This is a genomic window from Sphingomonas folli (assembly GCF_019429525.1).
GTDB classification, from domain to species: domain Bacteria; phylum Pseudomonadota; class Alphaproteobacteria; order Sphingomonadales; family Sphingomonadaceae; genus Sphingomonas; species Sphingomonas folii.
Genome location: NZ_JAHXZL010000010.1, coordinates 1 through 53,103 on the forward strand (window position 1 = coordinate 1; position 53,103 = coordinate 53,103).

Genomic DNA, 53,103 nt, shown 5'->3' on the forward strand with positions numbered 1-53,103 from the left:
GACCGCCGCCGGCCCCCGCGCCACCCTGGCCGCCCGGCGCCGCCCCCGTCCCACCGGGAGGCGGCGTGCCGTCGCCGCCGCGCGCGGCGCTGCCGTCGGGCCGGGTACCGTCGCCCGCGCGCCCGCGGCCGCCGCCCTCGCCGCCGCGCCGCTCGCCCGGCGGGCGCATCCCCGCGAACGGGTTGGGCCCGGTGCCGGCGCGGAACGCCTCCAGCTCCTTCTGGATCTTCGACTTCAGCCGGAACGACAGGTTGACGCCGTAGCGCAGCTGCGACGTCTCGCGCCGCGCGAAGTTGATCGGGCGCGTGTCGATGCGCAGCAGGTTGCCCTCCGCGTCGCGCGTGTAGCGGTCGGGGAAGGCCGCCTCGATCGCCGCGGTCGCGCTGGGGAAGCTCGCGATCGGGTCGTCGGTGGTCTGGCGGGTATAGTCGGCGCGGAAGCGGATGTCGCGCTCGCCCCACGGCTTGACGTCGAGCCCGACCTTGAGCGCGTGGCGCTCGTCCTGCACCAGCAAAGGGTTCCCGCCGGTCACCGTCGTCACCGTCGCGGTGGTGCCGCGGACATAGTCGAACACGCGCACGCCCGGGGTCGACACCACCGGGTTGCCGAGCTGCGCCGCGGTCGGTGCCTCGGCCTGGTCGGTCACCGAGGCGAGCAGCCGCACCGCCTCGATCGGGCGCCAGTTGGCGCCATAGCCATAGGTCCACAAGGTGCCGAAGTCGGAGACCCGGTCCGCCGCGACATTGCCGTTGAGCGAGAGATTGCCGAGGAACGCCAGCACACCCTCGGCGCGGCTGGCGATCGGCAGGTCGAGGTTGAGCTGGGTCGAGGCCACGTCGCGCCCGATGTCGGCCGCCACGGGCGTGCCGAGGCGCACCGAGCGGCTCGAGAAGTCGCTGGTCGAGGCACCGACGCGCAGGCTGGCGTTGGCGTCGCCCGCGGGCAGCGCGAACAGCGGCCCGCTCGCCAGCGCGTCGAGCCCCGCGGTGGTCGCGGTCGAGCGCGCGCTATTGTCGGCCGAGCGGCCCAGCGTGAGCGGCGCATAGGGGTTGGCGAGCGGGTCGAACGCGTCGAGCCGCGCCTGGAAGGCGGCGGTGTCGAGCCCGGTCTGGGTGACGGTGTCGCTGGTGTCGCGGTCGACGGTGCCGGTCAGCGACCAGCGCCACCGTCCCCTGTCGCCGTTGAGCGTGCCGCCCACGTGGAGCTGGGTCGTCTCGACCTGCTGGGTCAGCGGCGCGATCGCGTCCGAGGCGCGGGTCAGCGTCACCGGCACCGCGAAGGGCGAGAAGGGGCTGCCCACCGGCAGCGCGAGGTCGAGCTCGGCGAGGCCGCGCAGCGACTCGGTGCGGCTGTGGTCGACGGTGGCGTTGAGCGTCGCGCCGACGTTGCCGAAGATCGTCGTCGCATAGGTGCCGTTGGCGGAGAAGGTGCGCTCCTGCGGCAGCAGCGTGCGATAGGCCGACTGGTCGGTGGTCTCGCGCGTCGCGCTGAACTCGCCGAGCAGCGGCGCGCGCGTCGCGGCGATCGCGGGGACGCCGAGCGACGTCGCGGCGCCGAACAAAGGGTCGATCGCGACGCGCCCGCGGGTCGCGACATTGCCCCCGATCGCCGCGGTGTTGGGCGAGGGCAGGATGTCGCGCTCGGCCTCGGTGAGCGAGTCGGCGCGGTTGTACTCGAGGTGGAGGTTGACGCGGCCCTGCTCGCGGATGCGCAGCAGGTCGAGCTCGCCGCCCGGGGCGTTGCGCCCGCCCTCGGTGGCGAGCCGGTCCTCGATCTCGGCGGTGAGCGCGCGGAAGCGACGGCGCAGCACGAAGTTCACGACGCGCTGGTCGGCGCGATAGCCGTATTTGAGCGCGACCTCCTCGGGCAGGATGTCGACCCGCGCGATCGCCTCGGTCGGCAGGTCGCGGATCTCCTGGAAGCCCGAGATGCGCCGCCCGTTGAGCAGCACCACCGGCGCGCCGCCGGCGCCGCGGCCGGAGCGGGTCTGCGGGCTGAGCTCGTTGAGCAGCTCGGTGACCGAGCTGACGCCGTAGCTGCGGATGTCGGCGGGGGAGAGCTGTTCCTCGGGGGTGATGTCGCCCACCACCGCGCCGCGCTGCGTCCGCGCGCCGGTGACGACGATGTCGGCGGGCTCGTCCTCGCTCTCCGCGGCGTCGGCGGGGGCGGTGGCCGGGGTGGCCTGGCTCGACTGCGCCGCTGTGCTCGCGCCGGGGGCGGGCGTGGCGGCGGCGCTGCCGGTCGGCGCGACCGTGCCGGGAAGGTCGCGCTGCGGCGGCTGCTGCGCCGCCGCCGGAGCGGCGAGCGGGGCGGCGGAGGCCAGCAATAGATAGATCACGCGCATCACTCGCTCCCTGCCCGGCGGATGGGGCCGGACGAGCGCGCTACGGCGGTTTTGTCGCACAATTATGCCGGGGGAGGTTGAGGTGGGTGGTGACCGGTTCGCCAAGGGCGGACAGGTTGAAGGCGAGCGGCACCCTGCCGCCCCGTCATACCGGACCTGGCCCGGGATCCACGGCACCGCAAGAGCATCCGCCGGCGACGTCGCGGAGCAGTGGATCCCGGAACAAGTCCGGGATGACGAACCGTCGGGGCATTCGGTCGGCGGCCGCCCCCGTGCTCAGCCGAGGATCCGCACCGGCACCGACTTGGCCGCGGGCACGTGGCTCTCCTCGGCGTGGTGCGCGAGCGGGATCAGCGGGTTGCACTCGGGATAATAGGCCGCGATGCAGCCGGGCGGGACATCATATTCCACCACGATCAGGTCGCCGACGCGGCGCTCGTGGTTGTCGCCCGCGTCGCTCGCCAGCGTCACCTTGGCGCCGGCGGTGAGCCCCGCGCGCGCGATGTCGTCGCGGTTCATCAGCACCACCTGGCGCGTGCCGTTGATGCCGCGGAAGCGGTCCGAATAGCCGTAGATCGTGGTGTTGAACTGGTCGTTCGAGCGCAGCGTCAGCAGCCGGTAGCGCCCCTCGCTGTCGTCGAAGCCGGTGGCGTTGAGCACGTCGGGCACCAGGAACTCGGCCTTGCCGCTCGGCGTCTCCCACTCGCGCTCGGCGGCCTTGTTGCCCTTCCAGAAGCCGCCTTTCTCCTCCCGCAGCCGCTCGTTGAAACGCGCGAAGAAGTGCGGGATCGCCTTGGCGATCTCGTCGCGCACCAGCGCATAGTCGCCGACCCACGCGTCCCAGTCGATCGCGGGGTTGGGCGGCAGCAGCGCCTGGGCGATCCCCGCGACGATCGCGGGTTCGGACAGCAGGTGCGGGCTCGCCGGCTCGACCTTGCCGAGTGACGGGTGAATCACGCTGGTCGAATCCTCCATCGTCACGCGCTGCGGGCCGCTCGCCTGCAGGTCGCGCTCGATCCGGCCGAGACAGGGCAGCAGCCAGGTCTCGCCCGCGGCGGGGATGAGGTGGCTGCGGTTGAGCTTGGTGGCGATCTGCACCGACAGCTCCAGCTTCGCCCAGCCCTCCTCCAGCAGCTCGGTCTCGGGCGCGGCGCGGACGAAATTGCCGCCGAGCGAGACGAACGCCTTCACCGTGCCGTCGATCACGCCCGCGCAGGCCTCGACGGTGTCGAGCCCCTTCTCGGTCGGCGGGTCGAAGCCGTAGAGTTCCTTGAGCTTCTCCACCGGCGCCAGCTCGGTCTTCTCGGTGATGCCGACGGTGCGCTGGCCCTGGACGTTGCTGTGCCCGCGCACCGGGCACGGCCCGGCGCCGGGCTTGCCGATATTGCCGCGGAGCAGCAGCAGGTTGACCAGCATGCGCACGTTGTCGACGCCCTTGACGTGCTGGGTCAGCCCCATGCCGTAGATCGCCATCGTCGCCTCGGCGCGCGCATAGGCCTCCGCGGCCTGCTCGAGCGCGGCGCGGGTCAGCCCCGATTCACGTTCGATCTCGTCCCAGCCGGTGGCGCGGGCCTTGGCCTCGAAGGCGGCGTAATCGTGCGTGTGCGCGTCGATGAAGGCGCGGTCGACGTGGCCGTTCTCGATCACCCATTTGGCGATGCCCATCATCGCCGCGAGGTCGCCGCCCGCCTTCACCTGGTGGTATTGCGTCGCGATCGGCGTCTCGCTGCGCGTCGCCATCTCGACCGGGTTCTGCGGGTCGGTGAACCGCTCCAGCCCGCGCTCGCGCAGGGGATTGAACACGATGATCTGCGCGCCGCGCTTGTGCACCGCGCGGAGCTGGTGGAGCATGCGCGGGCTGTTGGTGGCGACGTTCTGGCCGAAGTGCAGGATACAGTCGGTGTGGTCGAAATCCTCCAGCGTGGTGGTGCCGACCGGCACGCCGATCGCCGCCTTCAGCCCGACCGAGGTCGACTCGTGGCACATGTTCGAGCTGTCGGGCAGGTTCTGGTTGCCGTACAGCCGCGCCATCAGCTGGTACATGTACGAGGTCTCGAGGCTGGCGCGCCCCGAGGCGTAGAACACCGCCGAGCGCGGCGCGAGCGCCTTCAGCTTCGCCCCGATCGCCGCGAAGGCCTCCTCCCACGGCGCGACGACGTAGCGGTCGGTCGCGCGATCATACTTCATCGGGTGGGTCAGCCGGCCCGCCTCCTCGAGGCGATAGTCGCTCCAGCCGCGGAGCTCGGTCAGCGCGTGCGCGCGGAAGAAGTCGGGGGTGACGCGCTGGCTGGTGATCTCCCAGGCGGTGGCCTTGGCGCCGTTCTCGCAGAACTCGGCGACGCTCGGCGGGTTGGGCTTGGACCAGGCGCAGCTGACGCACATGAAGCCGTCGGGCTTGTTCTGCCGCGCCAGCTCGGCGGTGGTGACCGCCACGTTCTTCTCGCGCGGCACGATGTCCGCCAGCGAGCGCATCGAGCCCCAGCCGCCCGCAGGGCCGTCATAGGGCGTGAAATCGGGGCGATCGTCGTGCTGCTTGGTCATGCGCGTCCTAACGCGTGGGATCCGAAAAGAGCACCGCGTCCGACCGCGCCAGCGAGACCAGCGTCAGTCCCGCCGCGGCGGCGCGGTCGAGCGCCAGGCTGGTCGCCGCCGACACCGTCACCAGCGTGGCGCAGCCCGCCAGCGCGGCCTTCTCGACCAGCTCGTAGGAGCAGCGCGACGACAGCAAAGCGAAGCCGTCGTCCCACGCCAGCCCGCCGCGCGCCATCGCGCCGATCAGCTTGTCGAAGGCGTTGTGGCGCCCGACGTCCTCGCGCGCGAGCCGGATCGCGCCGGCGCGGTCGCACAGCAGCGCGGCGTGCGCGGCGCCGGTGGCGCGGTTGAGCGGCTGATGGTCGCGCATCGCGCCCAGCGCGGCGAAGATCGCGGCGGGGGCCGCCGCGCCGCCGGCGACGCGGGGGAGCGCGCGATGGACCGACTCGAGATTGTCCATCCCGCACAGGCCGCACGAGCTGTCGCTGGCGCGGCGGCGGACCCGGTCGGCCACCGCGGCGGCGCGCGCGGGCGGCACCGCGAGCCGCGCGATCACGCCCTGCGCGGTCTCGACGAGAACGAGCGCGGCGATCTCGGCGGCGTCCGCGACGATCCGCTCCGACAGCGCGAATCCGGTGGCGAAGTCGGCGAGGTCGGCGGGGGTCGCCATCATCACCGCATAGCCGAGCCCGTTGACCTCGATCGCGACCGGGTGCTCGGCGACCACCGCGCAGGGGTGCGGGGCGGCGGTGCCGTCGGCGGCGACGCGGCGGAAGGCGCGATCCATGGGCTGGTCCATGCCGCAGCCGGCCGCGCGGCGCCAGCGGGACGGCGCGCGGCGAGGAGCACGGCCGCGGGGCTGCCGCCAAGTTGACCTACATCAGACGGATTCTTCCCGGGTCGCGGCGCGGGTGCTGATGAATGTTGATGCATCCCGCCCGGATCGGCGCACAATGCGGGGCGAGTCGCAGCGTATCGTGACACAGTCTCCGCGCCGGGAGGGATCACGCGATGACCACGATGGACGACCTCGATTACTATCGCCGCCGCGCCGCCCAGGAGAGCGAGGCCGCGCGACACGCGCGCGACGCGCCGATGCGGCGGCTCCACCTCGATCTCGCCTCGCGCTACGCCGAGCGGGTCGCCGAGGCGGAGCTGCTAATGCCGAGGTCGCGCGCGGGGGTGAACTGACGGTCGCCCTCCTCCTGCCACCCCGCGTGCGCCGGGGTGGTCCAGCGTGTCAGGCTAGCTCTTCACTCCACGCGATAGTGGATCGGCTTGAAGCTGCCGCCGTTCGACGCCGGCGCCGAGCAGGCGGTGAGGCCGATGATCAGGTCCATCCGCGCCTCGAGCGTGAGATGGTCGCCGGCGCGGCTGGTCGGCGGCAGCACCTCCAGCTTGCCCGTCGCGCCGTCGACCGGCACGTTCATGAAGCAGTTGAACGCCACCGGGATCATGTCCTCGGTCACGCCATGCGGCGCGAGCGCCTCGGCGAGGTTGCCGAAGCAGCCGCGGTGGGGCGGCAGCTCGGGGTAGAAATGATGGAACGTGTCGTAGGAGCACGGCGTCAGCAGGAAATCGTGCCGCCCCACCGTGTCCTCCACGATCGCGAGCATCGGCCGCGAGCGGTTCGAGTAGAGCAGATGCCCGGTCGTCAGCCGGATCGTCTCGCTGTAATCGAACGTGCGCCCCGAGGAGATCACCTCGCGCACGTCCTCGGCGTTGTACGCCAGCAGGTCGGCGACCTGGACGCCGCGCGGGTCGATCACGGTGAGCCGCTGGCCCATCAGCAGGCGGAAGGCGGTGCCGCTGCGCGGCGCGATCTCCATCGTCGCACTCATGCCGGGTCGCTGCCGCCGGCATAGTGGAAGGGGCAGCGCCACGCCGCGTCCACCACGCGGCCGCTATATTGGCGCGCCTCGCTGAGCTCGCCGTGGCGCGACAGCATCGGGTTGCGCGAGCCAGCGACCTTCTCGTCGCGCACCATGATCGCCTCGCGCATCGGCTCATAGCGGCCGTCGGCGCGCAGCGTCTCGAACTGGTCGTGGAGGTTGAACACCATGGTGGGCCGTGCGAACTGCCGGGCCGGGCGTGACGCGTGCGGGTGCAGCCCGACGACGAAGAAGGCCTCGCCGCCGAAGCTCAGCGAGAAATGCGGGCTGTCGGGATCGTGGCTGACGCGCCCGTCATAGTCCTGGCCGCGCCACACGTCCTTGTCGGAGAGCGATTGGATGCGCCGCCACAGCGCCGCCTCGAACGCTGGCTCGTCGAGCCCGTCAGGACCCTCGAACACCACGGCGTAGCTGCGGAACAGCGTCGGCTCGGCGCGATAGGCGGCGGCGAACTTCACCAGCCCGTCGTGGATGCGCAGGTCGTCCCAGGCGCTGTCGATGCGCGAGCAGGCGAGCACGTCGAGCGTGCCGCGCGCCAGCGCCGCCTTGGCGCCGACACAGGGGAAGGAACGCTCGGCGACGTGGCCGTGGAGCAGCGCTTCGAGCTCCTCCTGGGCCTGGTGCGTCCAGCGGAACATGGGGGTATCGGGCGCGGGCATAGGCTGTTGGATACGGGTGGCGCGGTCGGATCGTTCCGGCAAATCACGCTGATGAGGATCAATGCGGGCGGGCCGACGGGGCGCGCGGGCGCGCCACACGCGCTGCGGGTGATCCGGGACGATCGGTAGAGACCCGGACGCGCCTGGTGCAGGGTGCCGCCGCTTTCCCCGTCGTCGCGGACCTGGTCCGGGACCCACCGTGCCGCGTGCTCGGCCCGCTAGAAACTATACACCAGCGACAGTCGGCTGAGCGTGTCGGTGCTGAGCCTGGCGTCGCGCGGCTCGCTCTCATATTGCACGGTGTAGGAGAATTTGGCCGAGAGCGGGCCGAGCAGCCTGGCCTCGAGCGCGCTGACGCTGCGCACCGTGCTGTTGTACTGCTCGAGATAGCCCGAGGCCTCCTCGCTCAGCTTCAGCCCGCCGATCAGCGTCCAGTTGAGGTTCATGCTGCCGCGCGCGGCGAGGCTGCTCTGCATGAAGTCGTCGGTGAAGTCGGTCTGGCGGAAGGCGGGGCCGGCCTCGAGGTCGAGCGTCAGCCCGGAGCGGCGGAACACGCCGTAGCCCGCGCCGACCGAGACCGCGTAGCGGCTGGCGTAGCCGAGGAACCGATCCGACTCATAGCCGAGGTTGCCGTAGATATAGGCGCGGTCGTTGACCTTGTAGTTGGGCTGGTAGCCGAAGGTGTAGCGCTCGCGGCTGGTGACGCCGTCGGTGCGCTGGAAGTCGGCCTGGCCGAGCAGGCGGTGGCGCCAGCGCAGCCCCTCGCGGCTGAGATCGGCCGAGCCGGTCAGCCCGGTGATGTTCGAGTTGCCGGTCGAGATGAAGCCGCCCGCCTCGACGCGACCGGTCCACAGCTCGAACACGCTGGCCTGCTGCAGCCGCTCGTCGCGCGCGCGCGCGCGCGCCTCGCGCCAGTCGCTCGCCTGGCGCAGCACGAGGTCGGCCGAGCCCGGGTCGCCCGCGCGCGCATATTTGACGATGGTGGCGACCCCGGCCTCGTCGTTCGCCGCGATCGCCGCGTCGAGCATCGCGCGGATCTCGGGTGGGATCGTCGGACCGGGGATCTTGCCGAGCGCGACGCCGACCTCGCCCAGCGTCGGCGGCGGCACCTCCGGCGCGGGGGCCTCGACCGTGACGGGAGGCAGCTCGAGCTCGGGCAGGCGCAGCGTGCCGCGCGCGCGCCGTGGCGGCCGGCGGCGGCTGGTCCGGGCGAGCGGCGCCGCGGCCGCGGCAGGGGCGGCGAGCGTGAGCGCGGAGAGGGTGAGGAGGATCATCGGTCGGTCGCGGTCCCGTGTCGGTGGCCGTCGCGCTCGGTCAGGCCCCGGCGCCGCGGGCCAGGGATGGGCTGACGATCCGACCGACATTCATCTTCTATCTCCTGAGACCGGCGACGGTGCCGCCCGGCGCGACGTCGCGCGCCGCGGCGCGGGACCGATCGCGGCGCGCCGCGGCGCCACGAGGCTGCGCATAGAGAGGCTTGGCCGCGGGTGGAAGGCCCTCGGGCGGGCACCGGCTCACCGACGCGGCACGATCGTCGCGCGCTATATGCCAGCTATACGGGGTTTCGCCGGATCGATCTCGCATTGCTACGATCGCTGCGCCTAATCGGCCTGCCTTGAAGGCACCGTCGCGTGACGGTGCCGCTTCGGGGAATCAGACGAATGAAGGTGTTCTACGCGGCCGCGCTCGCCGCCTTGGCCGGCATGCCGCTCGCCGCGCACGCGCAGTCGACGGTGGAGGGCGAGACCGACGCCACCGCCGCTCCCGCCTCGCCGATCACGGTCAGCGGCGCCGCCGCGATCGCCTCGGACTATCGCTTCCGCGGCGTGTCGCAGTCCGACCGGGAGATGGCGGTGCAGGGCGGCATCACCGTCGCGCACGAGAGCGGACTGTACGTCGGCACCTGGGCGTCCAACCTGGCGGGCTGGGGCACGTTCGGGGGCGCCAACATGGAGCTCGACCTGATCGGCGGCTACAAGGCGAAGCTGGCCGACGACGCCACGCTCGACGTCGGGCTGACCTGGTACATGTACCCGGGCGGCGCGGACAAGACCGACTTCGCCGAGCCCTATGTCAAGCTGAGCGGCACCGCCGGCGCGGCGACGCTGACCGCGGGCGCGGCCTATGCGCCCAAGCAGCAGGCGATCGGGCGCTGGTACCGCACCGGCGCCGACGCCGCGGCGGGGGTCTACACCGATCCCGGGGCCAAGGACGACAACCTGTACCTCTGGGGCGACGGCGCGCTGGCGCTCGCTGGCACGCCGCTCACCGCCAGGGCACATATCGGCCACAGCTGGGGGCAGGACGGGCTCGGCCCCAACGCCACCGCGGTCGCGCCGACCGGCGCCTATTGGGATTGGTCGCTCGGCGCCGACGCCACGTACAAGAACCTGACCTTCAACCTGAGCTACGTCGATACCGACATCTCGGATCGGGCGGCGAGCTACCTGCGGCCGAGCTTCAGCAAGGGCCAGGACGGCACCGGCACCATCGCCGGCGGCACCGTCCTGGCCTCGCTGACGGCCGCCTTCTGACCGGGAGGATCTGATGGACCTGCTCTGGATCGCGATCATCGTCGGCCTGTTCGCGCTGACGCTCGCCTATGTCCGCCTGTGTGACCATGCGTGAGGGAATGACGCGATGACGCTCGATCTCTGGCTGGCGGCGCTGACCGCACTCGGCCTCCTCGTCTATCTCGTGGCGGTGCTGATCCGCCCCGAACGCTTCTGAAGGAGGCGGTCCCATGACATTCCAGGGCTGGTTCCTGATCCTCCTGTTCGTCGGCATCCTGCTGGCGCTCACCAAGCCCGTCGGGCTGTGGCTCCACGCGCTGTACGAGGGGCGGCGCACGCCGCTCCACGTCGTGCTCGGCCCGGTCGAGCGCGGCTTCTACCGGCTCGCCGGCGTCGACCCCGACGCCGAGCAGGGATGGCGCCGCTACGCGCTGCACATGCTGCTGTTCAACGTGGCGCTGCTGGTCTTCACCTACGCGGTCCTCAGGCTGCAGGGCGTGCTGCCGGGCAACCCGCAGGGGCTCGCCGGGCTCTCGCCCGATCTCGCCTTCAACACCGCGGTGAGCTTCACCACCAACACCAACTGGCAGAGCTACGGCGGCGAGGCGACGATGTCGAACTTGAGCCAGATGCTCGGGCTGACGATCCACAACTTCCTCTCGGCGGCGACGGGCATCGCGCTCGCCTTCGCGCTGTTCCGCGGCTTCGCGCGGCGCGAGGCGTCAGCGATCGGCAATTTCTGGGCCGACGTGACGCGGGTCACGCTGTACCTGCTGCTGCCGCTCTGCCTCGTCTACACCGTCTTCCTGATCGCCAGCGGCGTGCCGCAGACGCTCGCCGGCGTGGTCGACGTCCAGACGCTGGAGGGCGCTCGCCAGTCGATCCTGCTCGGGCCGGTGGCCTCGCAGGAGGCGATCAAGATGCTCGGCACCAACGGCGGCGGCTTCTTCAACGCCAACAGCGCGCACCCGTTCGAGAACCCGACCGCGCTGACCAACCTGGTGCAGATGCTATCGATCTTCCTGATCGGCTTCGGGCTGACCTGGACCTTCGGCAAGGCGGTCGGCAACACAAAGCAGGGCTGGGCGATCCTGGCGGCGATGGTGATCCTGTTCCTCGCCGGGGTGACCGTGACCTACTGGCAGGAGGCCGCGGGCAACCCGGTGCTGCACCAGCTCGGCGTCGCGGGCGGCAACATGGAGGGCAAGGAGGTGCGCTTCGGCGTCGCCGCCTCGGCGCTGTTCGCCGTCGTCACCACCGCGGCCTCGTGCGGCGCGGTCAACGCCATGCACGACAGCTTCACCGCGCTGGGCGGGATGATCCCGCTGTTCAACATCCAGCTCGGCGAGGTGGTGATCGGCGGCGTCGGCGCGGGCATCTACGGCTTCCTGCTCTTCGCCATCCTCGCGGTGTTCGTCGCCGGGCTGATGGTGGGGCGCACGCCCGAATATGTCGGCAAGAAGATCGAGAGCCGCGAGGTGAAGCTCGCGGTGCTGGCGATCGCGGTGCTGCCGCTGATGATCCTCGGCTTCTCCTCGCTGTCGTCGGTGCTGCAGCAGGGTCTGGCAGGGCCGCTCAACAAGGGGCCGCACGGCTTCTCGGAGATCCTCTACGCCTTCACCAGCGCGGTCGGGAACAACGGCTCGGCCTTCGCGGGTCTCACCGCCAACACGCCTTATTACAACGGGCTGCTCGGCGTCGCGATGTGGGTCGGCCGCTTCTTCATCATCGTGCCGATGCTCGCGATCGCGGGGAGCCTCGCCGCCAAGAAATACACGCCGGAGAGCGCGGGCTCGTTCCCCACGACCGGCGGCCTGTGGGTCGGCCTGCTCGTCGGCATCGTGCTGATCCTGGGCGGCCTCACCTTCCTGCCGAGCCTCGCGCTCGGCCCCATCGCCGATCATCTCGCGATGATCCGCGGCCAGCTGTTCTAACGGGGGCCATCATGGCGAAGACCCAGACCAAGAGCCTGTTCACGGCCGACCTCGTCGTGCCGGCGATCCGGGCATCCTTCCGCAAGCTCGATCCGAGGGAGCTGATCCGCAACCCGGTCATGTTCGTGACCGCGTGCGTGGCGACGCTGCTGACGATCACGATCAACATGGGCGGCGACGGGCTGACGCTCGCCTTCAAGGCGCAGCTCGTCGTGTGGCTGTGGCTGACGGTGCTGTTCGGCACCTTCGCCGAGGCGCTGGCGGAGGGGCGCGGCAAGGCGCAGGCGGCGAGCCTGCGCGCCACCAAGGCCGAGCTCAGCGCCAAGCGGCTGAAGGGCGACGGGCGCCAGTATGACAGCGTCGCCGCCAGCCAGCTCAGGGTCGGCGACCTCGTGCTGGTCGAGACGGGCGACCTGATCCCCTCGGACGGCGACGTCGTCGCGGGCGTCGCCTCGGTCAACGAGGCCGCGATCACGGGCGAGAGCGCGCCGGTGATCCGCGAGGCGGGCGGCGACCGCTCGGCGGTGACCGCGGGCACGCGGGTCATCTCCGACGAGATCCGCGTCAAGGTGACGGTGGAGCCGGGCAAGGGCTTCCTCGACCGCATGATCGCGCTGGTCGAGGGCGCCGAGCGGCAGAAGACGCCCAACGAGGTGGCGCTGACGGTGCTGCTGGTGGGGCTGACGATCATCTTCCTCATCGCGGTGGCGACGATCCCGGGCTTCGCCGCTTATACCGGCGGCAGCATCCCCGTCGCGATCCTCGCCGCGCTGCTGATCACGCTGATCCCGACCACGATCGCGGCGCTGCTGTCGGCGATCGGGATCGCGGGCATGGACCGGCTGGTGCGCTTCAACGTGCTCGCCAAGTCGGGCCGCGCGGTCGAGGCGGCGGGCGACGTCGACGTGCTGCTGCTGGACAAGACCGGCACGATCACGATCGGCGACCGCCAGGCGAGCGAGTTCCGCAGCGTCGGCGGCGCCGGCGAGGTCGAGCTGGCCGAGGCGGCGCTGCTCGCCAGCCTCGCCGACGAGACCCCGGAGGGTCGCTCGATCGTGGTGCTGGCGCGCGAGAGGTTCGGGCTGCAGCGGCCGATGCCCGCGGGCGCCGAGGTGATCCCCTTCACCGCGCAGACCCGCGTCTCGGGCGTGCGGATCGGCGACGCGCTGATCCAGAAGGGCGCGGTCGACTCGATCCTGCGCGCCAACGCGGGTGCGGGCGAGACCGCCGCGGCGACCGAGCTGCGCCGCATCACCGACGAGATCGCGCGCGCCGGCGGCACGCCGCTGGCGGTCGCCAAGGACGGGCGGCTGCTCGGCGCGATCTTCCTCAAGGACGTGGTCAAGGCGGGGATCCGCGAGCGCTTCGGCGAGCTGCGCACGATGGGCATCCGCACCGTGATGATCACCGGCGATAACCCGCTCACCGCCGCGGCGATCGCGGCCGAGGCCGGGGTGGACGACTTCCTCGCCCAGGCCACCCCCGAGGACAAGCTCGCGCTGATCCGGCAGGAGCAGACCGGCGGCAAACTGGTGGCGATGTGCGGCGACGGCACCAACGACGCGCCCGCGCTGGCGCAGGCCGACGTGGGCGTGGCGATGAACACCGGCACGCAGGCGGCGCGCGAGGCGGGCAACATGGTCGACCTCGACAGCGATCCGACCAAGCTGATCGAGGTGGTCGGGCTCGGCAAGCAGCTGCTGATGACGCGCGGCGCGCTCACCACCTTCTCGGTGGCGAACGACGTGGCGAAATATTTCGCGATCATCCCGGCGATGTTCGTCGCGCTCTACCCCGGGCTGGGCGTGCTCAACGTGATGGGGCTGGCGACGCCGCAGTCGGCGATCCTCAGCGCGATCATCTTCAACGCGCTGATCATCCCGCTGCTGGTGCCGCTGGCGCTGAAGGGCGTGACGTACAGGCCGATGGCGGCCGGGCCGCTGCTGGCGCGCAACCTCGCGGTGTACGGGCTCGGCGGGCTGCTCGCGCCGTTCGTCGGCATCAAGCTGATCGACCTCGTCGTCGGCGGCCTCGGCCTCGCCTAAGGAGATAGAAGATGGGCAAGGATTTCTCTTCCGCACTGCGCCCGGCGATCGTCCTGACGATCCTGTTCGCGGCCCTGCTCGGCCTCGCTTATCCCCTGGCGATGACGGGCATCGGCCAGGCGCTCTTCCCGCGCCAGGCGAACGGCAGCCTGGTGCGCGACGCGCAGGGCCATGTGATCGGCTCGACCGTGGTGGGCCAGGCCTTCACGACCGACCGCTACTTCCAGACGCGTCCCTCGGCCGCCGGCAAGGGCTATGACGGCCTCTCCTCGTCGGGCTCCAACCTCGGCCCCGCGAGCCGGGCGCTCGTCGACCGGGTGACGCCGGACATCGCCCGGCGGCGCGCGGAAGGAGTCGCGGGCGCGCTCCCCGCCGACCTCGTGACCGCGAGCGGCTCGGGGCTCGACCCCGATCTCTCGCCCGCGAGCGCGCTGGCGCAGGCGCCGCGGATCGCGCGCGCGCGCGGACTGGCCGTGGAGCGGGTGCGCGGCCTCGTCGCCGATCAGTCCGAGGGGTCGGTGCTCGGCGACGCGCATGTCAACGTGCTGGCGCTCAACCGCGCGCTGGACCGCCTGACGGACGATGGGGCGGGCACCCGCTGAAGGCTAGCGCCGGATATCCTGCTCCGGCGGACGCCGGGGCCCATGGTCGCCGGGCGACGTCCGTGACGCTTGGCTCCCGCGCGCGGGAGCACGGTACGAGTGACGAGACGGACCCCTCGCGCGACCAGGGCGGGCGAGGCACGCCGCGGCGAGGGTGAGGCCTTGCTCCAACCCGCCCGCCGCGTGTCACACCCGCATCGGCATCAGCACGTACAGCGCGGGGCTCTTGTCGTTCTCGCGGATCAGCGTCGGCGCGGCGGCGTCGGCGAGATGGACCTCGACCAGGTCGGTGTCGATCTGGCCGAGGATGTCGAGCAGGTAGCGGCTGTTGAAGCCGATCTCGAACGGCATCGCGGCATAGTCGCCGGGCACCTCCTCGGCGGCGGTGCCGTTCTCGGGGCTGGTCACCGACAGCGTGATCTTGTCGCGGTCGAGCGCCATCTTCACCGCGCGGGTCTTCTCGGTGGCGATCGTCGACACGCGGTCGACACCCTGCATGAAGCTCTTGGGATCGAGCTTGAGGATCTTGTCGTTCGCGGTCGGGATCACGCGGCTGTAATCGGGGAAGGTGCCGTCGATCAGCTTGGAGGTGAGGATCGCGCTGCCCAGGTCGAAGCGGATCTTGGTGCCCGACAGCGACACGCCGACCGAGCCGTCCACCTCGTCGAGCAGCTTGCGCAGCTCGGCGATGCACTTCCGCGGCACGATCACGTCGGGCATGTCCGCCGCGCCCTCGGGCTGGTCGACCGTCACGCGCGCCAGTCGGTGGCCGTCGGTCGCCGCCGCCTTCAGCACGCCCTCGGCGACGTGGAGGAAGATGCCGTTGAGATAGTAGCGGGTCTCCTCGGTGGAGATGGCGAAGCGCGTCTTGTCGATGATCTGCTTGAGCGTGTCGACGGGCAGCTCGAACTGCACCGGCAGCTCGCCCTCGGCGATCACCGGGAAGTCGTCGCGCGGCAGCGTGCCGAGCGAGAAGCGCGCGCGCCCCGCCACGATCGTGACGCGCCCGTCCGCGGCGGCGAGTGAGACCTGCGCGCCCTCGGGCAATTTGCGCGCGATGTCGAACAGGGTGTGCGCGGAGACCGTGGTGGCGCCGGGCTGGTCGACCGCGGCGGCGACGCTCTCGTTGATCTGCAGGTCGAGGTCGGTCGCCATCAGCCGCAGCTGACCCTCGGCGGTGGCCTCGAGCAGCACGTTGGAGAGGATCGGGATGGTGTTGCGGCGCTCCACCACCGACTGCACGTGGCTCAGCCCCTTGAGCAGCGTCGCGCGTTCGATCGTCGCCTTCATCGTCACGTCCCCCGGGCCCGCAGGTCACTCACCAGGGGCAATTGGCCGACTCGTCCTAGCCAAAAGTGACGGGCCGGAGCAAGCGCCCCGGCCCGTCGCGTCCATATGAGCCGGCCGCGGAGGACCATCCTCCCCTTGCGGCGCAGGATGATAGGATCAGAAGCGGATGCCGAGGCCCGCCATCAGCTGGTGGCGGTCGAGGTCGATGTTGTAGCCCTCGATCTCGCCGTAGTGCGAGTAGCGATACTCGCCCTTCACGAAGGCGGTGGGGGTGAGCTTATACTCGAGCCCGGCGCCGAGGCGGAAGCCGTCGAGGTCGGCCTTGTCGACCAGCTCGCTGTCGGTCCCGGTGGACGGCTGGTAACGGCTCTCGACGCGCGCGTTGGTGTAGCCGCCCTTGGCATAGACCATCGCCGCCGGGCTGATCACATAGCCCAGCCGGCCGCCGACGTAGAGGTCGCGCCCGGCCTCGACCGAGAAGCGGTCGCCCGCGGTCACCTCGTTGTAGCTGCGGCTCTTGGTGGTCGCGTCGGTGATCTCGCCGTCGATCCCGTAGACGATGTTGCCGCGCTGGAAATCATAGCCGAGCAGCGCGCCGTAGGTGAACCCCTCGCGGCCCTCGGAATCGCCGTCGCCGCCGTCCTGCAGGTTGTCGTAGCCGCCCAGTGCCTCGAGCCGGGCGCCGCTGAAGTCGCCGTTCTGTGCCAGCGCGGGGGTTGCCAGCGCGACGCCGAACGCGGCCGCGGCGGTGGCAAATGCAAGCTTACGCATGTCTCACTCCAGTCATCTCGCCCCGACCCTGGGGCGTGGGGGGTCAATTAGTTAACGGGAGCGACGTTGCATGAACCTCACATAAACAGGAAAAACCGTTGCTGATGGGCCACAGCGCTTCGTAGGTGGCACGAGGAGGATCGGATGCGGGCGAGGGCGAGGGCGCGGACGAGGGCGAGGGCGCAGACGAGGGCGAGGCGGTGCTGATCGCGGCGGCACTGGTGCTGGCGGCGGAGCGCGGTGCGCTCGGCGTCTGGGAGCGCTGGGCCGCGCTGCGCGAGGGCGCGCCGCCGCGCTGCTTCGCGATCGCGCAGCCGGTGCGCGACGACGGCAGCACCGACCGCCGCGGCGGCTATGCCAGCGTGGTGGCGCGCGCCGGGCCGACGCGCGCGCCGAGCGTCTACTTCCGCCTGTCGCGCCCGCGCGCGCCCGACGCGCGCGTGACGCTGGCGGTGGGCGAGCGCCGCTTCGCGCTGGCGGGGGACCTGGTGAGCGCGCGCGCGCCCGACGCCGCGACCGACCGCGCGATCGTGGCGGCGCTGCGCGCGGCGCGGCTGATGACGCTGACCACCGCCGACCGCGCCGGCCGCGCCGTCGCCGACAGCTACACGCTCGCGGGCGCGCCGAGCGCGATCGACGCGGCGCAGCTGGGGTGCGCGGGCGAGTGAGGCCGCGCCCGGTCAGGCGCGCGCGGGCGACGCGGCGCCGTCGTCACCTCGCCAGCCCCAGCTTCGCCGCGAGCCACGCCGCGGCCTCCTCGGGCGAGCGCTTGTCGGCGTCGCGGTCGACCAGGTAATTGGCCGCGCGCATCGCCGCCACCGGGACGCGCCCGACCAGCGGCGCCAGCGCCGCGCGGAGGCGCGCGTCGCCGCGCCGCGCCGGCGCCAGCAGCAGCACCGCGTCGTAGGACGGGATCGCGCCGCGCGGGTCGCTCAGCACGGCCAGATGCTCCGCCGCGATCCGCCCGTCCGAGGAGAAGGCGCTGATCACGTCGGCGCGCCCGCTCGCCAGCGCGCGGTACATGAAGGTGGGGCTGTACGGCGTCGTCGCGGCGAAGCGCAGCGGATAGGCCGCGCGGATCGCGGCCCACTCGGGCCGGTCGAGGAACTCGAGGTCGGCGCCGAGCCGCAGCCCCGGCGCGGCCGCGACCAGGTCGTCGAGCGAGGCGATGCCGCGCGCGCGCGCGTCGGCGCCGCGCATCGCGAAGGCATAGGCATTCTCGAAGCCGAGCGACCCCAGCAAGGTGACGCCGCGCGACCGCTCGGTCCAGCGCGCCAGCTCGGCCACCAGCCGCGCGCGCGGCGGGGTGTCGCGCCGCGCCATCGCGCCGGTCCATAGCGTGCCCGCATAGTCGACGTAGACGTCGACCGCGCCGCTCGCCACCGCGCCGAACGCCACCGCCGAGCCGAGCCCGTCGCGATAGGTCACGCGATAGCCCGCGCGCTCCAGCCGCGCGCCGATCAGCCGCGCCAGGATATATTGCTCGGAGAAGTTCTTGGCGCCGACCACCACCGCGCGCTCGCCGCCGCTCCCGCCGCGCCACAGCGGCGCGCTCGCGGCCGCGCCCGCGGCGACCAGCAGTGCCAGCGCCGCCGCCATGCGCCGCCACTGCCGCCGCCCCGCGGCGCGCTCGGCGAAGCCCAGCAGCGCGTCGACCGCCAGCGCCAGCGCCGCCGCGCCGACGCAGCCCGCCACCACCAGCGCCCAGGCCTGGGTCTGCAGCCCGGCGAAGATCAGGTCGCCCAGGCTCGGCTGGCCCACCGTGGTCGACAGCGTGGCCGCCCCGATCGTCCACACCGCGGCGGTGCGCACCCCCGCCATCGCCACCGGCAGCACCAGCGGCGCCTCGACCCAGCGCAGCTTCTGCGCCGCGGTCATGCCGATCCCGTCGGCGGCGGTGAGCAGCGCGCGGTCGATCCCGGCGAGCCCGGTGACGAGGTTCCGCACGATCGGCAGCAGCGCGTAGAGCGTCAGCGCGAGCAGCGCGGGGAGGAAGCCGAGCGCGGGGATGCCGCCGCCGACCAGCGCGGAGAGCCACAGCAGCGCGGGGTAGAAGAGCGCGAGCAGCGCGAGGCTGGGGATGGTCTGCACCAGGCTGGCGAAGCCAAGCACCGCGGCGCCGAGGTGGCGCCGCCGCGCCGCGAGCAGCCCGAGCGGCAGCGCCAGCGCCAACGCGAGCAGCAGCGCGGCGAGCGCGAGCAGCAGGTGCTGCGCCGCCAGCGCGGGGACGCGCGCGAGTGCCTCGCTCATGCCCCCTCCGCTCCCACGCCCGCTCCCCCGGCCCCGCCCGGGTCCCCGCGCGCCAGGATCGCCAGCCGCTCCGCCTGCGCGCGCGGCACCGCCACCAGCGCCGCGGCACGCTCGCCCCCCGCGCCGGCGAGCAGCGCGGCGGGGGTCTCGTCCGCGACGACGCGGCCGCGCTCCATCACCAGCACGCGGTCGGCGGCGAGCAGCGCCTCGGCCATGTCGTGGGTGACCATCACCGTGGTCAGCGCGAGGTCGCGGTGGAGCCGCGCGACCGACTCCATCAGCGCCTCGCGCGTGACCGGGTCGAGCGCGCCGAACGGCTCGTCCATCAGCAGCAGCCGCGGCCCGGTGACAAGCGCGCGCGCGACCCCGACCCGCTGGCGCTGCCCGCCCGAGAGCTCGGCGGGCAATCGCGTCGCCAGCGCGGCGGGCAGGTCGACCAGCGCGAGCATCGCCGCGACGCGATCGGGGTCGCGCCGGCCGGCGACGCGCAGCGGCAGCGCGACATTCTCCGCCACGCTGAGGTGCGGGAACAGCCCGACCTCCTGGAAGACGTAGCCGATCCGCCGCCGCAGCGCGGGCGGCGGCCCGTCCGCCACGTCGACGCCGTCGAGCGTGACCCGGCCCGCGCTCGGCACCACCAGCCGGTTGATCGTCTTCAGCAGGGTCGACTTGCCCGAGCCCGAGGCGCCGACCAGCGCCACCAGGCTGCCCGGCGCGACGGTCAGCGAGACGTCGTCCACCGCGGCGGTGCCGTCGGCATAGACCTTGGCGACGCGCTCGAACGCGATCGCCGGGCCGCTCGCCGGCCTGGGCAGCGAATGTGCTGGCATCGCGCGCGACGATGCGGGAAGCCTGCCGCACTAACAAGCGTCAAGAAGCGGGAGAGTGAGGAAATGAGGGCGATACTCGTCACCGGCGGCGGCTCGGGCATCGGTCGCGCGGTGGCGCTCCGCTTCGCCGCCGAGGGCTGGCGCGTCGGGCTCGCCGACATCGACCAGCGCGGGCTCGCCGAGACCGCGGCGCTGCTCCCGCGCGACCGCACCAGCACGCATCAGATGGACGTGCGCGACCCGGCCGAGTGGGAGCACGTGCTCGCGGAGTTCACCGCGATCAGCGACGGGCGACTCGACGTGCTGTTCAACAACGCCGGCGTGGCGGCGGGCGGCGCGTTCGGCGAGATCGGGATCGAGGCGCTCGACCGCGTGATCGACGTCAACTTTCGCGGCGTCGCCTATGGCGCGCGGCTGGCCTATCCGTACCTGCGCGCGACCCCGGGATCGTGCCTGCTCAACACCGCCTCGGCCTCGGCGATCTACGGCTCGGCGGGGTTGGCCGCTTACTCGGCGACCAAGTTCGCGGTGCGCGGGCTGACCGAGGCGCTGGACGGCGAGTGGGCGCGCGAGGGCATCCGCGTGCGCTCGCTGATGCCGGGCTTCATCGACACCGCCTTGCTCGCCGCGCCGGTCGCGGGCTCGAACCGCACCGCGCGCGACGCGGTGGTGGCGGCGGGGCTCGAGTTCACGCCGATCGAGGTCGCCGCGGATCGGGCCTGGGCGGCGGTGCAGGGCGACCGCGTGCACACGCTGGTGGGCCCGACGGCGCGGCGGCTCGCCTTCGCGGCGCGCTGGCTGCCCGGGCGGCTGCGGCGATCGATGCGGCGGCGGGTGATGCGGTAAATCCTCCCTGCTCGCGGGAGGGGGACCAGCCGAAGGCTGGTGGAGGGGAGCTTCCGCAGGCGAGCCGGTGTGTGTGTGCAAAGCCCGATACGAGAAGTCGCGCGTGCGGAGAGCCCCCTCCACCACCGCGCTAAGCGCGGCGGTCCCCCTCCCCGCGAGCGGGGAGGACTTAGAACGTCATCCCCCCAAGATCGCGTCGATCGCGGTGGCCAGCTCGATGTCGCGCTCGGAGAGGCCGCCGGCGTCGTGGGTGGTGAGCGATATCTCCACCCGGTTCCACACGTTGCTCCACTCGGGATGGTGGTCGGCGCGCTCCGCCAGCAGCGCCACCTGGGTCATGAAGCCGAAAGCCTCGGCGAAGTCGGTGAAGACGATCGTGCGCGTGATCGCGTCGCGCGCGTCGTCATAGTCCCACTCGGGCAGGCCATCGAGCGCGTCGGCGCGCTCGGCCTCGCTGAGCTGTTCGATCCCCGCCCTCTCGATCCCCGGCATGTCGCGCTCCCTCTCGCCTGTCGGCGCCGCTTGCCGCGGCCCGAGCGCGAGCGGTATGGCGCGGGGGATGAACGAGCAAGAGCCGATGGGCGCGGCCCCCTCCGCCGACGCGATCGAGGCGCACGCGCGCGCGGTGATCGCGCGCCTGCCCGCGGCGTTCCGCCGGCATCTCGGCGACCTGGTGCTGCTGGTCGAGGAGGAGGCCGATGCCGAGACGCTCGCGGCGCTGGGGATCGAGCACCCGCTCGACCTCACCGGCCTCTACCATGGCCGCCCGATCGGCGAGAAGAGCGCCTTCGACAGCGCCGCCCTGCCCGACCGCATCCACCTCTACCGCCAGGCGATCCTGGCCGAGTGGTGCGAGACCGGGGTGCGGCTCGACGCGCTCGTCGCGCACGTGACCGTCCACGAGATCGGCCATCATTTCGGGCTGAGCGACGACGACATGCACGCGCTGGAAGACGCGGTGACGGATTGACGCTGCTGGCGGCGCGCGGGCTGGCGGTGGCACGCGGCGGGCGGCTGCTCGCCGAGGGGGTGACGCTGGAGCTGGCGCGCGGCGGCGCGGCGCTGGTCACCGGGGCGAACGGCGCGGGCAAGTCGTCGCTGCTGCGCGTGCTCGCCGGGCTGCTCGCGCCCGCGGCGGGGACGGTCGAGCGCTTCGGCCGCGTCGCCTGGATGGGCGAGGCCGCCGCGCTCGATCCCGAGCGCGCGCTCGCGGACGCGCTGCGTTTCTGGGCGGCGCAGGACGACGTGCCCGCGGCGGACACGCGCGTCGCCGCGGCGCTGGCGGCGGTGGCGCTGGAGGATATCGCCGACGTGCCGGTGCGGCTGCTCTCGACCGGGCAGCGCCGCCGCGCCGCGCTAGCGCGCGTGGCCGCCGCGAGCGCGCCGCTGTGGCTGCTCGACGAGCCGGCGAGCGGGCTCGACGCCGCCGCGGTGGCGCGGCTGGAGCTGCTGATCGAGGGGCATCGCGGCGGCGGCGGCGCGGTGGTGGTGGCGACGCACCAGCCGCTGGCGCTGCCGGACGCGACCGAGGTGGCGCTGTGACCGCGCTGATCTGGCGCGACGTGCGGCGCTATTACGCGGGCGGTGGCGCGACGCTGCTGGTCGGCTTCTTCCTGCTGGTGGCGACGCTGTTCCCCTTCGCGATCGGGCCCGACGCGACGCTGCTCGCGCGGGTCGGGGGCGGGGTGATCTGGGCGGCGGCGCTGCTCGCCGCGCTGCTGCCGGTCGAGCGGCTGGTCGCGCCCGACCTCGATGCCGGCGTGATCGACCAGCTGGTGGTGCGCGGGCGTACGCCGGCGATGATCGCTTTGGCCAAGGTGGCGGCGCACTGGCTGGCGTTCGCGCCGCCGCTGCTGCTCGCCACGCTCGTAGCGGCGGCGCTGCTCGATCTCTCGGCCGAGCAGCTGCTGCTGGTGCTCGCCGGGCTGGCGCTCGGGACACCGGGGCTCGCCGCGCTGGCGGTGGCGACCGCGGCGCTCACCGCGGGGGTGCGCGGCGCGGGCGCGGTGGCGGGGCTGGTGATGCTGCCGCTGGCGGTCCCGCTGCTGATCTTCGGCGCGGGCGCGCTGGCGGGCGAGGGCGGTGGGCTGCAGCTGCTCGCCGCGACCAGCCTGGTGCTGCTGGTCGGGGCGCCGGTCGCGGCGGGCGCGGCGATCCGCGCCGCGCTGGAGTGACGGTCGCCCCGCCGTCGCGCACCACCGCCGCGAACGCCCCCTGCCTGCCCCCGCCCACGCGGGGCCGCGTTGGCGCGACCGTCGCCGACGATCGCTCTGCATGGGCGCCCGGTGCCCGCGCGCGCGGGAGAACGGCCCGCGCGTGAGTGGCGCCGCACCCTCTCTCGCGGTCTCGCGTCGCGCCAGGCCGCGGCGCGTGCGCGGATCAAAGGGCGCGGGCGGTACCGATCGGGCGGGTGCCGCGGCTCCCGGTATTACACCCGATGCGCCGGCGGTGCCGTACCGCCGCGACGTTACACTCGCCCCGGGGACATGACACGACTCAGGGGGCAGTAACGGTGCGTACACTCGCGGCATCCTTTCTTCTCGGCATCGCCGCGCTCGTGGGCGCACCCGCCGCGGCGGCGACGCTCGTCGGCAGTACGCCCGGCGCGCCCGATCCGGGCGCCAGCGGCGTGCTGACGCTCGACTTCGAGGGCGCGCTGCCCGCCGGCATCGTCTTCGCCGCGGGCAGCACCTATCAGATCCTCCAGGGCTTCCAGGCCAAGCAGGGCTATGCCCCCGCGGGCGACCTGACGCGCTATTTGTCGGTGCCGGGCGGCGGCGCGGCGGGATCGGCGACGCTCGACTTCACCGACTATGTCGGCGCGGCACTGGGCGACGTCAGCCTCTACTGGGGCTCGATCGACCGCGCCAACGAGCTGATCGTCGAGACCAGCGCGGGCGTGCTCAGCGTGCTGGGCAGCGACCTGATCACGCGCGGCTATGGCAGCGAGACCTCGGCGACGGGCAACCGCCGCGTCGGCATCGCGCTGGCCGCGGGCGAGGTGCTCCGCCGGCTGACCTTCAGCTCGCCCACCTCGTTCGAGCTCGACGACATCGTCTTCCAGCAGGCGACCGGTAGCGCGGTGCCCGAGCCGGGCACGTGGCTGACGATGATCGCGGGGCTGGGCCTCGTCGGTGCGGTGCTGCGGCGGCGCGCGCGCCGCGGCGCGGCGGCCTGAGCCGCGCGCGATGGGCGCGCTGCCGCTCGTCGCGATGGACCCCGCGCCCGTGCGGCGCACCGCCGCGGCGCGCGGCGGGGCCGCGCTGGCACGGCGCCTGACGGCGACTCTGGTGGCGGGGACGCTGCTGCTCGGGCTGTTCGGGCGGATCATGGCCTATCCGCTCGGCCACGACGAGCAGGGCCATGTCGCCGCCGCGCGGCTGGTGTTCCGCGCGCCGCTGTACCAGACGCTCGGCTATAACCATTTCCCCGGGCTGCCGCTGCTCCTCGGCGGCGTCTACGCGCTGACCGGGGCGGACCATCTGCTGCTGGTCGGGCGGCTGCTGGTGCTGGCCTGCTGGCTCGCCACCGCCGCGCTGCTGTGGACCATCGCGCGCGCGCACGTCGCCGCGCCGCGCGAGCGCCTCCCCGCCGCGCTGTTCGCCGGGCTGGCGCTGGCGAGCGGGGGACTGCTCGACCCGGCCGGCATGCTCGTCACCAACAACTTCCTGCCGGTGCCGTTCGCGCTGCTCGGGCTGCACCTGCTCGTCGTCGCGCTCGGGCGCGAGCGACCCCCCGCGGCGACGATCGCGGCGGCGGGGTGCACCTTCGCGCTGGCGGTGATGATGAAGGTGGCGTTCGTCTTCGTCCTGCCCTGCGCCGCGCTCGCCGCGCTGCTGGTGCGGCGCGACTCGCTGTCGCTCGCGGAGCGCGCCCGCACGGTGATGATCCCGCTGGTGCTCGGCGGACTGGTCGGCGGCACCCCGCTGCTGGTGTATCTCGCGCGCGAGCCAGAGGGGCTGCTGGCGCACACGATCCGCTATTTCACCGGCCCCCACCGCGCCTATTGGCAGCAGGCGACCGAGCCCAAGGTGATGACGCTGGCGGGCAAGGTCATGGTGGCCGAACAGGTGTGGCTCGGCGCCGGCGGGGCGCTCGCCCTGCTGCTGGTCGCGCTGTTCGTCGCGGCGGCGTGGCGCGGGGATCGCGGGGGCGGCACGCCGGCCTGGCCGCTCGCGCTCTGCGGCGCGCTGGCGCTGTCCGGCGCGGCGCTGTCGTTCCTGCCGACCCCGGCGTTCCCGCAATATTACCTGCCGCCGCTGCCCTTCGTGGCGGTGGCGGTGATCCTCGCCTACGCAGCCGTGCCCGCGGCGCTGCGCGGGCCCGCGACCGCGGCGATGTGGGTCGGCGCCGCGATCTGCCTGCTGCTGCTCGCCCCCCGCCTGCTCGCGGGCGTGCCCGACGCGCTGCGACCGGCGCGCTGGGCCGGGGTGCAGGTCCATGCCGACGGCGTGCGGCTGCGCGCGCTGACGGGCGCCGACGCCGCGCCGGTGGCGACGCTGGCGCCGATCCTGCCGCTCGAGGGCGGGCTGGCGATCTACCCCGCGTTCGCCAACGGGCCGTTCGTCTACCGGCTCGCGCCCTATCTCGCGCCCCGGGACCGCCGCTGGTTCACCACCGCCGCGCCCGCGACGCTCGACGCCTTCCTCGCCGCGCGGCCGCCGAGCGCGATCGTCACCGGCTGGGAGCCGGCGTTCGACCCCGCGTTCGAGCGCTTCGCGCTGGCGCACGGCTATCGCGCGGCGGGGCTGGCCACCGAGCGCGCGCGCGCCTTCGTGGCGCCGAGACGCGCGCGCGCCTTCGTGGCGCCGGGAGAGGAGGAGTGACGATGCGCACCGTCCTGACGTCGCTCGCCGGCAGCGGCGCGCGCTTCGCCAGCGTCGGCGCGATCGCGACCTTGCTCGACGCCTGCCTGTTCCTGCTGCTCGCCGAGCTCGGCACCGACCCGGGGCTGAGCAACGTCGTGTCCTACGCGGTCGCGGCGGCGGTCAATTTCTGGCTCAACCGCGAGTGGACCTTCGCCGCGCGCGAGGGGGCGGTGCTGGCGCAGGCGCTGCGCTTCGCGATCATGGTGCTGATCGGGCTGACGCTCAGCACCGCGATCGTCGCCGAGGCGTCGCTGCTGATCGCGCCCGCCATCGCCAAGCTGCTCGCGATCGCGGCGGTGCTGCCGGTCAACTACACCGTGGCGCGGCTGCTGGTGTTTCAGCGCCCCGCGCGCGCGGCGCTGGCGGACCCAAGGCGCGAGTGACGCGGCGGTGCGCGCCTCACGCCGCGCTGTCGATGCCGAGCTCGCCGAGCTTGCGGTAGAGCGTCGAGCGGCCGATGCCGAGCCGTCGCGCCACCTCGGTCATGCGGCCGCGATAGTGCGTGATCGCCAGCCGGATGAGGTCGGCCTCGATCTCCTCGATCGTGCGCAGGTGGCCGTCGGCGCGGAACAGCGGCACGCCCGCCGCCTCGCCGCCGCGGCTCGCGGCGCGGGGGCCGCGCTGGCCCAGCGCCGCGATCTGCGGGAAGTCGGCGCGGGTCAGCGTGTCGCCGTCGCACTGCACCGCGGCGCGGAACAGCGCGTCCTGCAGCTGGCGCACGTTGTGCGGCCAGTCGTAGGTCATCAGCAGCATCACGGCGTCGTCGCTGATCTCGAGCTGGCGCAGCCCCGGCTGGGTCGCGATCCGCTCGAGCAGGTGGCGCGTCAGCGCGGGGATGTCGCCGGCGCGCTCGCGCAGCGGCGGGATCACCACGGAGACCGCGTTGAGGCGATAATAGAGGTCCTCGCGGAAGCGCCCCGCGGCGACCTCGTCGAGCAGCCGCTTGTTGGTGGCGGCGATCACGCGCACGTCGACCGCGCGCGCGTGGCGACCGCCGAGCGGCAGCACCTCGCCCGACTGGAGCGCGGCGAGCAGGCGGCGCTGCGCGTCGAGCGGCAGGTGATCGACCTCGTCGAGGAAGAGCGTGCCGCCGTCGGCCTCGACCATCCGCCCGGTCTTGCGCTGGAACGCGCCGGGGAAGGCGCCCTCCTCGTGGCCGAACAGCGCGCTCTCGATCAGGTTGGCGGGGATCGCGCCGCAGTTGAGCGTGACCCGCGGCGCCTCCGCGCGCGGGCTGGCGGCGTGGATCGCCTCGGCGACCACTTCCTTGCCGACGCCGCTCTCGCCCTCGATCAGCACGGGGACGCGCGCCCGCGCCGCCTTGGCGGCGATGGTGAGCGCGGCGCGGAACTCGGGCGCGGTGCCGACGATCTCGTCGAAGCCGAGCATCGCCGGGATCTTCTCGGTCAGCGGGCGCAGCTCGCCCGCGGCATTGGCGGCGACCGCGCGGTCCAGCGCCTGGAGCAGCCGCTCGGGGGCGAGCGGCTTGGCGAGATAGTCGGTCGCGCCGGCGCGCATCGCGTCCACCGCCTGCGCCACCGAGGCCTGGGCGGTGAGCATCAGGATCGGCAGCTGCGCGCGATAGCCGCGCAGCTCGCCGATCAGCGCGGCCGGGTCCCAGCCGGCGCTGCCCGGGTCGAGCAGGATCGCGTCGAGCTGCATGCCGTCGGGCGTGGCGAGCGTCGCCACCGCCGCGGCGGGATCGTCGGCGAACACGATTCGCCAGCCGCCGCGCGCGGCGAGCGTCGCGATCACGCGACGCTGCGCCGCGTCCTCGTCGATCAGCATCAGCAGACGTTGTCCGTTACGCGTCATGTCTGGCCTATCGTCCCGTGGCTCCCTGCCTATCGCCTAACCGTTCTGAGTAAAGGCGCCCTTAAGCCGCAACGGTTGTTATTGCCTCGGCCGCGGCGCGCCACTACGCTGTCGACGACGATAGTCAGAACTATGAGGAAAAGATGGCGGAGAGTGGCGCGGGGCGCGGCGACATCAAGGCGCACGAGGCGACCTATTCCGGCATGATCGGCCTGCTGAAGTACGGCGCGGCGGCCTGTTTCGTCCTCGCCTTCTTCGTGATCTGGCTGATCGCGTAGCAGCGGCGTGAAGATCGCGGTCGTCAGCGAGAACGCTTCCGGCGAGCGCCGGGTCGCCGCCACGCCCGAGACCGCGCGCAAGTTCATCGCGCTCGGCGCCGAGGTCGCGGTCGAGGCGGGCGCGGGCACCGCCGCGGCGATCGCCGACCAGGATTACGCCGCCGCGGGCGCGACGCTGGGCGACCGCGCCGCCACGCTCGCGGGCGCCGGGATCGTGCTGGCGGTGCAGCCGCCCGCGCCCGATTCGCTCGCCGGGGTCGCGCCGGGCGCCTGGGTGGTGGCGATCATGGCGCCCTTCGGCGAGGGGCGCGCGCGAGTCGAGGGCTATGCCGCGGCGGGATACGAGGCGCTGGCGATGGACCTGATGCCGCGGATCACGCGCGCCCAGTCGATGGACGTGCTGTCCTCGCAGTCCAACCTCGCCGGCTACAAGGCGGTGATCGACGCCGCGGCCGAATATGGCCGCGCCTTCCCGATGATGATGACCGCGGCGGGCACCGTCTCCGCGGCGCGCGTGTTCGTGATGGGGGTGGGCGTCGCGGGGCTGCAGGCGATCGCCACCGCGCGGCGGCTCGGCGCGCAGGTCTCCGCCACCGACGTGCGCTCGGCGACCAGGGAGCAGATCCAGTCGCTCGGCGCCAAGCCGGTGTTCGTCGAGGCGGTGGCGGGGATCGAGGGCGAGGGCAGCGGCGGCTACGCCGGCGAGATGTCACCCGAGTATCAGAGGGCGCAGGCCGAGCTGGTGTCGGCGCACATCGCCAAGCAGGACATCGTGATCACCACCGCTTTGATCCCCGGCCGCGCCGCGCCGCGGCTGGTGAGCGACGCGCAGCTCGCCACGATGCGGCCGGGCAGCGTGCTGGTCGACCTGGCGGTGGAGCAGGGCGGCAACGTCGAGGGCGCGGTGGCGGGCGAGATCGTCGAGCGGCACGGCGTGCGGATCATCGGCCACCGCAACCTGGCGTCGCGGCTGGCGGCCGATTCGGCGGCGCTCTACGCGCGCAACCTGTACAATTTCCTCTCGACCTTCTGGGACAAGGAGCAGGGCCGCCCCGTGCTCGACGCCGAGATCGGCGACGCGGTGCGGCTGACCCGCGGCGGCGCGGTGGTGAACGCGAGGCTGGTGTCGTGAATGCGCGGGGACAAGCTGCTCGCCGCCATGCGGGCCAACCCGCGCGACTGGCGGATCACCGACGTGGAGCGGATCTGTCGTGCTTATGGTCTGACCTGCCTGCCGCCGCGGCACGGCTCGCACTATAAGGTGACCCATCCGGCGATGCAGGCGATCCTCACCATCCCGGCGCATCTGCCGATCAAGCCGGTGTACATCCGCGATCTCGTGCTCATGGTCGACGCGCTCGCCGGAGAGAGCCGATGAATCCACACGCCTATGAGGTCGACATCTGCCCTCTCGCCGAGGACGATGGCGGTGGCTTCGTCGCGATCGTTCCCGATCTGCCCGGCTGCCGCTCGGACGGTGAGACGCCGCATGAGGCGCTTTCCAACGCCTATGACGCGGTGCTGAGCTGGATTGAGGCCGCCGAGGCGCTCGGCCGCGAGATCCCGGCGCCGCGTCCCGTGCCGGCATGAGAGCGGAGCAGTAACATGGACTTCGTCGCGATCCTGTCGATCTTCGTGCTGGCCTGTTTCGTCGGCTATTACGTCGTCTGGTCGGTCACGCCCGCGCTGCACACGCCGCTGATGGCGGTGACCAACGCCATCTCCAGCGTCATCATCGTCGGCGCGCTGATCGCGGGCGCGGCGGCGGGCAGCACCGGCTCGAAGTGGCTCGGGCTCGCCGCGGTGGTGCTCGCCAGCGTCAACATCTTCGGCGGCTTCGCGGTGACGCAGCGGATGCTCGCCATGTACAAGAAGAAGGAGCGGCCGGCACCGCGGCCGTGAGGGGGAGAGCCAAGTGGAGCATGTCGCGGTGAACCCCTGGGTCGCGCTGGCCTATCTCGTCGCCGGCGTGTGCTTCATCCTCGCGCTGCGCGGGCTCTCCAGCCCCGCCACCAGCCAGCGCGGCAACCGCTTCGGCATGATCGGCATGGGCGTGGCGGTGGTCACCACGCTCGTCACCCACGTGCCGCTCACCGCCACGCTGATCGAGGGCGAGGATTATGCCGCGCTGATCGCGCGCGTCGACTATGCCGCGGCGTTCGAGATCGTCGCCGCGATCGCGCTGGGCGCGGTGATCGGCGTCGGCGTCGCGCGGCGAATCGCGATGACCGCGATGCCGCAGCTGGTCGCCGCCTTCCACAGCCTGGTGGGCCTCGCCGCGGTGCTGGTCGCCGCCGCCGCTTTCCTCAACCCCGTCGCCTTCGGCATCGCGGTGCCGGTGCTGTTCCCCGACGGCAGCGCGGTGGCGCTGATCAACCCGGTCAGCCGGGTCGAGATGGGGCTGGGCGTGGCGATCGGCGCGATCACCTTCTCGGGCAGCGTCATCGCCTTCCTGAAGCTCAACGGCACCATGGGCGGCAAGCCGATCCTGCTGCCGGCGCGGCACGCGATCAACCTGGGCGTGCTCGCCGCCATCCTGCTGCTGGTGGCCTATTTCACGGTCGACCAGTCGCCCTGGGTGTTCTGGACGGTGACCTTGCTGTCGTTCGCGATCGGCTTCCTGCTGATCGTGCCGATCGGCGGCGCGGACATGCCCGTGGTCGTGTCGATGCTCAACAGTTACTCGGGCTGGGCCGCCGCGGCGATGGGCTTCACGCTCCACAACAGCGCGATGATCATCACCGGCGCGCTGGTCGGCTCATCCGGCGCGATCCTCAGCTATATCATGTGCCGCGCGATGAACCGCAGCTTCGTCAGCGTGATCGCGGGCGGCTTCGGCGCGGAGGCGGCGGGCGGCGCGGGCGGCGCGGCGGCGAGCGACCGCGCGTGGAAGCGCGGCTCGGCGGAGGACGCCGCCTTCCTGATGGGCCAGGCCGAGCAGGTGATCATCGTCCCGGGCTACGGCATGGCGGTGGCACAGGCGCAGCACGCGCTGCGCGAGATGGCGGACAAGCTCAAGGCGCACGGCGTCCGCGTCAAATACGCCATCCACCCGGTGGCGGGGCGCATGCCCGGGCACATGAACGTGCTGCTCGCCGAGGCCAACGTCCCCTATGACGAGGTGTTCGAGCTGGAGGACATCAACTCCGAGTTCGCGCAGACCGACGTGGCGTTCGTGATCGGCGCCAACGACGTCACCAACCCCGCGGCCAAGACCGACCGCAGCTCGCCGATCTACGGCATGCCCGTGCTCGACGTGGAAAAGGCCAAAACGGTTCTCTTCATCAAGCGCTCGATGGGCGGGGTCGGCTATGCTGGAGTCGACAACGAGGTCTTCTACCGGGACAATACCATGATGCTGCTCGCCGACGCCAAGAAGATGGTGGAAGAGATCGTCAAGTCGCTCGACTGACGCGATGCCCACGCCCTATCATCCCGGGGGCGGCGCCGCCGCGCCCGGGTTCGCGCCCAGCTTCGCGCTCGCGAGCCTCGACGGCGGCGGCGCGCTCGCCGCGCGCGAGGCGATCGCGCTGCTCGGCGGCGCGATCGTCGCGCACCACCCGCTCGCCGACGCGCCCGGCGCGCTCGCGCTAGGGGAAGGCGCACCCGCGGTGGTGCTCGACCTCGCCGGCGCCGACGACGCGCTGGCGCACGACGTGGTCGCCGCGGTCGACGCGCTGGCGGCGGCACGCGCGTGGCGCGTGATCGTCGCCTTCTCGGTGGCGCAGATCGACCCCGTCGTCGCCGCGCTGGGCGAGGAGAGCGGCGCGGTGCAGCTGCTGTGCGATCCCGACCGCGCCGAGTGGATCGGCGCGCTCGCGGTGGCGGCGGCGCGCGGCGGCGGCGGGGTCCGCTCGCCCGAGCCCGACTCGGAGCGGCTGGCGCGGCTCAGCGCCGAGGTGGCGCGGATCGCGGCGCTGCTCGCGCAGCTGAGCGACGGCGGCGTCGGGCTCGACCGCGCCGAGGAGCCGCGCCTCGCCTTCCACGCCGCCCCCGCCGCGCCGGTGGCGATCACCGCGGCGCAGCTGCGCGCGGTGGTGCGCGCGCGCCGGCTGCGCGACCGGTACCTGGGCAAGGGCCTGTTCGAGGACCCCGCCTGGGACATGCTGCTCGACCTGTACGCCGCGCGGCTGGAGGGGCGGCGGGTCTCGGTCTCGAGCCTGTGCATCGCCGCCGCGGTGGCGCCGACTACCGCGCTGCGCTGGATCACGCGGCTGACCGAGCGGCGGCTGCTGGCGCGCGCCCCCGACCCCGACGACCGCCGCCGCGTCTTCATCGGCCTGACCGACGAGGCGGTGCGCGCGCTGGAGGCCTATCTCGGCGCGCTGGCGGCGGCGGGGCTGCCGCTGGCGTGAGGGGGCGGCATGCCCGCGCGATCGTGGCCCGCGCGGGCATGCGGCGACGACGGGCCGGCGCCTCCGTCCCCACGCGCCGGGAGCTTGGACTCGCTCAGCGGTAGCGCGGCTCTCCCGCATCTGGCCGATCTCGCCGAGCTCGTCGGCGGAGGGCGCCACCGACCAGGGCGAAGCCGAGTATCATCGTCACCCAGGTGGAAGGCTCCGGCACGCTCGCCACCGAGAAGCGCAGGCTGGACAGCCGGACCGCCCCGTAGAGGTCGTCGCGCTGGCCGTAGCTGAACCCGCCCATGCACGCGGAGACGCGCTCACAGACGTTGCCGCCGGTCGGCACGTCGAAGAGGCTGGTCGGCGCGCCTGCGATGAAGCCGCCGGCACTCAATCCCAGCGCGTCGGTGCCGCCGAACCGGCCCGGACCCGTGCTCGCCCCCAGGCTCAGGCACTTGGACGTATAGCGGCAGCCCAGGTCCCCGAGCGCGGCGAGCGCGTAGCTCGTCGTCGCGGCGCCGTCGTTCTCCTGCGTGACCCCGTTGATCGTGATCGTCCCTCCGCCGATGTCGGCGGTGCGTTCCGGATCGTTGCCCGGATAGATGTTGAACGCACCTGAGCTGACAAGCTGGGACCCGCCGGACTCATACAGCGGCGGCGTGGCCGTCAGGTCGACGGTGATCGTGATCGTGGCGGTCTGTCCGACCAGCGACGCCCCACGCGGACCGAACCGACCGTAGGCGTCGATGGGCTCGCCGATGTAGGGCGCGAGCCGCTCGATGACACCGACGCCGGTCGCCACGACCGTTAAGGCCTGGGCGGAACACGGCAGCACGCACAGGGCCGCGGTGGCCAGAACACCCTTCAGCATAGATCGCCTCCCCTGATCGACCGAGGTCGTAGACCTGCTGTGCTCGCAGGTTCGCGCGACTCGTGAGCCTGGAATATCACGCGGCGCATCGGCTTAGTACCCGCGCCGAGCTGCCGATCAGGGCGTCATCGGGTCCGGCGCCGCGGCGCGCTGGAGGTAGGGCGGGATGTGCCAGCTACGTCGCATCTGGCTCTCTCCCTCTTGCCCCCTCACCTCGAGCGTGTAGAGCGTGCCGGCACGGCGGTTCTGCGGGCTCACCCTCGCGCCGGGCGCTTAGCTCAGCTGGTAGAGCGGCTCGTTTACACCGAGTAGGTCGGCGGTTCGAACCCGTCAGCGCCCACCACCGTCGCGCCCCGCGCCGGCGGCGCGCGCGCCCCGCCCGATCGGGGCGGGGAGCGCACACCCCGTCATCCCAGCGCGACCCAGCTGCTCGCCAGATACAGCTCGATCATGCGCAGCCCCTTGTCGCTGAGCGTCACCAGCGAGCGGCGGCGGTCGTCGGCGTCGGCGCGGCGCACCACCAGCCCGCGCGCCTCGAGCTTGCCGAGGCAGCGCAGCGCGGTGCTGGGCGGTACCGCCGCGCCGATGCAGGCGCTCGACACCGGCACCAGCGCGCCGCGGCCGTGGTGGATGTAGAGGTCCAGCAGCATGTCCCAGGCGGCCTCGCCGAACAGGTCGGTGCCGAAGAGACGGTCGCGCGAGCGGCGCTCCTGGTACATCAGCTCGGCGCGCTCGAGCAGCCCGGGGGCGGGCGCGGGCTGCTGCGCCTCCTTGGCGCGCAGCCGCTCGAGCAGCGCCTCGATCTCACGGATCGCGCAGCCCAGCTCCTCGCGCGTGGCAGGCTCGTACCTCATCGGCCGCCCCCCGCCGCTGGAAGGTCCAGTCGAACTCGCGCGCCCCGGCGCGCAGCCGGCGATGGTGCCGCGCCACGCCGACCACCAGCAGCAGCAGCCCCGGATAGGCCAGCCACGCCGCCACGCGCGTGTAGACGATCGGCAGCACCGCCGGGTCGTAGGCGCGCACGCCGTGGGTCATCACCGTCAGCGCGTGGAAGGCGGTGAGATACAGCGGCCAGAAGCGGTCCGCCGCCAGGCTCACCGCCACCAGCCCCGCCAGCAGCGCGGTGTCGATCGCCACCCGCTGCCACTCGACGTGGAAGTAGGTGTAACCGCGCACGTGCGGCAGCAGGTAGGAGGCGATCGCCGCGGTCAGCAGCAGCGCCGCCACCCAGCGTTCCGGCGCGCCGCCGCGCCGGAAGGCGTAGAGGCAGCTGCCCAGCAGCACCGCGGCGAAGACGAGGACTCGCGTCATCGGCCGCTGTCCCGATCGTGTGGGTCACGTTCGATCCGCCGCGGCTCAGGCGGTGAAGCCGGGGCGGGGATCCTGCTTGTCGGTGTCGCCGTACAGCCGTACGTCGAGCCCGCGCGCCTTGGCCAGCGCCTCGAGCAGGCGGTGGACGTCGGCGGTGGCGCCCTGCGCGCCGCTGATCTGCACCGCGACGTCGCTGATCCCGGCGCGGATCGACTTGCCCACGATCGGCGCGATATTCTGCTCGATGCGCGCGTCGATGAGCGCCGCCATGAGCCGGCCGCACACCGCGAAGGAGCGGTCCTGCAGCATCTCCAGCTCGCGCAGCAGCGTCGCCACCGCGTCGACCTCGACCGAGACGGCCTCACCGCGCGAGCTGCGCGACGACGTCGCTGAGGGTGCGGACGAAGAGAGCGAAAAGACCGAAGCCGGTGACGAGGCCGAATATGATGGCGCCGAGCCAGAAGAGGCGCTGTGCGATAGTGAGGTCATTACCATCCCCTTTGCGGAACGGCAGCCACGGCGCGCCGGGGGCCTGTGTCGTCGCCCGCGGCCCGGCCGCGGCGGCCGGGGCCGGTGCGTCATCGCCCGGCGGGGACGGCTCTGCCGCCGGCAGGGGGGTCGAATCTCCCACCGAGAAGCGACCCCTCGCATCGGGGTGGGCGGCCTCATGGGCGGCCAGCGCCGCCGCCGCGGCGGGGCGCCCGCCGACGCCGAGCAGCGCGGTCGCCTCGGTGAGATAGCCGCTCGCGGTGTTCTCCGAGATGGCGAGCGCGCGCGCGATCTCCTTCACGCGATAGCGCTGGTGGTAGAGGCGCAGGCATTCCCGTTGCCGGGTCGTCAGTTTCGCGAATCGATCCGGCGACATGGTCCCGAGATGGGATAGCGCGCGAACCAAGTCATCAACCAAGATGCGCGACGCGTGCCGTCGCGGGCCGCGGCGCTGTCCTACACCGTCCAACATCTGCCAGGCGCGGCCGCCACATCCACGGGAGGGACGGAGCATGCGCGAGCTGGTGGAGCAGGTGATCGACTCGGGCGGGCGGCGCGGCGCGGTGGTGCGCGGCGCACGGCGCGGGCGCACGGTGACGGTGAACCGGCGCGAGTCGCCGCTGGCGTGGCTCGCCGCGCGCGGGTTGGTCGACTCGCGCCAGGCCGAGGCGGGCGAGCGGCTCCGCGCCGACTATGAGCGCGCGCTGCTGGCGCCGTCGGTGACGATGCGCTGGGCGCCGCGAGTCGACAACGGTCGCACCGTCGCGCTCGACCCGGGCGAGGCGCAGCTCGCCGCCAAGCGCCGCTTCGACGCCGCGGTCGCCGCCGCCGGGCGCGGGCTGGCCGACGTGCTGTGGCGCGTGGTCTGCGCGGGCGAGTCGCTGCCCGACAGCGAGCGCGCGCTCGGCTGGCCCGCGCGCAGCGGGCGGCTGGTGCTGTCGCTCGCGCTCGACCGGCTGGCGGACCATTACCGCCTGCCGTGATCGCGCGCCGGCATACACCCCTTGCCCCGCGCGGCGCGCGCCGACACATAGGCGCGATGCGGCTGCGCTTCGTCAAATGCCACGGCTCGGGCAACGATTTCCCGCTGATCGACGCGCGCGACCCCGCGCTCGACGGCACCGACTGGGCGGGGGTGGCGCGCGCGCTCGCCGACCGCGCCGGCCCTGTCGGGGGCGACGGGCTGCTGCTGCTCACGCGCGGCGACGAACGCGCCGCCTTCGGCATGCGCATGTTCAACAGCGACGGCAGCGAGGCCGAGACCTGCCTCAACGGGCTGCGCTGCGTCGCGCGCGCGGGCTTCGCGGCGCTGGGGCTGGAGCGCGCCACGGTGCGGCTCAAGACCAGCTACGCCGAGGCGGCGCGCGCCGAGGAACTGGCACCAGGCGTCTACACCGTCGCCGAGACCGCCGGCCCGGCCTCGCTCGACGCGGCCGCCTGGCCGCTGCGCGGCGCGCCGGCGCGGATCGTCGACGCGCGCGTGCCGCCGCTGCCGAGCGAGCGCGCCTTCACCGCGGTGGCGATGCCCAACCCGCACCTGGTCGCCTTCGTCGACTCGGTCGACGAGGCCGAGCTCGTCGCGGTCGGGCAGGCGTGCGAGGCCGCGCCCGCGTGGCTGCCCAACCGCGCCAACGTCTCCTTCGTCGAGGTGCGCGGGGAGGACAGGCTGTATGTCCGTACCTTCGAGCGCGGCGTCGGGCTCACCGACAGCTGCGGCAGCGCGATGGCGGCCTCGACCTATGCCGCGGGGCTCACCGGGCGCGCGGGGTTCGACCGCGCGCTGACGGTCTACAATCGCGGTGGGCAGGTGCGCGCGCGCGCCGGCGCGGACGCGATGGTGACGCTCCACGGCAACGCCACCTGGGAGTGGGAGGGCAGCGTCGAGGTCGATCCCGCGCGCGGCGTCGCGGGCGAGCTGGCGGTGGAGCGCCACGCCGCCGACGAGATCGCCGCCTGGGCGCGCGTGGTGGAGGGCGCGTAGGCGACGAAGGCGACGGACAGGCGGCGCGTCACGCGGCTTCCCCTCGCCGGCGTCATCCTGAGACAAGCTCAGGATGACGACAGGTTAGCGGGGAAGCATGGGCGCAGGCCCGCCCGTCACTCCCCGCTCAGCTGCTCCAGCAGCTCGGTGACCTTCCCGCGCAGCTCGGCGTCGCGCGTGATCTCGAGGATCGCGCCGAGGCTGCGGCGCGCGCTCTCATGGTCGCCGTCGACCAGCTCGAGCCGCGCGCGCTCCCACCAGCCGTGCGGCTGGTCGGGCGCGAACACCGTCATGCGCTGGTAGAGCTCGAGCGCGCGGCGGCCCTTGCCCGCGAGCTCGGCGCGCGCCGCCTGGTTCTGCAGCAGCCGCACCAGCACCGCGCGGTTGGGCATGGCGGCGACATGGGTCACCGCGCGCCCCGGGCGCGCCGCCTCGAGCAGCGCCGACAGCCGCTCCGCGCCGACGCGCGCGCCGCCCGCGAAGGGGTCGACGATCACCGGCTCGCTCTCGGCCTCGATCAGCACCAGCACGTGGCCGGGCACGTCGAGCACGTCGGCGCTCCAGCCGAGCCGGCGGGCGGCGGCGACGTAGAGGATCGCCAGGCTCACCGGCAGCCCGCGGCGCCGCTCGAGCACCCGCAGCAGGTCGGCGTTGGCGGGATCGTCGTAGCTGGTCGAGTCGCCGAGGAAGCCGAACTCGCCCGCGAACACCTCGGCCAGCGCGTCGGCGCGCTCGAGCGAGGTCTCGGCGTCGGCGCCGGTGACGTCGAGCCGCGTGGCGATCGCCTCGAGCAGGTCCTGCGCGGGGGTCGGATCGGCGTCGGGATGGTCGAGCAGCGCGAGCAGCAGTGCGGCCTCGTCGAGCACGATATCGTCCTCGTCGATCAGGCCGAGGCGAAGGAGGTCGTCGGTCATGTCGGCTGAGATGGGGGCGCGGGGGCGGACATGCGAGGGGCGACAAGTTTCCAGATCCTCCCCCGCACGGGGAGGGGGACCATCGCGCAGCGACGGTGGAGGGGGGCTTCCGCCAGCGCTGCGCTGCGGGGCAAGCCCCCTCCACCACCCGGCCGCGCCGGGCGGTCCCCCTCCCCGCGAGCGGGGGGATCTAGTCCCCGCCGCTCAGAACGCGTCCTTCGCGGCGCGCCACCGCGCGAACGTCGCCGCGTCCGCCGCGCGCAGGAACGGGTTGGTCGCACGCTCGGCGGCGATCGTGGTCGGCACCGTGGCCTCGCCCGCGGCACGGGCGCGGTCGACCTCGGCCATGCGCGCCGCCAGCGCCTCATTGTCCGGCTCGACCGTCAGCGCGAAGCGGCCGTTGCTCTGTGTATATTCGTGCCCGCAATAGACCGCGGTCGCGTCGGGCAGCGCGGCGAAGCGGCGCATGTTGGCGTGCATCTGCGCCGCGTCGCCCTCGAACAACCGCCCGCAGCCGAGCGCGAACAGGGTGTCGCCGGTGAAGATCGCCGCGTCCTCGGCGAGGTGGAGCGCGATATGCCCCGCGGTATGCCCCGGCACCTCCATCACCGTGGCGCGATGCTGGCTGAGCGTCAGCGAGTCGCCCTCGCGCACGCCGCGGTCGAGCGGGTCGATCTTGGCGCGCTCGGCCTCGGGGCCGGTGACGGTCGCGCCGGTCGCCGCCTTCACCGCCGCGCTGCCCCCGGTATGGTCGGGGTGCCAGTGCGTGATCCATACCTGGCCGATCGTCCAGCCGCGCGCCGCGGCGGCGTCGAGCACCGGTCGCGCCTCGCCGGGATCGACCACCGCGACCGCGCCGTCCTCGGCGCGCACCAGCCAGCTGTAATTGTCCTTCAGCACCGGCACGCGGACGATCTCGAGCATCACCACGTGCCCGTGTTGGGCATCGACGCCCAGGGCTCGGCCGGGGCCAGCGGCGCGCGCGCCTGGAGCAGCTCGATCGAGATGCCGTCGGGGGTCTTCACGAACGCCATATGGCCGTCGCGCGGCGGGCGGTTGATCGTCACCCCCGCGTCGGCGAGCCGCTGGCAGGTCGCGTAGATGTCGTCGACCCGATAGGCGAGATGCCCGAAGTTGCGGCCGCCGGTGTAGCGCTCGGGCGTGCTGCCGTCCGCCGGCGGCCAATTGTAGGTCAGCTCGACCTCGACGCGGCGGTCGCCGATCGCGGCGTCGGCCTCGGTCGCGAGGAAGATCAGCGTGAAGCGCCCCGCCTCATTGTCGATCCGCCGCACCTCCTCGAGGCCGAGCAGCGCGAAGAAGGCGATCGTCGCGTCGGGATCGCTGACGCGGATCATGGTATGGAGGTATTGGGTCATCTCGCCTTCCATTCGTCGTCGTAAAGCAACGGTTCATCGCGGCGACGCCACGCTGCTCGCGCCTATATGGGGAGGGAGGACGGGATGGAACAGCGCTCGCGCACGCTGCTGCCGGCGGCGGCGATCATCGCTCTGGGGATCATGCTGGGCGGCTATCTGCTCGGCGACGGGCTGCGCCGCGCCCGGCGCGCGGATCGCGCGGTGACGGTCCACGGCCTGGCCGAGCGGAACGTCACCGCCGATCTCGCCACCTGGACGCTCAACTACGCGGAGCAGAACGTCGACCCCGCCGCGGCGCAGGCCGATATCGCGCGCGACACCGAGACGCTGCGGCGGTACTTCGCCGCGCTCGGCTTCCCGGCCGAGGCGCTGACCCCGGCGGGCGCGGGGGTGAGCCATCTGATCAACAACGGCGTGCGCACGGTGACGATCACGCAGCGGCTCCAGCTGCGCACCACCGACGTGGCGCGCGCGCGGGCGGCGGTGGCGCGCCAGTTCGAGCTGGTGCGCCAGGGCGTGCAGCTCCAGGAGGGCTCGGGGATGAGCTACAGCTTCACCCGGCTCAACGCGATCAAGCCCGCGATGGTCGCCGCCGCCACGCGCGACGCGCGCGCCGCCGCCGAGCAGTTCGCCCAGGACAGCGGCACCGCGGTGGGCGGCATCCGCAGCGCGAGCCAGGGCTATTTCTCGGTCGAGGCGCGCGACGGCGAGGGCGGCGGCTACGGCGTCGCCGACACGCCGTTCAAGAAGGTGCGCGTGGTGACGACGGTGGAATTCTACCTGGGGTGAGGAGCCGGCGCTACCGTTCGCGCCGCCGTGGCGGGGAGGTGGGACCTTCGCGCACGTGTCTCCGCCGCTCGTCGGACCGACCGTCTTCGCGCGAGCGCGGGAACCCGGGGCCGAGCAGAAGCACGCGCGGCGATCGGGACGCCCTGGCTCCCGCGGGCGCGGAGAACAGGGGAGCTCGGCGACGGTCCCGCATGCGCCGGCGGACAGGGAGGGAGGCGCGGCGCGGGTCTCGATCCGTCACCCGCCCGCCCGACCGGCTGCCCGCCGACGTTCGGCGACCCGCGCCCGCTACTTGCCCCCGAACTGAGTCAGCGCCTGCGCCGCCGACTGGCCAGCGGGGGCGTCGGGCGCGAGCCGCGCCGCCTCCCGCCACGCCGCCTCGGCGCGCGCGGCGTCGCCGCCCGCCGCGGCGATGTTGCCCGCCTCGAGCTGCACCGAGGCGTCGTCGGCGGAGCGGCGCAGCGCCTGGGCGATGTCGGCGCGCGCGCGGCCGAGGTCGCCGCCGCGCCGCGCCAGCGTCGCCGAGAGCAGCCACGCCAGCGGGTCGTCGCCCGCGGTGGTCAGCGCCTGGTCGAGGTCGGCGCGCGCCGCGGCGGCGTCGCCCAGCGCCACCATCGCGCGCGCGCGGTCGAGATGCGCCTCGCCGCGCTGGAGATCGACCAGCGTCCCCGCCGCCAGCGCGGCGTCGAGCGCGCCGCGCGCCTTGGCGGCGTCGCCCGCGGCGAGCCAGGCGTTGCCCGCCTGCGCCCAATAGTCCGCGGCGCGGGAGTCATGCGCCAGCTCGGCGCCGCGCGCCGCCGCGGCGAAGGTCGCGCCGGCCTCGGCGTAGCGGTCCTGCGCCGCCAGCGCGAGCGCGAGACAGGCGCGCAGCCCGGCGCCGCCGCGCCGCGCGCGCGCCTCCGCCGCGGCGGGGTCGCTGCGCGTCTCGGCGACGCAGCCCGCGGCGGGGTCGCTGCCGGCCACGCCCGCGGGTGCCGCGGGCGGCGCCACGCTCTGGGGAGCGGCGGCGAGCAGCAGCGCGGCGAGCGGGATCATGGCACCACATCCTCCACCGCGCGGATCAGCAGCGCGAGATCGTCCTCGCGCGACAGGCGGTGGTCGCCGTCCTTGACCAGCCAGGTCTGAACGTGCGGCGAACGGATCAGCTCGGCGAGCCGCGCGGAGCGATGCCACGGCACGTCCGGGTCGGCCTGGCCGTGCAGCAGCCGCACCGCGCCGTCGAAGCCGATCGGCCCCGACATCAGCCGGTTCGCCTCGCCCGACTGCCAGAAGCGGCGGGTGTAGACGGTGGCCTCGGGGCCGTAGGGGTTGGCGCGCTCGAGCCGGCCGTGCTCGAGCAGGTACATCTTCTCGTCCTGCGAGAAGCCCCAGTCGGTGAAGTCGGGCGCGGCGGCGACGCCGACCAGCGCGGCGACGCGCGCCGGGCGTGCCAGCGCGGCGAGCAGCATCACCCAGCCCCCCATCGACGAGCCGACCAGCACGACCGGCCCCTCGACATGGTCGATCATCGCCACCGCGTCGTCGCGCCAGTCGGCGAGCGACTGGTCCTCGAACTTACCCTCCGAGGCGCCGCAGCCGCCATAGTCGAAGCGCAGGAAGCCCTGGCCGCGCGCCCTGGCCCAGGCCTCGAGCGCGAGCGCCTTGGTGCCGCCCATGTCCGAGGCATAGCCGGGCAGGAAGATCACGGTCGGCGCGGCGCCGGCGTGATGGTGATAGGCGAGACGCGGGCGCTTGGGCGCGGTGGTGACGATGCTCATGCGCGGTGGCTTAGACGCGGCACCGCGCTTTGCGAAGGTGCGGGAAGTCGGATGGGGGCGGGTGGGCCTTCCGTCCCTCCCGCGACGACGGGGACCCAGATGCGCCGACGTCGCGCCTCCATCGACAGGTCCGCTTGTCTGGATCCCCGCCTGCGCGGGGATGACGGATTGGGGGGCGGGAATGACGAGTAGGGCGGGAATGACGGGTTGGGGCGGGGATGACGGGTTGGGGCGGGGATGACGAATAGGGTGGGAGTGACGAGTAGGGGACTGACGAACAGGCGCGCGGCTATCGAGTTTCGGGCGGTGAAGGCCTGCTGAGCGCGACGTTGACCCGTGAAGGGCAGGGACGGCGTGTGGCGGACGGTGACGGCGTGGCATGGGCGGCGGCGGTGCACGGTGGTGATGGGGCGCGCGCCGGGCCTAGGAGCGTGGAGGACGTGTGGTGAAGCGGCATCGCACGCCTCACCCGCTCGCTCCCCGGCTCCCGCGAACGGCGCGTCCGCGCGCCCTCACTCCCCCACGCGCAGCCGCGCCAGCTCGTGCTCGGGGGCGTCGGCGGTGGCGGCGAAGAATTGGCGCAGCAGCGCGCGCTCCGCGGCGGTGAGATGCGGGTTCCAGGCGTCGAGGATCAGGATCGCGCGCGGCCGGTCAGAGCGGTTCCACGCCTCGTGCTCGATCGTGTCGTCGAACGCCCAGGCGCGCCCCTCCTCCCAGGCGCGGGTCTCGCCGCCGACGCGGAAGCCGCAGTCGGGCGGCACGACCAGCGGCAAATGGACGATCGCGCGCGCGTTGCTCACGCCGGTGTGCGCGGGCAGATGCGCGCCCGGGGCGAGAATCGAGAAGAACACCGTCGGCGTCCGTCCCGGCAGGTCGGAGAGCGGCAGCGCCTCGACCAACGCGGCGGTGCGCGGCACGCGCGCGCAGACCGAATCGTCGCGCCGCCCGTCGCGCCACAGGTGGAGCGCGCCCCAGGCGAGCGAGCCGTCGAGCGCGGACCATTTGTTGTGCGGCGTGCCCGGCCTCATCGCGACATAGGGGCGCAGCGCGTCGGCGTCCTCCGCCAGCACGCGCAGCAGCTCGTCGCGGATCGTCGCGGTCTCGGCCTCGAGCCGCTCGAACCAGGGGAATAGCGCGCGCGCGAAGAACTCGTCGGCGGGGAGGAACGGCACGTGCAGCCCGGCGCATTGGTTGGCGTAGATCTGGCGCCGTCCCAGCGCGTGGTCGACGCAGGCGTCGACCCGCCGCCGCTCCGCGGGGGCGAGCGCCGCGCGCGCGGGGGCAAGCGCGGCGTCGATCGTCGCCGCGAAGCCGGCGCGATGCGCGGCGACGGTGTCGCGCGCGTGCTCCAGCATCGCCTCGATCGCGGGCGAGCGCTCGTCGAGCAGCGCCGCCATCGTCAGCACGTTGCCCCAGCGCTCCGCCGCGGCGTCGCGCTCGCCGGCGCGCTCGTGCCACTCGGCGAGCCGTACCAGCGCCATGAAGTGACGCTGGTCGATCGCGAGCGCGCCCTCCAGCGCGGCGCGCTCGGCCGCGGCGTCGCCATGGGAGCGGTGCGCGCGCGCCAGGTTCATCCACAGCTCGGGCGCGGCAGGGTCGGCGGCGATGGCGCGCGTGAACCACCCCGCCGCCGCCGCGAAGGCGCCGCGCGCGAGCGAGTCGACGCCGAGCGCGTTGAGCGCGACCGGATGCTCGGCGCCGGCGGCGACCGCGGCGTGGAACAGCCGCACCGCCTCGTCGCGGCGGCCGGCGTCGCGCGCCGCCAGCGCGGCGGCGAGATGCTGCTGGGAATGGCCTGGGTCCATGACATGGATGATAACCGAACGCGCCGACTGGACAATCGCGCGCGTGCCGGGGCACAGCGCGACGATGGCGGCGGCCCCTCTCCCCCTGCTCGACGCGACCTGGCTGGCGCATCGCTACGATCCGGGCCACGACGCCTTCCATTTCCGCCGAGTCGCGCGCGACGCGCATCGCGCCGCCACCTTCCTCACCGACGAGTATCTGGGCGCCGACCCGGCCCCGCCGCTGGTGGTGCGCCGCGCCGACGCGCGCGCCGCGGCGCCCGCGGCGGCGCCGCTGCACTGGATCTTCCACTCGGCCTTCTGCTGCTCGACGCTGCTGGCGCGCGCGATGGACCGTCCCGGCGCGGCGCTCGGCCTGAAGGAGCCCGTGGTGCTCAACGACCTGATCGGCTGGCGCCGGCGCGGCGAGCCCGGCCCCGATCTCGCCGCGGTGCTCGACGACACGCTGGCGCTGCTGGCGCGACCGTTCGCGCCGGGCGAGGCGGTGGTGGTGAAGCCCTCGACCATCGCCAACGGCTTCGCGCCCGCGCTGCTGACGCTCCGCCCCGACAGCGTCGCGCTGCTGCTCTACGCGCCGCTGCCGACCTATCTGGCGTCGGTGGCGAAGAAGGAGCTGGAGGGGCGGCTATGGGTGCGCACGCTCCTGGCGGGCATGCTCGACGACGGGCTGGCGCGTTTCGGGCATGACTCGCGCGCGCTGTTCGCGCTGACCGACCTCCAGGTCGCCGCGCTCGGCTGGCTCGGCCAGCACCGGCTGTTCGCCGAACTGGTCGCGCGCTTCGGCGCCGCGCGGGTGCGCACGCTCGACAGCGCGACGCTGATGGCCGACCCGCGCGCGGCGCTGGTGGCGCTGGCGGCGCTCTACCGCCTTCGGCTCGACGACGCCGCGCTCGACTCGATCGTCGCCGGGCCGGCGTTCACGCGCCACTCCAAGTTCGGCAACGCCTTCGACGCGGCAGCCCGCGCCGCCGAGCATCGCGACGCCGCGACGCTCCACGCGCGCGAGATCGAGGTGGTGGTGCGCTGGGCCGAGCAGGTCGCGGCGACGTTCGGCGTGGCGATGACGCCGCCGGCGCCGCTGTTAGACTGAGCGGTTCAGCAGACGCCGCTCGGCGTCGTGGTCTGGCAACCGGTCGAGCGGACCGGTGTGCGCAACTCGTCGCGCTCGCGCTGCCACTCCGCCTTGGTCTTGCAGATCCGCTCGTTGCCGATCAGCGATCCCGTCTTCGGGAAGCGCTTGCAGATGACCTTGTCGGGCGAGTCCGCGGCACGCTCGGCGGCGTCCCTGGTCCGGGCCTGCTCGGCCGGCGCGGCGGTGGCGAGGAGGAGCGCGAGCGCGGCGATACTGTGCATGATCCTGGCCCTGTCGTATGCGGCTGAGCCACGAGGCTAAGACGGAGCAGCGAGGCATGTCAAACCGAGGATCGCGCCGCCGCGGCGGCAGCGGCGACCCCGCCGCCGCGCGCGCCGCGATCGAGCGCGCGCTCGCCGCGGGCGACGTGCCGCGCGCCGCCGCGCTGGCCGAGGCCGCGCTCGCCGCGGGCGCGAGCGACCCGATGTTCCTCAACCTCGCGGCGTGGCGCCGCGAGGAGGCGGGCGACTATGGCGGGGCGCACGCGCTGCTGCGTCGCGCGCTGGCGCTGGCACCGGGGGACGTGCTGATCGCCGGCTCGATCGGCGCGGTGCTGCGCAAGGAGGGCCGCCACGACGAGGCGCTGGCGGTGCTCGACCGGGTCGTCGCCGCCGCGCCGCGCCACGCCGCCGCCTGGCTCGAGCGCGGCTACACGCTCGACTCGCTCAAGCGCGAGGAGGAGGCGGGGGACAGCTATCGCCGCGCGCTCGCGATCGACGCGACGCTGGCGCCCGCGCACGGCCGCCTCGCCGACACCGCGGCCCGGCGCGGCCGGACCGAGGAGGCGCGCGACCAGGCCGCGCGCGCGCTGGCGCTCGACCCGCACGAGCCCGCCGCGCGCGCCGCGCTCGCCACCGTCGCGATCGAGGCGCGCGACGGCGCCGCGGCCGAGGCGCTGCTGCGCCCGCTGGTCGATCGCGTCCGCGGCGACGACCGCACGCGCACGCTCACCCTGCTGGGCGACTCGCTCGACCGGCAGGACCGCGTCGAGGCGGCGTTCGACTGCTATCGCGCCGCGCAGGCGAACTTCCGCGAGGTCTACCGCGACTCGCTTGCCCCCGGGCCGGGGCGGCCGTCGCACCGTGCCTTCGTCGAGCGGATCGCGGCGCAGCTCGACTCGCCGCGCCCGCCCGCGCCCGACGGCGACGTGGCGGGGGCGGCGCGGACCCACGTCTTCCTGCTCGGCTACCCGCGCTCGGGCACCACGCTGGTGGAGAACGTGCTGGCGAGCGCGCCGGGCGTGACCGCGCTGGAGGAGCGCGAGACGATGGCGGGCACCGACGGCGTGCTGGTGCAGAACGACGGCGCGATGCCCGATCTCGCCGCGCTCGACCCGGCGCTACGCGATCGGCTGCGCGCCGATTACTGGCGGCGAGTCGCCGCGATGGGGGCGGCGACCGCGGGCACGTTCGTCGACATGAACCCGCTCAACGGCGCCAAGCTGCCGCTGATCGCCGCGCTCTTCCCGCGCGCACGCGTGCTGGTGATGCGCCGCGACCCGCGCGACGTGGTGCTGAGCTGCTACCGCATCAATTTCACGCCCAGCCCCGCGGCCTGGTGCTTCAGCGACCTGGAGGAGGCCGCGCGCCACTATGACGCGCTGATGACGCTGACCGAGCGCGCGCGCGCGACCCTGCCGCTCGCCTTCCACGAGGTGCGCTACGACCGGCTGGTGAGCGACTTCGCGCCGACGGTGCGCGCGATGGCGGACTTCATCGACCTGCCCTGGACCGACGCGTTCACGCGCTTCGACCGCACCGCGCAGCGCCGCGGCGTGCGCACCGCGAGCGCCACCCAGGTCCGCCGCGGGCTGTACGACGGGCGCGGCCAGTGGCGCCGCTACGCCGACCAGCTCGCGCCGGTGCTGCCGATCCTGCGCCCCTGGATCGAGCGGTTCGGCTTCGCGGACTGAGCGCGGTCCTCCCCGCGCCGGTGCCCACGGCCGCGCGCCGCGGGGGCGGCGGACCGCCGATGACGGGACACGCCGCGACCCGCTCTCCCGCGTGACTCGCCGCGGCGATGCGCTACACCCGCGCGGTGCGCGCCCGATCCCTCCTGCTGCTGCCGCTGCTGCCGCTGCTGCCGCTGCTGCTCGCCGCCGCGCCGCCGCTGCCCGAACCGCGCGCCGCCTGGGCCGGGAGCAGCGCGCTCGCGCCCGACGCCGAGGCGCGCTGGGTCGACTTCGACCTCACCCCCGGCAACCAGATCCGCTTCCGCATGACGCTCGACGGCCGCACCGTCACCGCGGTGCTCGACACCGGGGTGAGCTACTCGGTGCTGGCGAGGCGCTATGCCGCGGCGAACCGGCTGACGGTGCGCGCCGAGGGACAGGCGACGGTGATCGGGGGCAGCGTCGACGTCGGCCGCGTCGCCACCGCGTCGCTGACGCTCGGCGGGCTGACCCGGCGCGGCGGCAGCCTCGCGGTGGCCGAGCTGCCCGCCGCCGCGACGGGCAGCGCCACCGCGGTCGACCTGCTCGTCGGGCGCGACCTCACCGCCGCCTACGCGCTCGACATCGACTATGGCGCGCGCCGCTTCCGCCTGCTGCGCAGCGGGCGGGTGCCCTTCGCCGGGCTGAGCGCGCCGCTGGCGATCGCGCCCGACCGGCTGGTCTATGTCAGCGAGATCGCGCTCGGGCGCGCGCGGCTCCGCCCGATGGTGGTCGACACCGGCGACGGCTCGTCGATCACGCTCGGCGCCGAATCATGGGCGACCGTGGGCGCGGCGGCGCGCGCGGTGCCGACCACCACCACCGTCTCCTACGGACTCGCCGGCGCGGTGGTGAGCGAGCTCGCGGTCGTGCCGCGGCTGCAGGTCGGCCGCGTCGCGGCGCGCGACGTCGAGCTGCGGGTCGAGCCCGTCGGCGGCTTCTCCGACACGATCGGGGTGGCGGGGCGGATCGGCTCGGGCTTCCTGCAGCGCTATCGCGTGCTGCTCGACCCGACGGCGGGGCACATGCTGCTGCGCGCGCTGCCCGGCGGTGCGGCGGTGGCGCGCTCGACCAGCGGGCTGCTGCTGGGGCTGGCGAGCGACCGGCTGAAGGTGCTCCACGTCATGCGCGGCGGCCCCGCCGCGGCGGCGGGCTGGCGCAGCGGCGACGCGATCTGCGCGGTCGACGGGGTCGCGGTCGGGCCGGGCTACGTGGGCGAGGCGGTGGCGGGATGGGCGACCGGCGCGCCGGGGCGCGCGGTGCGGCTGACCCTGTGCGACGGCGCCGGCGAGCGTGTGCTGGTGCTGCGGCGCTTCTATTAGGGTCTGATCCAGGGCGCCTCCGCGCGAATGATCTTCCTCGCGCCTCCGCAGCGTCAGGCGTCCCGCGCGATCACCCCTTCAGCGCGACATAGCCCGTCACCGCCAGCGCGATCAGCGCGGCCACCTGCACCAGCGTCCAGTCGACCCAGCCGACCGCGTCGGGATCGTCGCGGCGCGCGCGGCGGTGCGCGCGCCAGCCCGCGAACAGCGCGAGCGCGAGCGCCAGCGACGCGATCGCGGCGAGCGAGGCTTGCGCATCGCTCACGCGCGCGTCAGCCTGCGCGCCATCGTTCCGGAGGATCGCCGATGCATCGTCTCGCCTGCTCCCTGCTGCTCGCCGCGCCCCTGCTCGTCGCGGCCAGCACCCCCGCCGTCCCCACGCCGATCGCCGCCGCGGTCGCCGCACCGACCCGCGCCGCCGCCAACGTGGCGCGCGACCGCTATCGCCACCCGGCGCAGACGCTCGCTTTCTTCGGGGTCAAGCCCGGCGACACGGTGGTGGAAGTGTGGCCGGGCGGCGGCTGGTACACCGAGATCCTCGCGCCGCTGACCGCGCGCGCGGGCGCCTATTACGCCGCCGGCCCGTGGGAGAAGGGGCTGGGCGCGGTGCGCGCGCTCCAGGCCAAGGACGCGGCCACCTACGGCAAGGTCAAGCTCGCCGCCTTCCCGGCGGAGGCGGGGCAGCCGGGCGTGCCCGACGGCAGCGCCGACGTGGTGCTGACCTTCCGCAACGTCCACAACTGGCGCTTCGGCGGCGAGGATCGCGCGCGCGCGATGTTCGCGGCGATGTACCGCATGCTCAAGCCGGGCGGCACGCTCGGCGTGGTCGAGCACCGCCTGCCCGAGTCGCGCCCGAGCGCGGCGGAGGAGAAGAGCGGCTATATGAAGCCGAGTTCGGTGATCGGCTTCGCCACCGCGGCGGGATTCAAGCTGGCGGGGCGCTCCGAGATCAACGCCAACCCCAGGGACAGCGCCGACTGGCCCGAGGGGGTGTGGACGCTGCCGCCGAGCTACGCGCTGAAGGACAAGGACCGCGCCAAATACGCCGCGATCGGCGAGAGCGACCGGATGACGCTGCGCTTCGTCAAGCCGCGCTGAGGGGAGGGGGCGGGGAGAGCGACTTTCCCCGTCGCCAGCGTCATCCTGAGCTTGTCCCAGGATTCACCGTGCCGGGGACCGAGGCGCGGGTGAAGGGGAGGATCACGTCGGTGTCGGGCGAGGCCGCGGCCTCCCGCGCGTTCCCGCGACCGCCCCCCTCACTCGCCCAGCTTGTCGACCTTGTCGCGCAGCTGCGCCAGCTCGGCCTTCAGCGCGGCGATCTCGCCGTCCTTGCCCGCGGCGGGCGCGATGCCGCCGGCCGGCGCGGGGGTCGCGCCCGGTTTGAACGCGTTCGCCGCGGCCTCGAACATCTCCAGGTTGCGCTTGGCGATGTCGGCGAAGGGCGAGCCGGCGAAGGCGCCCTCCACCGCGGTCTTGAACTGCGCCTGGTTGCGGCGGAAGCTCTCCATCGACGCCTCGAGATAGTCGGGCACCATCGCCTGCATCGAATCGCCGTACAGCGCGATCAGCTGGCGGAGGAAGTTGACCGGCAGCATGGTCTGGCCGCGGCTCTCCTCCTCCATGATGATCTGGGTGAGGACATTGTGCGTGATGTCCTCGTCGGTCTTGGCGTCCACCACCTTGAACTCGCGCCCCGCGCGCGTCATCGCGGCGAGATGCTCCAGCGTGATGTAGGACGAACTCTCGGTGTTGTAGAGCCGGCGGTTGGCGTACTTCTTGATGACGACCACGCCGTCGCCCTGCTGTTTCTTCATCGCGCGAGCCCTCATGACCGACCTTCCCTTCGGTAACGCACAATTTTTCGCGCCGCAACACGGGCGCGACGTGCCCCGGCCGCTGCCGCTGTTCCTCGACATGCTGCGCCGCGAGACCGCAGCATCGCCCGAGCGCCGCGCCGCCGCGCTGGCGGGGCTGCGCCGCTACCAGGAGGCGCCGCGCGCGCGCCGCCGGATGAAGCCGGTGCGGCATCGCCGCGGCGCGGCACGGCTGCGCGACGGCGGCGGGGCGGCGGACGCCCCGCCGGTGGTGCTGGTGCCGTCGCTGATCAACCCGCCCTCGGTGCTCGACCTCGCGCGCGGGCGCTCGCTGGTCGACCATCTCGCGGGCGCCGGCTTCCACCCGTGGCTGCTCGACTGGGGCCATCCGCGACCGCGCGACGCCGCGGTCGACCTCGCCGGCCACGTCAGCGAGCGATTGCTGCCGCTGGTGGCGCGGCTCGGTCGGCCGCCGCTGCTCGTCGGCTATTGCCTCGGCGGCACGCTCGCGCTCGCCGCCGCGGCGCTGCTCGGCGCGCGCTGCGCCGGTGTCGCGACGGTGGCGGCGCCGTGGCGTTTCGCGGGCTATGGCGAGCCCGCGCGCGCGACGATGCGCGCGCTATGGGGGCGGGCCGAGCCGGCGTGCCGCGCGCTCGGCGTGCTGCCGATGGAGGTGCTCCAGGCCGGTTTCTGGCAGCTCGACCCGGCGCGCACCGTCGCGAAATACGAGGCGCTGGCGTCCGCGGACGCCGCGACGCTGGCGCGCTTCGTGCGGCTCGAGGACTGGGCCAACGCCGGGGCGCCGCTGACCTATGCCGCCGGGGCGGAGCTGTTCGGCGCGCTGGTGGGCGAGGACGCGCCCGGCGCGGGGGCGTGGCGCGTCGGCGGGCGGGCGGTCGGGCCGGACGCGCTGGCCTGCCCGTCGATCGAGTTCGTCTCGCTGAGCGATCGGATCGTGCCCGCGGCCACCGCGGCCGGGCTGGCGGCACGGCGCGACGTCGGCGCGGGCCATGTCGGGATGATGGTCGGCGGGCGCGCGGGCGCGCTGCTCTACGAGCCGCTGGCGGCATGGCTAAGCGGGGTGGCGGCGTGAGGGGGCGCGGGCGTCACGCGGTCGCGAGTGTAGCGATCCCCGTCACCCTCACCCTTCCCACCCGGCTACGCCGGGCGGGCCCCCTCCCTCCCCCAGCGGGAGAGGAAGGGAGGCGCGCAGCGCCGGAAGGGTGAGGGTGATCCCGAGGGCAACGGCGTACCCCTCACCAGCGCCGCTCGAGCCGTCGCCCCAGCCCGGTGAGCAGCTCATACTGGCTCACCCCGCTCGCCGCCGCCATCGCGGGCAGGTCGGGGTCGAAGCGCAGCCAGTCGCCCTCGGCGACGTCGGCCGCGGTGGCGTCGAGCGCGACCAGGTCCATCGAGACCCGCCCGATCACCGGCAGCGCGGCGTCGCCGGCATAGGCGCGGCCGCGGCCGGAGAAGGCGCGGTAATAACCGTCGGCATAGCCCAGATTGGCGATCACCACGTCGGTGTCCGCCGGCGCGCGCCAGGTCGCGTTATAGCCCACCGTCTCGCCCGCGCGCACGCGGCGGCGCTGCAGCACCTCGGCCGCGATCGTCGCGACCGGGCGCAGCACGTCGGCGAGCGCGGGCACCGGCACGCCGCCGTACAGCGCGAGGCCCGGCCGCGTCAGGTCGAAGTGATAGTCGGGGCCGAGCGCGATGCCCGCCGAGTTGGCCAGGCTCATCCGCCGCGCCGCGGTCCGCCCCGCCAGGGCGGCGAAACGCGAACGCTGCGCCGCGTTGAGCGGGTGGCCGGGCTCGTCGGCGCAGGCGAGGTGGCTCGCCAGCGTGTCGAGCGCGAGCCCGTCGAGCAATCCGGCGGCGACGTCCTCGGGCCCGACGCCGAGCCGGTTCATGCCGGTGTCGACCATCACGTCGCACGCGCGGCCCGCGCCCGCCTCGCGCCAGCGCCGCACCTGCGCCGCGGTGGAGAGGATGGGGCGGACCCCGGGCAGATCGGCGTGGCCGAGGTCCGCGGCGCGCGCGCCGTGGAGCACCGCGACCCGCGCCGCGCCGCCGGCGAGCGCGGGGGCGAGCGCCGCCGCCTCGGCCCAGGTGGCGACGTAGAAGTCGCGGCAGCCCGCGGCGGCGAGCCGAGTCGCCACCGCGACCGCGCCGAGCCCGTAGCCGTCCGCCTTCACCGCGGCGCCGCACGCCGCCGCGCCGCTCAGCCGCGCCAGCGCGCGCCAATTGTCGGTGAGCGCGGCGGCGGAGCAGTCGAGGCGGTGCGGGGCGTCGGTCATCGCCCCCGCGCCTAGCGCGCCCGCGCGGGCCGCGCCACCGCGCGGGGCTTTACCCGACCCGATGCGGCGGGCAGGACGGCGCGATGAACGTCCTGATCCTCTACGGCTCGTATCGCGCCGATCGCACCGGCATCCGGCTCGCGCGCTATCTCGTCGACCGTTTCGCCGCGCGCGGCGACGCGCCCACGCTCGTCGACGCCAAGGCGGTCGGGCTGCCGCTGCTCGACCGGATGTACAAGGAATATCCCGCGGGCGAGGCGCCCGCGGCGATGGAGCGGCTGGCCGGGCAGATCCGCGGCGCCGATGCCTTCGTGTTCGTCGCCGGCGAGTATAATTGGGGCCCGCAGCCGGGGCTGAAGAACCTCACCGACCATTTCCTGGAGGAATGGTTCTGGCGCCCCGCGGCATTGGCCAGCTACTCGGCCGGGCGGCTCGGCGGCGCGCGCAGCAACAGCGCCTGGCACGCGATCCTGCCCGAGATGGGGATGCCGGTGATCTCGAGCACCCTGGTGGTCGGCCCGATCGCGCAGACGCTCGACGCCGAGGCGCGGCCGACCGGGGGCGCGGGCGAGTCGCTCGAGCGCCAGTTCGGCCGCTTCGCCGACGACCTCGCCTGGTGGGCGGAGGCGGCCAAGGCGCAGCGCGCGCGGCTCGCGCCGCCCTATTGAGCGGCTGCGCCGATCAGTGCGCCAGCAGCTGGTCCAGCTCGCGCGACAAGGCCTCGAAGCGATAGGGCTTCGCCAGGAAGCGGCCCGCGTCGGGGATGGCGGCACTGGTCGGCCGCATGTCCCCCGAGGTCAGCAGGATGCGGATCGCCGGCCAGCGCCGGTGCACCTCGCCCGCGAGCTGAAGACCGTCCATCGTGCCGGGCATGCGGATGTCGGTGAACAGCACCTGGACCTTGTCGCCGTGCTCCAGCCGCTCGAGCGCCTCGTCGGCGTCGCCCGCCTCGATCACGCGATAGCCGGCCTCGGCCAGCGCGTCGGCACCGATCATGCGGACGAACAGCTCATCCTCGACGAGGAGGACGGTGGTGCCGCAAGACTGACCCATAAGCTGACCTACCCTACTGATCTATCGGGTTTAACCCTGCCGCGGCGCGGGGCGTTCCGCGGCAACAGTCTAACCTAGGTAGACGCTGGCGCTCAGCCGCGCCCGCGCAGCCGCGCCAGCACCGCGAGGCCGAGCCCCGCGCCCACCGCGGTGGCGGCGGCGAGCTTGTGCCGGCCGGCGGCGTCGTAGAGGCTCACCGAGCGGCCGTGCTGGTCGCGCGAGCGCTCGCGCCCGTCGTCGAACGGCGCCGCCAGATTGTCGCGCCGGGCCGGCGCGCGCGTGCGGTCCTGGATCATCGGCAGCAGTCTGTGGCCGAGCTTGTCGAGCAGCGGCGGGACATGCTCGGCCACCAGCACCTGCAGCCGCCCGGTGCCGCCGACGGTGATGTCGCGCTTCGGATGCTGCGCCGCCTCGAGGATCGCCTCGGCGACCAGCTCGGGGGCGTAG

The 53,103-nt window shown here is 73.7% G+C and carries 60 protein-coding genes and 1 tRNA gene (1 of these 61 only partly in view); 31 read left to right on the plus strand and 30 right to left on the minus strand.

Annotation, left to right across the window (positions count from 1 at the left end):
- The 3 genes from KZ813_RS14875 to fdhD all read right to left on the minus strand — a co-directional run.
- Window positions 1-2,344, minus strand: a 2,344-nt coding sequence (locus tag KZ813_RS14875) for a TonB-dependent receptor (RefSeq protein ID WP_219755778.1), incomplete at its 3' end; no start/stop codon positions are given.
- A 276-nt stretch (window positions 2,345-2,620) separates the two neighbouring features.
- A complete protein-coding gene (locus KZ813_RS14880; RefSeq protein ID WP_219755779.1) occupies window positions 2,621-4,885 on the minus strand; it encodes an FdhF/YdeP family oxidoreductase in 2,265 nt (754 codons plus the stop codon).
- Between the two features lie 7 nt (window positions 4,886-4,892).
- Window positions 4,893-5,675, minus strand: coding sequence for a formate dehydrogenase accessory sulfurtransferase FdhD (gene fdhD, locus KZ813_RS14885; protein WP_258046833.1), 783 nt, complete (start codon window positions 5,673-5,675; stop codon window positions 4,893-4,895).
- Window positions 5,676-5,887: 212 nt separating this feature from the next.
- On the opposite strand from fdhD, the gene KZ813_RS14890 reads away from it, so the two are divergent.
- The gene (locus tag KZ813_RS14890; protein WP_219755780.1) at window positions 5,888-6,067 is read left to right on the plus strand and encodes a hypothetical protein; all 180 of its coding nucleotides are present in this window, start codon (window positions 5,888-5,890) and stop codon (window positions 6,065-6,067) included.
- Between the two features lie 62 nt (window positions 6,068-6,129).
- On the opposite strand, the gene KZ813_RS14895 is transcribed toward KZ813_RS14890, so the two are convergent.
- The 3 genes from KZ813_RS14895 to KZ813_RS14905 form a co-directional block, all read right to left on the minus strand.
- A complete protein-coding gene (locus KZ813_RS14895) occupies window positions 6,130-6,717 on the minus strand; it encodes a DUF1989 domain-containing protein (protein ID WP_219755781.1) in 588 nt (195 codons plus the stop codon).
- On the minus strand, window positions 6,714-7,406 hold the full coding sequence (gene gntA, locus KZ813_RS14900; RefSeq protein WP_258046834.1) for a guanitoxin biosynthesis heme-dependent pre-guanitoxin N-hydroxylase GntA: 693 nt from the start codon (window positions 7,404-7,406) through the stop codon (window positions 6,714-6,716). The genes KZ813_RS14895 and gntA overlap by 4 nt, the downstream gene beginning before the upstream one ends.
- Before the next feature lie 239 nt (window positions 7,407-7,645).
- Complete coding sequence (locus KZ813_RS14905; RefSeq protein WP_258046835.1) at window positions 7,646-8,701, minus strand: DUF481 domain-containing protein; 1,056 nt, start codon at window positions 8,699-8,701, stop codon at window positions 7,646-7,648.
- A 387-nt stretch (window positions 8,702-9,088) separates the two neighbouring features.
- Between KZ813_RS14905 and KZ813_RS14910 the strand changes: the two genes are divergently transcribed.
- From KZ813_RS14910 to kdpC, 5 genes are all read left to right on the plus strand, one after another.
- Window positions 9,089-9,961: a TorF family putative porin gene (locus KZ813_RS14910; protein ID WP_219755783.1), complete on the plus strand. Its 873-nt coding sequence runs from the start codon at window positions 9,089-9,091 to the stop codon at window positions 9,959-9,961.
- A 106-nt stretch (window positions 9,962-10,067) separates the two neighbouring features.
- Window positions 10,068-10,157, plus strand: coding sequence for a K(+)-transporting ATPase subunit F (kdpF, locus tag KZ813_RS14915; protein WP_037531783.1), 90 nt, complete (start codon window positions 10,068-10,070; stop codon window positions 10,155-10,157).
- Window positions 10,158-10,170: 13 nt separating this feature from the next.
- Window positions 10,171-11,874: a potassium-transporting ATPase subunit KdpA gene (gene kdpA, locus KZ813_RS14920; RefSeq protein WP_219755784.1), complete on the plus strand. Its 1,704-nt coding sequence runs from the start codon at window positions 10,171-10,173 to the stop codon at window positions 11,872-11,874.
- 11 nt (window positions 11,875-11,885) lie between these two features.
- Window positions 11,886-13,919, plus strand: a complete 2,034-nt coding sequence (gene kdpB, locus KZ813_RS14925; RefSeq protein ID WP_219755785.1) for a potassium-transporting ATPase subunit KdpB — start codon at window positions 11,886-11,888, stop codon at window positions 13,917-13,919.
- Between the two features lie 11 nt (window positions 13,920-13,930).
- The gene (kdpC, locus tag KZ813_RS14930; RefSeq protein ID WP_219755786.1) at window positions 13,931-14,521 is read left to right on the plus strand and encodes a potassium-transporting ATPase subunit KdpC; all 591 of its coding nucleotides are present in this window, start codon (window positions 13,931-13,933) and stop codon (window positions 14,519-14,521) included.
- 186 nt (window positions 14,522-14,707) lie between these two features.
- Here the strand turns inward: kdpC and dnaN are convergent, their stop codons facing one another.
- Both dnaN and KZ813_RS14940 read right to left on the minus strand, forming a co-directional pair.
- A complete protein-coding gene (gene dnaN / locus KZ813_RS14935) occupies window positions 14,708-15,811 on the minus strand; it encodes a DNA polymerase III subunit beta (RefSeq protein WP_219755787.1) in 1,104 nt (367 codons plus the stop codon).
- Window positions 15,812-15,967: 156 nt separating this feature from the next.
- Complete coding sequence (locus tag KZ813_RS14940) at window positions 15,968-16,582, minus strand: outer membrane protein (protein WP_219755788.1); 615 nt, start codon at window positions 16,580-16,582, stop codon at window positions 15,968-15,970.
- A 125-nt stretch (window positions 16,583-16,707) separates the two neighbouring features.
- On the opposite strand from KZ813_RS14940, the gene KZ813_RS14945 reads away from it, so the two are divergent.
- Entirely contained in the window at window positions 16,708-17,250 is a 543-nt protein-coding gene (locus tag KZ813_RS14945; RefSeq protein WP_308461904.1) for a hypothetical protein, read from the plus strand.
- A 43-nt stretch (window positions 17,251-17,293) separates the two neighbouring features.
- Here KZ813_RS14945 and KZ813_RS14950 read toward each other — a convergent pair whose 3' ends face one another.
- Together KZ813_RS14950 and KZ813_RS14955 are read right to left on the minus strand one after the other, a co-directional pair.
- Complete coding sequence (locus KZ813_RS14950; protein ID WP_219755789.1) at window positions 17,294-18,832, minus strand: ABC transporter permease/substrate-binding protein; 1,539 nt, start codon at window positions 18,830-18,832, stop codon at window positions 17,294-17,296.
- Window positions 18,829-19,662, minus strand: coding sequence for an ATP-binding cassette domain-containing protein (locus KZ813_RS14955; RefSeq protein ID WP_219755790.1), 834 nt, complete (start codon window positions 19,660-19,662; stop codon window positions 18,829-18,831). The genes KZ813_RS14950 and KZ813_RS14955 overlap by 4 nt, the downstream gene beginning before the upstream one ends.
- Window positions 19,663-19,725: 63 nt before the next feature.
- On the opposite strand from KZ813_RS14955, the gene KZ813_RS14960 reads away from it, so the two are divergent.
- Window positions 19,726-20,508: an SDR family oxidoreductase gene (locus tag KZ813_RS14960; protein WP_219755791.1), complete on the plus strand. Its 783-nt coding sequence runs from the start codon at window positions 19,726-19,728 to the stop codon at window positions 20,506-20,508.
- A gap of 177 nt (window positions 20,509-20,685) precedes the next feature.
- On the opposite strand, the gene KZ813_RS14965 is transcribed toward KZ813_RS14960, so the two are convergent.
- Complete coding sequence (locus KZ813_RS14965) at window positions 20,686-21,000, minus strand: 4a-hydroxytetrahydrobiopterin dehydratase (protein ID WP_219755792.1); 315 nt, start codon at window positions 20,998-21,000, stop codon at window positions 20,686-20,688.
- Window positions 21,001-21,067: 67 nt separating this feature from the next.
- Here KZ813_RS14965 and KZ813_RS14970 point away from each other — a divergent pair, with 67 nt between their 5' ends.
- The 6 genes from KZ813_RS14970 (at window position 21,068) to KZ813_RS14995 (ending at window position 25,759) form a co-directional block, all read left to right on the plus strand.
- A complete protein-coding gene (locus KZ813_RS14970) occupies window positions 21,068-21,478 on the plus strand; it encodes a metallopeptidase family protein (RefSeq protein ID WP_219755793.1) in 411 nt (136 codons plus the stop codon).
- The gene (gene ccmA, locus KZ813_RS14975; RefSeq protein ID WP_219755794.1) at window positions 21,475-22,050 is read left to right on the plus strand and encodes a heme ABC exporter ATP-binding protein CcmA; all 576 of its coding nucleotides are present in this window, start codon (window positions 21,475-21,477) and stop codon (window positions 22,048-22,050) included. The genes KZ813_RS14970 and ccmA overlap by 4 nt, the downstream gene beginning before the upstream one ends.
- Window positions 22,047-22,682, plus strand: coding sequence for a heme exporter protein CcmB (locus KZ813_RS14980; RefSeq protein WP_219755795.1), 636 nt, complete (start codon window positions 22,047-22,049; stop codon window positions 22,680-22,682). The genes ccmA and KZ813_RS14980 overlap by 4 nt, the downstream gene beginning before the upstream one ends.
- Before the next feature lie 338 nt (window positions 22,683-23,020).
- The gene (locus KZ813_RS14985) at window positions 23,021-23,686 is read left to right on the plus strand and encodes a PEPxxWA-CTERM sorting domain-containing protein (protein WP_308461905.1); all 666 of its coding nucleotides are present in this window, start codon (window positions 23,021-23,023) and stop codon (window positions 23,684-23,686) included.
- A gap of 10 nt (window positions 23,687-23,696) precedes the next feature.
- Window positions 23,697-25,334: a hypothetical protein gene (locus KZ813_RS14990; RefSeq protein WP_219755797.1), complete on the plus strand. Its 1,638-nt coding sequence runs from the start codon at window positions 23,697-23,699 to the stop codon at window positions 25,332-25,334.
- A 2-nt stretch (window positions 25,335-25,336) separates the two neighbouring features.
- Complete coding sequence (locus KZ813_RS14995) at window positions 25,337-25,759, plus strand: GtrA family protein (protein WP_219755798.1); 423 nt, start codon at window positions 25,337-25,339, stop codon at window positions 25,757-25,759.
- Window positions 25,760-25,775: 16 nt separating this feature from the next.
- Here KZ813_RS14995 and KZ813_RS15000 read toward each other — a convergent pair whose 3' ends face one another.
- Window positions 25,776-27,191 (minus strand): sigma-54-dependent transcriptional regulator, encoded by a 1,416-nt coding sequence (locus tag KZ813_RS15000; protein ID WP_219755799.1) that lies wholly within the window; start codon window positions 27,189-27,191, stop codon window positions 25,776-25,778.
- A 143-nt stretch (window positions 27,192-27,334) separates the two neighbouring features.
- Between KZ813_RS15000 and KZ813_RS15005 the strand changes: the two genes are divergently transcribed.
- Genes KZ813_RS15005 through KZ813_RS15035 form a run of 7 tightly spaced genes read left to right on the plus strand, consistent with a single transcriptional unit; the run spans window position 27,335 to window position 31,824 of the window.
- The gene (locus KZ813_RS15005) at window positions 27,335-27,469 is read left to right on the plus strand and encodes an aa3-type cytochrome c oxidase subunit IV (protein WP_258046836.1); all 135 of its coding nucleotides are present in this window, start codon (window positions 27,335-27,337) and stop codon (window positions 27,467-27,469) included.
- A gap of 7 nt (window positions 27,470-27,476) precedes the next feature.
- Complete coding sequence (locus tag KZ813_RS15010) at window positions 27,477-28,601, plus strand: NAD(P) transhydrogenase subunit alpha (protein WP_219755800.1); 1,125 nt, start codon at window positions 27,477-27,479, stop codon at window positions 28,599-28,601.
- The gene (locus tag KZ813_RS15015; RefSeq protein ID WP_219755801.1) at window positions 28,602-28,847 is read left to right on the plus strand and encodes a type II toxin-antitoxin system HicA family toxin; all 246 of its coding nucleotides are present in this window, start codon (window positions 28,602-28,604) and stop codon (window positions 28,845-28,847) included.
- On the plus strand, window positions 28,844-29,059 hold the full coding sequence (locus KZ813_RS15020; protein ID WP_219755802.1) for a type II toxin-antitoxin system HicB family antitoxin: 216 nt from the start codon (window positions 28,844-28,846) through the stop codon (window positions 29,057-29,059). Before KZ813_RS15015 ends, KZ813_RS15020 begins: the two co-directional genes overlap by 4 nt.
- Before the next feature lie 15 nt (window positions 29,060-29,074).
- Entirely contained in the window at window positions 29,075-29,371 is a 297-nt protein-coding gene (locus KZ813_RS15025; protein ID WP_183924186.1) for an NAD(P) transhydrogenase subunit alpha part 2, read from the plus strand.
- A 13-nt stretch (window positions 29,372-29,384) separates the two neighbouring features.
- Window positions 29,385-30,881: an NAD(P)(+) transhydrogenase (Re/Si-specific) subunit beta gene (locus KZ813_RS15030; protein ID WP_219755803.1), complete on the plus strand. Its 1,497-nt coding sequence runs from the start codon at window positions 29,385-29,387 to the stop codon at window positions 30,879-30,881.
- A 4-nt stretch (window positions 30,882-30,885) separates the two neighbouring features.
- Entirely contained in the window at window positions 30,886-31,824 is a 939-nt protein-coding gene (locus KZ813_RS15035; RefSeq protein ID WP_219755804.1) for a winged helix DNA-binding protein, read from the plus strand.
- A gap of 94 nt (window positions 31,825-31,918) precedes the next feature.
- Here the strand turns inward: KZ813_RS15035 and KZ813_RS15040 are convergent, their stop codons facing one another.
- Window positions 31,919-32,683, minus strand: a complete 765-nt coding sequence (locus tag KZ813_RS15040; RefSeq protein WP_219755805.1) for a PEPxxWA-CTERM sorting domain-containing protein — start codon at window positions 32,681-32,683, stop codon at window positions 31,919-31,921.
- A gap of 117 nt (window positions 32,684-32,800) precedes the next feature.
- Window positions 32,801-32,941: a hypothetical protein gene (locus KZ813_RS15045; RefSeq protein ID WP_219755806.1), complete on the minus strand. Its 141-nt coding sequence runs from the start codon at window positions 32,939-32,941 to the stop codon at window positions 32,801-32,803.
- Between the two features lie 9 nt (window positions 32,942-32,950).
- On the opposite strand from KZ813_RS15045, the gene KZ813_RS15050 reads away from it, so the two are divergent.
- Window positions 32,951-33,026: transfer RNA gene (locus KZ813_RS15050), tRNA-Val, on the plus strand.
- Between the two features lie 64 nt (window positions 33,027-33,090).
- On the opposite strand, the gene KZ813_RS15055 is transcribed toward KZ813_RS15050, so the two are convergent.
- Genes KZ813_RS15055 through KZ813_RS15070 form a run of 4 tightly spaced genes read right to left on the minus strand, consistent with a single transcriptional unit; the run spans window position 33,091 to window position 34,859 of the window.
- Window positions 33,091-33,537, minus strand: coding sequence for a winged helix DNA-binding protein (locus KZ813_RS15055; protein ID WP_219755807.1), 447 nt, complete (start codon window positions 33,535-33,537; stop codon window positions 33,091-33,093).
- Window positions 33,488-33,994, minus strand: a complete 507-nt coding sequence (locus KZ813_RS15060; RefSeq protein WP_219755808.1) for a hypothetical protein — start codon at window positions 33,992-33,994, stop codon at window positions 33,488-33,490. The genes KZ813_RS15055 and KZ813_RS15060 overlap by 50 nt, the downstream gene beginning before the upstream one ends.
- A 45-nt stretch (window positions 33,995-34,039) precedes the next feature.
- A complete protein-coding gene (locus KZ813_RS15065) occupies window positions 34,040-34,330 on the minus strand; it encodes a hypothetical protein (RefSeq protein WP_219755809.1) in 291 nt (96 codons plus the stop codon).
- A 25-nt stretch (window positions 34,331-34,355) separates the two neighbouring features.
- Complete coding sequence (locus KZ813_RS15070) at window positions 34,356-34,859, minus strand: LuxR C-terminal-related transcriptional regulator (protein ID WP_219755810.1); 504 nt, start codon at window positions 34,857-34,859, stop codon at window positions 34,356-34,358.
- A 136-nt stretch (window positions 34,860-34,995) separates the two neighbouring features.
- Here KZ813_RS15070 and KZ813_RS15075 point away from each other — a divergent pair, with 136 nt between their 5' ends.
- Window positions 34,996-35,466 carry a DUF6456 domain-containing protein gene (locus KZ813_RS15075; RefSeq protein WP_219755811.1) on the plus strand — a complete coding sequence of 157 codons (471 nt, stop codon included), beginning with the start codon at window positions 34,996-34,998 and terminating at the stop codon, window positions 35,464-35,466.
- 56 nt (window positions 35,467-35,522) lie between these two features.
- Window positions 35,523-36,464, plus strand: a complete 942-nt coding sequence (gene dapF / locus KZ813_RS15080) for a diaminopimelate epimerase (RefSeq protein WP_219755812.1) — start codon at window positions 35,523-35,525, stop codon at window positions 36,462-36,464.
- A 116-nt stretch (window positions 36,465-36,580) separates the two neighbouring features.
- Here the strand turns inward: dapF and KZ813_RS15085 are convergent, their stop codons facing one another.
- From KZ813_RS15085 to KZ813_RS15095, 3 genes are all read right to left on the minus strand, one after another.
- Complete coding sequence (locus tag KZ813_RS15085) at window positions 36,581-37,378, minus strand: SirB1 family protein (RefSeq protein WP_219755813.1); 798 nt, start codon at window positions 37,376-37,378, stop codon at window positions 36,581-36,583.
- Window positions 37,379-37,582: 204 nt separating this feature from the next.
- Window positions 37,583-38,302: a hydroxyacylglutathione hydrolase gene (gene gloB / locus KZ813_RS15090; protein ID WP_219755948.1), complete on the minus strand. Its 720-nt coding sequence runs from the start codon at window positions 38,300-38,302 to the stop codon at window positions 37,583-37,585.
- A complete protein-coding gene (locus tag KZ813_RS15095; protein ID WP_219755814.1) occupies window positions 38,302-38,754 on the minus strand; it encodes a VOC family protein in 453 nt (150 codons plus the stop codon). The genes gloB and KZ813_RS15095 overlap by 1 nt, the downstream gene beginning before the upstream one ends.
- Window positions 38,755-38,838: 84 nt before the next feature.
- Here KZ813_RS15095 and KZ813_RS15100 point away from each other — a divergent pair, with 84 nt between their 5' ends.
- Window positions 38,839-39,543, plus strand: coding sequence for an SIMPL domain-containing protein (locus KZ813_RS15100; protein ID WP_258046837.1), 705 nt, complete (start codon window positions 38,839-38,841; stop codon window positions 39,541-39,543).
- Window positions 39,544-39,831: 288 nt separating this feature from the next.
- On the opposite strand, the gene KZ813_RS15105 is transcribed toward KZ813_RS15100, so the two are convergent.
- The 3 genes from KZ813_RS15105 to KZ813_RS15115 form a co-directional block, all read right to left on the minus strand.
- On the minus strand, window positions 39,832-40,578 hold the full coding sequence (locus KZ813_RS15105) for a tetratricopeptide repeat protein (protein ID WP_219755816.1): 747 nt from the start codon (window positions 40,576-40,578) through the stop codon (window positions 39,832-39,834).
- On the minus strand, window positions 40,575-41,300 hold the full coding sequence (locus KZ813_RS15110) for an alpha/beta hydrolase (protein WP_219755817.1): 726 nt from the start codon (window positions 41,298-41,300) through the stop codon (window positions 40,575-40,577). The genes KZ813_RS15105 and KZ813_RS15110 overlap by 4 nt, the downstream gene beginning before the upstream one ends.
- A gap of 512 nt (window positions 41,301-41,812) precedes the next feature.
- Window positions 41,813-43,105 (minus strand): aspartyl/asparaginyl beta-hydroxylase domain-containing protein, encoded by a 1,293-nt coding sequence (locus KZ813_RS15115; RefSeq protein ID WP_219755818.1) that lies wholly within the window; start codon window positions 43,103-43,105, stop codon window positions 41,813-41,815.
- Here KZ813_RS15115 and KZ813_RS15120 point away from each other — a divergent pair.
- The gene (locus tag KZ813_RS15120) at window positions 43,104-44,195 is read left to right on the plus strand and encodes a hypothetical protein (protein WP_308461906.1); all 1,092 of its coding nucleotides are present in this window, start codon (window positions 43,104-43,106) and stop codon (window positions 44,193-44,195) included. The two genes, KZ813_RS15115 and KZ813_RS15120, sit on opposite strands and share 2 nt — an antisense overlap.
- Before the next feature lie 5 nt (window positions 44,196-44,200).
- Here KZ813_RS15120 and KZ813_RS15125 read toward each other — a convergent pair whose 3' ends face one another.
- Window positions 44,201-44,458 carry a hypothetical protein gene (locus KZ813_RS15125; protein WP_219755819.1) on the minus strand — a complete coding sequence of 86 codons (258 nt, stop codon included), beginning with the start codon at window positions 44,456-44,458 and terminating at the stop codon, window positions 44,201-44,203.
- Between the two features lie 56 nt (window positions 44,459-44,514).
- Here KZ813_RS15125 and KZ813_RS15130 point away from each other — a divergent pair, with 56 nt between their 5' ends.
- Both KZ813_RS15130 and KZ813_RS15135 read left to right on the plus strand, forming a co-directional pair.
- A complete protein-coding gene (locus KZ813_RS15130) occupies window positions 44,515-46,149 on the plus strand; it encodes a tetratricopeptide repeat-containing sulfotransferase family protein (RefSeq protein ID WP_219755820.1) in 1,635 nt (544 codons plus the stop codon).
- Between the two features lie 125 nt (window positions 46,150-46,274).
- A complete protein-coding gene (locus KZ813_RS15135) occupies window positions 46,275-47,489 on the plus strand; it encodes an aspartyl protease family protein (protein WP_308461907.1) in 1,215 nt (404 codons plus the stop codon).
- 70 nt (window positions 47,490-47,559) lie between these two features.
- Here KZ813_RS15135 and KZ813_RS15140 read toward each other — a convergent pair whose 3' ends face one another.
- Entirely contained in the window at window positions 47,560-47,754 is a 195-nt protein-coding gene (locus KZ813_RS15140) for a hypothetical protein (RefSeq protein ID WP_219755962.1), read from the minus strand.
- Between the two features lie 41 nt (window positions 47,755-47,795).
- On the opposite strand from KZ813_RS15140, the gene KZ813_RS15145 reads away from it, so the two are divergent.
- Window positions 47,796-48,587: a class I SAM-dependent methyltransferase gene (locus tag KZ813_RS15145; protein ID WP_219755821.1), complete on the plus strand. Its 792-nt coding sequence runs from the start codon at window positions 47,796-47,798 to the stop codon at window positions 48,585-48,587.
- A gap of 158 nt (window positions 48,588-48,745) precedes the next feature.
- Here KZ813_RS15145 and phaR read toward each other — a convergent pair whose 3' ends face one another.
- Window positions 48,746-49,303: a polyhydroxyalkanoate synthesis repressor PhaR gene (phaR, locus tag KZ813_RS15150; protein ID WP_219755951.1), complete on the minus strand. Its 558-nt coding sequence runs from the start codon at window positions 49,301-49,303 to the stop codon at window positions 48,746-48,748.
- A 13-nt stretch (window positions 49,304-49,316) separates the two neighbouring features.
- Here phaR and KZ813_RS15155 point away from each other — a divergent pair, with 13 nt between their 5' ends.
- Window positions 49,317-50,396 carry an alpha/beta fold hydrolase gene (locus KZ813_RS15155; protein WP_258046838.1) on the plus strand — a complete coding sequence of 360 codons (1,080 nt, stop codon included), beginning with the start codon at window positions 49,317-49,319 and terminating at the stop codon, window positions 50,394-50,396.
- Between the two features lie 163 nt (window positions 50,397-50,559).
- Here the strand turns inward: KZ813_RS15155 and alr are convergent, their stop codons facing one another.
- A complete protein-coding gene (gene alr, locus KZ813_RS15160) occupies window positions 50,560-51,603 on the minus strand; it encodes an alanine racemase (protein WP_219755822.1) in 1,044 nt (347 codons plus the stop codon).
- An 83-nt stretch (window positions 51,604-51,686) separates the two neighbouring features.
- Here alr and KZ813_RS15165 point away from each other — a divergent pair, with 83 nt between their 5' ends.
- A complete protein-coding gene (locus tag KZ813_RS15165) occupies window positions 51,687-52,271 on the plus strand; it encodes an NADPH-dependent FMN reductase (protein WP_219755823.1) in 585 nt (194 codons plus the stop codon).
- Window positions 52,272-52,284: 13 nt separating this feature from the next.
- On the opposite strand, the gene KZ813_RS15170 is transcribed toward KZ813_RS15165, so the two are convergent.
- Complete coding sequence (locus tag KZ813_RS15170) at window positions 52,285-52,656, minus strand: response regulator (protein ID WP_219755824.1); 372 nt, start codon at window positions 52,654-52,656, stop codon at window positions 52,285-52,287.
- A 92-nt stretch (window positions 52,657-52,748) separates the two neighbouring features.
- Window positions 52,749-53,103: the 3' end of an SDR family oxidoreductase gene (locus KZ813_RS15175; protein WP_219755825.1), read on the minus strand. The gene runs 644 nt beyond the window's last position; 355 of the gene's 999 nt are visible here — the last part of the coding sequence; its start codon lies beyond the right edge, outside the window; it ends in the stop codon at window positions 52,749-52,751.

Bases quoted from the DNA above. Each gene is read 5' to 3' on its own strand.
- KZ813_RS15085 (WP_219755813.1), bottom strand. From the start codon at position 37,378: ATGACCGACGACCTCCTTCGCCTCGGCCTGATCGACGAGGACGATATC.
- KZ813_RS14890 (WP_219755780.1), top strand. From the start codon at position 5,888: ATGACCACGATGGACGACCTCGATTACTATCGCCGCCGCGCCGCCCAG.
- KZ813_RS14910 (WP_219755783.1), top strand. From the start codon at position 9,089: ATGAAGGTGTTCTACGCGGCCGCGCTCGCCGCCTTGGCCGGCATGCCG.
- KZ813_RS15155 (WP_258046838.1), top strand. From the start codon at position 49,317: ATGACCGACCTTCCCTTCGGTAACGCACAATTTTTCGCGCCGCAACAC.
- KZ813_RS15005 (WP_258046836.1), top strand. From the start codon at position 27,335: ATGGCGGAGAGTGGCGCGGGGCGCGGCGACATCAAGGCGCACGAGGCG.
- KZ813_RS14990 (WP_219755797.1), top strand. From the start codon at position 23,697: ATGGGCGCGCTGCCGCTCGTCGCGATGGACCCCGCGCCCGTGCGGCGC.
- KZ813_RS14950 (WP_219755789.1), bottom strand. From the start codon at position 18,832: ATGAGCGAGGCACTCGCGCGCGTCCCCGCGCTGGCGGCGCAGCACCTG.
- gntA (WP_258046834.1), bottom strand. From the start codon at position 7,406: ATGTTCCGCTGGACGCACCAGGCCCAGGAGGAGCTCGAAGCGCTGCTC.
- KZ813_RS15055 (WP_219755807.1), bottom strand. From the start codon at position 33,537: ATGAGGTACGAGCCTGCCACGCGCGAGGAGCTGGGCTGCGCGATCCGT.
- KZ813_RS14955 (WP_219755790.1), bottom strand. From the start codon at position 19,662: ATGCCAGCACATTCGCTGCCCAGGCCGGCGAGCGGCCCGGCGATCGCG.
- KZ813_RS15060 (WP_219755808.1), bottom strand. From the start codon at position 33,994: ATGACGCGAGTCCTCGTCTTCGCCGCGGTGCTGCTGGGCAGCTGCCTC.
- KZ813_RS15110 (WP_219755817.1), bottom strand. From the start codon at position 41,300: ATGAGCATCGTCACCACCGCGCCCAAGCGCCCGCGTCTCGCCTATCAC.
- KZ813_RS14895 (WP_219755781.1), bottom strand. From the start codon at position 6,717: ATGAGTGCGACGATGGAGATCGCGCCGCGCAGCGGCACCGCCTTCCGC.
- kdpC (WP_219755786.1), top strand. From the start codon at position 13,931: ATGGGCAAGGATTTCTCTTCCGCACTGCGCCCGGCGATCGTCCTGACG.
- KZ813_RS15040 (WP_219755805.1), bottom strand. From the start codon at position 32,683: ATGCTGAAGGGTGTTCTGGCCACCGCGGCCCTGTGCGTGCTGCCGTGT.
- KZ813_RS15115 (WP_219755818.1), bottom strand. From the start codon at position 43,105: ATGGACCCAGGCCATTCCCAGCAGCATCTCGCCGCCGCGCTGGCGGCG.
- KZ813_RS15015 (WP_219755801.1), top strand. From the start codon at position 28,602: ATGCGCGGGGACAAGCTGCTCGCCGCCATGCGGGCCAACCCGCGCGAC.
- KZ813_RS15125 (WP_219755819.1), bottom strand. From the start codon at position 44,458: ATGCACAGTATCGCCGCGCTCGCGCTCCTCCTCGCCACCGCCGCGCCG.
- phaR (WP_219755951.1), bottom strand. From the start codon at position 49,303: ATGAAGAAACAGCAGGGCGACGGCGTGGTCGTCATCAAGAAGTACGCC.
- KZ813_RS15075 (WP_219755811.1), top strand. From the start codon at position 34,996: ATGCGCGAGCTGGTGGAGCAGGTGATCGACTCGGGCGGGCGGCGCGGC.
- alr (WP_219755822.1), bottom strand. From the start codon at position 51,603: ATGACCGACGCCCCGCACCGCCTCGACTGCTCCGCCGCCGCGCTCACC.
- KZ813_RS14905 (WP_258046835.1), bottom strand. From the start codon at position 8,701: ATGATCCTCCTCACCCTCTCCGCGCTCACGCTCGCCGCCCCTGCCGCG.
- KZ813_RS14940 (WP_219755788.1), bottom strand. From the start codon at position 16,582: ATGCGTAAGCTTGCATTTGCCACCGCCGCGGCCGCGTTCGGCGTCGCG.
- KZ813_RS14970 (WP_219755793.1), top strand. From the start codon at position 21,068: ATGAACGAGCAAGAGCCGATGGGCGCGGCCCCCTCCGCCGACGCGATC.
- KZ813_RS15105 (WP_219755816.1), bottom strand. From the start codon at position 40,578: ATGATCCCGCTCGCCGCGCTGCTGCTCGCCGCCGCTCCCCAGAGCGTG.
- dapF (WP_219755812.1), top strand. From the start codon at position 35,523: ATGCGGCTGCGCTTCGTCAAATGCCACGGCTCGGGCAACGATTTCCCG.
- KZ813_RS15035 (WP_219755804.1), top strand. From the start codon at position 30,886: ATGCCCACGCCCTATCATCCCGGGGGCGGCGCCGCCGCGCCCGGGTTC.
- KZ813_RS15070 (WP_219755810.1), bottom strand. From the start codon at position 34,859: ATGTCGCCGGATCGATTCGCGAAACTGACGACCCGGCAACGGGAATGC.
- KZ813_RS14965 (WP_219755792.1), bottom strand. From the start codon at position 21,000: ATGCCGGGGATCGAGAGGGCGGGGATCGAACAGCTCAGCGAGGCCGAG.
- KZ813_RS15170 (WP_219755824.1), bottom strand. From the start codon at position 52,656: ATGGGTCAGTCTTGCGGCACCACCGTCCTCCTCGTCGAGGATGAGCTG.
- KZ813_RS15165 (WP_219755823.1), top strand. From the start codon at position 51,687: ATGAACGTCCTGATCCTCTACGGCTCGTATCGCGCCGATCGCACCGGC.
- KZ813_RS15095 (WP_219755814.1), bottom strand. From the start codon at position 38,754: ATGACCCAATACCTCCATACCATGATCCGCGTCAGCGATCCCGACGCG.
- KZ813_RS15145 (WP_219755821.1), top strand. From the start codon at position 47,796: ATGCATCGTCTCGCCTGCTCCCTGCTGCTCGCCGCGCCCCTGCTCGTC.
- KZ813_RS15025 (WP_183924186.1), top strand. From the start codon at position 29,075: ATGGACTTCGTCGCGATCCTGTCGATCTTCGTGCTGGCCTGTTTCGTC.
- dnaN (WP_219755787.1), bottom strand. From the start codon at position 15,811: ATGAAGGCGACGATCGAACGCGCGACGCTGCTCAAGGGGCTGAGCCAC.
- KZ813_RS14960 (WP_219755791.1), top strand. From the start codon at position 19,726: ATGAGGGCGATACTCGTCACCGGCGGCGGCTCGGGCATCGGTCGCGCG.
- kdpB (WP_219755785.1), top strand. From the start codon at position 11,886: ATGGCGAAGACCCAGACCAAGAGCCTGTTCACGGCCGACCTCGTCGTG.
- KZ813_RS15100 (WP_258046837.1), top strand. From the start codon at position 38,839: ATGGAACAGCGCTCGCGCACGCTGCTGCCGGCGGCGGCGATCATCGCT.
- KZ813_RS14995 (WP_219755798.1), top strand. From the start codon at position 25,337: ATGCGCACCGTCCTGACGTCGCTCGCCGGCAGCGGCGCGCGCTTCGCC.
- kdpA (WP_219755784.1), top strand. From the start codon at position 10,171: ATGACATTCCAGGGCTGGTTCCTGATCCTCCTGTTCGTCGGCATCCTG.
- gloB (WP_219755948.1), bottom strand. From the start codon at position 38,302: ATGCTCGAGATCGTCCGCGTGCCGGTGCTGAAGGACAATTACAGCTGG.
- KZ813_RS15130 (WP_219755820.1), top strand. From the start codon at position 44,515: ATGTCAAACCGAGGATCGCGCCGCCGCGGCGGCAGCGGCGACCCCGCC.
- fdhD (WP_258046833.1), bottom strand. From the start codon at position 5,675: ATGGACCAGCCCATGGATCGCGCCTTCCGCCGCGTCGCCGCCGACGGC.
- KZ813_RS15020 (WP_219755802.1), top strand. From the start codon at position 28,844: ATGAATCCACACGCCTATGAGGTCGACATCTGCCCTCTCGCCGAGGAC.
- kdpF (WP_037531783.1), top strand. From the start codon at position 10,068: ATGACGCTCGATCTCTGGCTGGCGGCGCTGACCGCACTCGGCCTCCTC.
- KZ813_RS15000 (WP_219755799.1), bottom strand. From the start codon at position 27,191: ATGACGCGTAACGGACAACGTCTGCTGATGCTGATCGACGAGGACGCG.
- KZ813_RS15120 (WP_308461906.1), top strand. From the start codon at position 43,104: ATGACATGGATGATAACCGAACGCGCCGACTGGACAATCGCGCGCGTG.
- KZ813_RS14880 (WP_219755779.1), bottom strand. From the start codon at position 4,885: ATGACCAAGCAGCACGACGATCGCCCCGATTTCACGCCCTATGACGGC.